Origin of the sequence: Mesorhizobium sp. M1295, assembly GCF_040318135.1 — a bacterium.
Classification (GTDB): Bacteria; Pseudomonadota; Alphaproteobacteria; order Rhizobiales; family Rhizobiaceae; genus Mesorhizobium.
This window is the reverse complement of record NZ_JAMYLU010000034.1, coordinates 1-43,073: the sequence shown is the minus strand read 5'-3', so window position 1 is coordinate 43,073 and position 43,073 is coordinate 1. Positions and strand designations below refer to the sequence as shown.

At 59.0% G+C, this 43,073-nt stretch carries 26 protein-coding genes and 16 pseudogenes; 31 read left to right on the top strand and 11 right to left on the bottom strand.

The window, feature by feature from the left end; translation table 11 throughout:
* Positions 1-479: 479 nt before the first annotated feature.
* Positions 480-1,892: a hypothetical protein gene (locus NKH29_RS29885; RefSeq protein ID WP_353001225.1), complete on the bottom strand. Its 1,413-nt coding sequence runs from the start codon at positions 1,890-1,892 to the stop codon at positions 480-482.
* A 436-nt stretch (positions 1,893-2,328) separates the two neighbouring features.
* On the opposite strand from NKH29_RS29885, the pseudogene NKH29_RS29880 reads away from it, so the two are divergent.
* The 6 genes and pseudogenes from NKH29_RS29880 to NKH29_RS29855 form a co-directional block, all read left to right on the top strand.
* Positions 2,329-2,597, top strand: a pseudogene (locus tag NKH29_RS29880) (IS5/IS1182 family transposase); the annotation flags it as partial.
* Positions 2,597-2,965, top strand: coding sequence for a tyrosine-type recombinase/integrase (locus tag NKH29_RS29875; protein ID WP_353001224.1), 369 nt, complete (start codon positions 2,597-2,599; stop codon positions 2,963-2,965). The pseudogene NKH29_RS29880 and the gene NKH29_RS29875, both read left to right, overlap by 1 nt.
* A gap of 427 nt (positions 2,966-3,392) precedes the next feature.
* Positions 3,393-3,779 (top strand): hypothetical protein, encoded by a 387-nt coding sequence (locus NKH29_RS29870; protein ID WP_502911318.1) that lies wholly within the window; start codon positions 3,393-3,395, stop codon positions 3,777-3,779.
* 325 nt (positions 3,780-4,104) lie between these two features.
* Entirely contained in the window at positions 4,105-4,620 is a 516-nt protein-coding gene (locus tag NKH29_RS29865; protein WP_353001221.1) for a recombinase family protein, read from the top strand.
* A gap of 174 nt (positions 4,621-4,794) precedes the next feature.
* Entirely contained in the window at positions 4,795-5,427 is a 633-nt protein-coding gene (locus NKH29_RS29860; protein WP_353001219.1) for a transposase, read from the top strand.
* A gap of 127 nt (positions 5,428-5,554) precedes the next feature.
* On the top strand, positions 5,555-5,713 hold the full coding sequence (locus NKH29_RS29855) for a hypothetical protein (RefSeq protein ID WP_353001227.1): 159 nt from the start codon (positions 5,555-5,557) through the stop codon (positions 5,711-5,713).
* A gap of 3 nt (positions 5,714-5,716) precedes the next feature.
* Here the strand turns inward: NKH29_RS29855 and NKH29_RS29850 are convergent.
* Positions 5,717-5,849 (bottom strand): annotated as a pseudogene (locus NKH29_RS29850) (IS66 family transposase); the annotation flags it as partial.
* Between the two features lie 134 nt (positions 5,850-5,983).
* Between NKH29_RS29850 and NKH29_RS32755 the strand changes: the two are divergent.
* A pseudogene (locus NKH29_RS32755) lies at positions 5,984-6,101 on the top strand (IS110 family transposase); the annotation flags it as partial.
* A 183-nt stretch (positions 6,102-6,284) separates the two neighbouring features.
* On the opposite strand, the pseudogene NKH29_RS29840 reads toward NKH29_RS32755, so the two are convergent.
* A pseudogene (locus tag NKH29_RS29840) lies at positions 6,285-6,436 on the bottom strand (transposase); the annotation flags it as partial.
* A gap of 204 nt (positions 6,437-6,640) precedes the next feature.
* Positions 6,641-7,819, bottom strand: a pseudogene (locus NKH29_RS29835) (ISNCY family transposase); the annotation flags it as partial.
* A 3-nt stretch (positions 7,820-7,822) separates the two neighbouring features.
* On the opposite strand from NKH29_RS29835, the pseudogene NKH29_RS29830 reads away from it, so the two are divergent.
* Positions 7,823-8,255, top strand: a pseudogene (locus NKH29_RS29830) (transposase); the annotation flags it as partial.
* A gap of 37 nt (positions 8,256-8,292) precedes the next feature.
* Here the strand turns inward: NKH29_RS29830 and NKH29_RS29825 are convergent.
* Together NKH29_RS29825 and NKH29_RS29820 are read right to left on the bottom strand one after the other, a co-directional pair.
* Positions 8,293-8,640: a transposase gene (locus NKH29_RS29825; protein WP_353001218.1), complete on the bottom strand. Its 348-nt coding sequence runs from the start codon at positions 8,638-8,640 to the stop codon at positions 8,293-8,295.
* 1,058 nt (positions 8,641-9,698) lie between these two features.
* Positions 9,699-10,664: a MurR/RpiR family transcriptional regulator gene (locus NKH29_RS29820; RefSeq protein WP_353001216.1), complete on the bottom strand. Its 966-nt coding sequence runs from the start codon at positions 10,662-10,664 to the stop codon at positions 9,699-9,701.
* Between the two features lie 261 nt (positions 10,665-10,925).
* Here NKH29_RS29820 and NKH29_RS29815 point away from each other — a divergent pair.
* The 16 genes and pseudogenes from NKH29_RS29815 to NKH29_RS29740 form a co-directional block, all read left to right on the top strand.
* Positions 10,926-11,728 (top strand): annotated as a pseudogene (locus tag NKH29_RS29815) (IS5 family transposase); the annotation flags it as partial.
* 19 nt (positions 11,729-11,747) lie between these two features.
* Complete coding sequence (locus tag NKH29_RS29810; protein ID WP_353001215.1) at positions 11,748-11,891, top strand: hypothetical protein; 144 nt, start codon at positions 11,748-11,750, stop codon at positions 11,889-11,891.
* Positions 11,892-12,396: 505 nt separating this feature from the next.
* Entirely contained in the window at positions 12,397-13,176 is a 780-nt protein-coding gene (locus NKH29_RS29805) for an enoyl-CoA hydratase/isomerase family protein (protein WP_353001214.1), read from the top strand.
* Between the two features lie 2 nt (positions 13,177-13,178).
* Positions 13,179-15,359 carry an acetate--CoA ligase family protein gene (locus NKH29_RS29800; RefSeq protein ID WP_353001213.1) on the top strand — a complete coding sequence of 727 codons (2,181 nt, stop codon included), beginning with the start codon at positions 13,179-13,181 and terminating at the stop codon, positions 15,357-15,359.
* Positions 15,356-15,517 carry a hypothetical protein gene (locus NKH29_RS29795; RefSeq protein ID WP_353001212.1) on the top strand — a complete coding sequence of 54 codons (162 nt, stop codon included), beginning with the start codon at positions 15,356-15,358 and terminating at the stop codon, positions 15,515-15,517. The genes NKH29_RS29800 and NKH29_RS29795 overlap by 4 nt, the downstream gene beginning before the upstream one ends.
* A 130-nt stretch (positions 15,518-15,647) precedes the next feature.
* Positions 15,648-16,013, top strand: coding sequence for an enoyl-CoA hydratase-related protein (locus tag NKH29_RS29790; RefSeq protein WP_353001211.1), 366 nt, complete (start codon positions 15,648-15,650; stop codon positions 16,011-16,013).
* 740 nt (positions 16,014-16,753) lie between these two features.
* Positions 16,754-18,415 carry an ABC transporter substrate-binding protein gene (locus NKH29_RS29785; RefSeq protein ID WP_353001210.1) on the top strand — a complete coding sequence of 554 codons (1,662 nt, stop codon included), beginning with the start codon at positions 16,754-16,756 and terminating at the stop codon, positions 18,413-18,415.
* Positions 18,416-18,442: 27 nt separating this feature from the next.
* The gene (locus tag NKH29_RS29780) at positions 18,443-19,417 is read left to right on the top strand and encodes an ABC transporter permease (protein ID WP_353001209.1); all 975 of its coding nucleotides are present in this window, start codon (positions 18,443-18,445) and stop codon (positions 19,415-19,417) included.
* Positions 19,414-20,346 carry an ABC transporter permease gene (locus NKH29_RS29775; protein ID WP_502911317.1) on the top strand — a complete coding sequence of 311 codons (933 nt, stop codon included), beginning with the start codon at positions 19,414-19,416 and terminating at the stop codon, positions 20,344-20,346. The genes NKH29_RS29780 and NKH29_RS29775 overlap by 4 nt, the downstream gene beginning before the upstream one ends.
* Positions 20,343-21,350: an ABC transporter ATP-binding protein gene (locus NKH29_RS29770; RefSeq protein WP_353001207.1), complete on the top strand. Its 1,008-nt coding sequence runs from the start codon at positions 20,343-20,345 to the stop codon at positions 21,348-21,350. Before NKH29_RS29775 ends, NKH29_RS29770 begins: the two co-directional genes overlap by 4 nt.
* On the top strand, positions 21,343-22,344 hold the full coding sequence (locus tag NKH29_RS29765; protein WP_353001206.1) for an ABC transporter ATP-binding protein: 1,002 nt from the start codon (positions 21,343-21,345) through the stop codon (positions 22,342-22,344). The genes NKH29_RS29770 and NKH29_RS29765 overlap by 8 nt, the downstream gene beginning before the upstream one ends.
* A 142-nt stretch (positions 22,345-22,486) precedes the next feature.
* Positions 22,487-23,926 carry an amidase gene (locus NKH29_RS29760; protein WP_353001205.1) on the top strand — a complete coding sequence of 480 codons (1,440 nt, stop codon included), beginning with the start codon at positions 22,487-22,489 and terminating at the stop codon, positions 23,924-23,926.
* 384 nt (positions 23,927-24,310) lie between these two features.
* Positions 24,311-26,956, top strand: a complete 2,646-nt coding sequence (gene pepN, locus NKH29_RS29755) for an aminopeptidase N (RefSeq protein ID WP_353001204.1) — start codon at positions 24,311-24,313, stop codon at positions 26,954-26,956.
* A 1,482-nt stretch (positions 26,957-28,438) separates the two neighbouring features.
* Positions 28,439-28,913, top strand: a pseudogene (tnpA, locus tag NKH29_RS29750) (IS66-like element accessory protein TnpA).
* The gene (gene tnpB, locus NKH29_RS29745) at positions 28,894-29,247 is read left to right on the top strand and encodes an IS66 family insertion sequence element accessory protein TnpB (protein WP_353001203.1); all 354 of its coding nucleotides are present in this window, start codon (positions 28,894-28,896) and stop codon (positions 29,245-29,247) included. The pseudogene tnpA and the gene tnpB overlap by 20 nt, the downstream one beginning before the upstream one ends.
* A 928-nt stretch (positions 29,248-30,175) precedes the next feature.
* Entirely contained in the window at positions 30,176-31,459 is a 1,284-nt protein-coding gene (locus NKH29_RS29740) for an ATP-grasp domain-containing protein (RefSeq protein ID WP_353001202.1), read from the top strand.
* Positions 31,460-31,575: 116 nt separating this feature from the next.
* Here the strand turns inward: NKH29_RS29740 and NKH29_RS29735 are convergent.
* The 3 pseudogenes from NKH29_RS29735 to istA all read right to left on the bottom strand — a co-directional run.
* Positions 31,576-31,738 (bottom strand): annotated as a pseudogene (locus NKH29_RS29735) (IS21 family transposase); the annotation flags it as partial.
* Positions 31,737-32,190 (bottom strand): annotated as a pseudogene (locus NKH29_RS29730) (ATP-binding protein); the annotation flags it as partial. The pseudogenes NKH29_RS29730 and NKH29_RS29735, both read right to left, overlap by 2 nt.
* Positions 32,123-33,255, bottom strand: a pseudogene (gene istA, locus NKH29_RS29725) (IS21 family transposase); the annotation flags it as partial. The pseudogenes NKH29_RS29730 and istA, both read right to left, overlap by 68 nt.
* Positions 33,256-33,427: 172 nt before the next feature.
* Between istA and NKH29_RS29720 the strand changes: the two are divergent.
* Positions 33,428-34,984 carry an ISL3 family transposase gene (locus tag NKH29_RS29720; RefSeq protein ID WP_353001200.1) on the top strand — a complete coding sequence of 519 codons (1,557 nt, stop codon included), beginning with the start codon at positions 33,428-33,430 and terminating at the stop codon, positions 34,982-34,984.
* Positions 34,985-35,546: 562 nt separating this feature from the next.
* Here the strand turns inward: NKH29_RS29720 and NKH29_RS29715 are convergent.
* Positions 35,547-36,162: pseudogene (locus NKH29_RS29715) on the bottom strand (transposase family protein); the annotation flags it as partial.
* A gap of 500 nt (positions 36,163-36,662) precedes the next feature.
* Between NKH29_RS29715 and NKH29_RS29710 the strand changes: the two are divergent.
* The 3 pseudogenes from NKH29_RS29710 to purU form a co-directional block, all read left to right on the top strand.
* Positions 36,663-37,282 (top strand): annotated as a pseudogene (locus NKH29_RS29710) (DDE-type integrase/transposase/recombinase); the annotation flags it as partial.
* Positions 37,283-37,478: 196 nt separating this feature from the next.
* Positions 37,479-37,744 (top strand): annotated as a pseudogene (locus NKH29_RS29705) (adenine nucleotide alpha hydrolase family protein); the annotation flags it as partial.
* A gap of 8 nt (positions 37,745-37,752) precedes the next feature.
* Positions 37,753-38,636: pseudogene (gene purU, locus NKH29_RS29700) on the top strand (formyltetrahydrofolate deformylase).
* Between the two features lie 294 nt (positions 38,637-38,930).
* On the opposite strand, the pseudogene NKH29_RS29695 reads toward purU, so the two are convergent.
* Positions 38,931-39,067 (bottom strand): annotated as a pseudogene (locus NKH29_RS29695) (IS630 family transposase); the annotation flags it as partial.
* Between the two features lie 465 nt (positions 39,068-39,532).
* Here NKH29_RS29695 and ectB point away from each other — a divergent pair.
* From ectB to NKH29_RS29680, 3 genes are all read left to right on the top strand, one after another.
* Positions 39,533-40,831 (top strand): diaminobutyrate--2-oxoglutarate transaminase, encoded by a 1,299-nt coding sequence (gene ectB / locus NKH29_RS29690; protein WP_353001198.1) that lies wholly within the window; start codon positions 39,533-39,535, stop codon positions 40,829-40,831.
* A 171-nt stretch (positions 40,832-41,002) separates the two neighbouring features.
* The gene (locus NKH29_RS29685; protein WP_353001197.1) at positions 41,003-42,544 is read left to right on the top strand and encodes an aldehyde dehydrogenase family protein; all 1,542 of its coding nucleotides are present in this window, start codon (positions 41,003-41,005) and stop codon (positions 42,542-42,544) included.
* Between the two features lie 420 nt (positions 42,545-42,964).
* Positions 42,965-43,073 (top strand): NAD(P)-binding protein (locus tag NKH29_RS29680; RefSeq protein ID WP_353001226.1); only part of this gene is annotated, 109 nt, incomplete at its 3' end.

Genomic DNA, 43,073 nt, shown 5'->3' with positions numbered 1-43,073 from the left:
CGCCAAGAGCCTCTGAAACAGCCCAAGCTTGACCTGAAACGAAACCCAATCCAAACATCTACGAGACCCAGGATCAGTCCGAAAAATGGCCGGCTTCAAATCGGAACACCGGCCGGAATGAAATCGGAATGACTGGCCGGCTTCAAATCGGAATCGATGGCCGGCTTCATCGGAATACGCAGCTTGGCACAAACTCCTCGCCGTCTCCGATGCCATCACTTCATTCGGAATGCGGGAGTGGGCCCATATCGGTCAAATCCCATGACTCTTGGTATTATTCCACGTCGAAATACCGCCCTGGCAATAGAAGCGCCTGCGCGACCCCGACAAGCCCGCCGATCAGCAGGTCGATCTGACATTCGCAACGCCGCCGCGCGGACTCGCTGTCACCAGTCATGCGGCCTTCGTCGTATATGTACCCTGCATGTCGCTGCGCTGGTACCGGGACGGCAAGTAGACAGAACAACGCGAAACACGAGCTACATCTGATCTTGCGGCTGAGCGCCAACGAGCCATGTTGGGCGATCCTCGAATGCTGCGTCTTTTGCAAGCCGCTCGCACAGCGCTTGCCAACTAGGATCGCCGGTGAATGCTGGTAAGCTGCCCCATGCCTCGCTCAAAGGCATCGCGCCATAGGCGTCGATCAACTGCTCAAAACACGACGTACCAGACTGGGCAAACAGACTAAACGGATCGATGGGGCCAGGTGAGATCGTGCGATGCCCCCACATACACGGCTCGCAGTCGGATCCTAGCGAGGCGGTTAAGCTACGATTTGCAGGTGACGGAAAGTCGGCGAGGGCAGACAACAACGCATGGCGCATAATTGGATAGTAGACAATCTGGCTATTACCGCCGAGCGCCCGCAGTCCAGGAAGTATCGACGTGACCAAAAATGACAGAAACAGACTGGGTATGATCTCACCCCCATTCAAGGACCGGACGAGCGCGTCAGGTGCGCATCGTAGCGAGAAGGTCCCGTTTGCATTCAACAGCAGGCCGCCGTCCAATCGCAGGGGAAAGACGCGCCCTCCTGCCAAATGCCAAAAGAAATCAGTGGTTGTCTTCGTCCAACCGCCCCATTGGCCGCAATTAAACGACTTGAAATGAGTAAGCAGCCTCTTCGCAAAAGAGCCTGCTCCAAACAGCGTTAACGAAAGCCACGACGACGGATCGCGAAGATGCTGGGCAACAAGTTCCGCCACGTCCAGATCGTCAATTTGCAGTAACTGTAGGTTCGATGCGAAGAAGCGGTGCCAGAGGCTCCGATTGGCTGCCTTGATAGCCTCGGCGGCCGAGCGAAACTCACCATCTGGCAGGGCCTTTTGCAAATGCTCGACCAATTGGCTCGCATCAGCAGTCTCTCCGGAATTCGTCAGAGCAAACCGCTGTGGCGAATGCCGACCGCAAATACTGAATGGATCCATTTTGCTGCGTGACAAACCGAAGACATTGAGGGTTCTATCACCGACTCGCAACCAACCTGGTCCTTTCTTCGCGCGTTCAGTGAATTTTACGGTCGAAGCCGAATAGGACACATACCAGCTGTCTTCATGGGCACGAAGCCCTATGGCACTAAAGATATGAGTATAGAACGCATCGGGTTCAAAAACCAGATTACAATGTGGGCCGGTCTGAATGACGGGTCGGCTGCGAAGCTGCTTACGGAGCTTTTCGATCTGCTGGTGCCGATAACCCAAAAGTAGCGCGCGATCTGCAAGTAGCAGTTCAATTTGCTCCAGAGCGTGCATGCGGACAGGATCTGCAGCGGCTGGTTTCGCGTCATAGACGGCATGCGCATACGCATGCGTCGGAAGTGTCGAGTACCGCGAAATGTACGGTTTGAGCCAAACCAACGCTTCGGCGACCGCCCTTGGAGATAACGAATTCATTGCATATATCCGATGTTTCTTGGACTATCATGTTGCATCAATGCCCAGCGTTATGATCGGAACTCTTGATCGTCCCGCAGCGGTTGCCGAAAAAAATTCGGCTATTTTATTCAACGGCGGAGCCTTATCGCATTTCTTGAAAAGGCCTCGTGTTCCATTTCGCTCTTCCCATCCGGATTGCTGGAAGTAGATCTCCGCCATTGCCGCATGAGCGTGCCATCTCTAGATGAATGTGTGCGTACACACATGGACAGGCGCTGCACACCGAAGTTTGAGCGTTCCAAAAGATGCGGCTCTGTGCAACTGCTTCAGTAGGCCTACGTTGACAAAGATCTATCAAATCACAGCAAATTATACAGTAACTTTCCAATTAAATTTAGATTTCGCCATCTTTTCGGAAATGTCACAATGGACCAAATATTAAATTTTATGACGTAAGAATGTCAAAGACGGCAAGCGCCATATTATTGCCGACATGGAAGGGCACTTGGTTGGGTCGACGGTACATGGGGCCGACATCCAGGACAGGGATGGGCAGTTGCCGTGATCGGAGACCATTCGACAGCTTTACCCGTGGCTGCGTCATCTATTCGCCGGTGGCGGGCAGGAGAAAGACTAACGGAGGCTCTGGCCGATCTGGGCAGGTGGACTATCGAACTCATCAAGCGCTCTGACACGGCCAGAGGGATCGAAGTACTGCCGCAATGATGGATGGTCGAGCGAACTTTTGCGGCCGGCCATGCTGGTCTGTCAGGACCCCGCTTTTCGAGGGGGTGCCCTCGATCCTGGAGCGAGATCAGGCTGCCGCCGTTCTGAAGGCCGTGAGAATGGACACGACACCGAGGCGGTTGAGGGAGCATGCGATCCTGCAACTGCTCGCGACCTATGGCCCAAGGTCGAGCGAGATCTGCAACCTCCGGCTTGAGGACATCAACTGGCGGGCGGAATCGATCCGCATCCGGCACACCAAGACTAAAGCCTATTCCTTCCTACCCCTGATGGAGCCGGCCGGCGAAGCAGTGCCTGCCTATTTACTTGTGGGGCGGCCGGCGACGTCAATGGCTCGAGGGTAACCGATGGTAGTGCGACATCCAGTTTGGGCATGGAGAGAACGACATCAGTGATGCAGATCCGGTCAAGCCGGGGATCGCGAGAACCTGAGTGATTCAACGTGTATCGCAGCGCTGCAGCTTGGTGAGGGCCCGATCCACCGACACCATCATGGCCATCTTCCGGAGGCCGCACAAAAACGGCCGAACACCTGAATGAACCTGACCGGTTCAGTATTGCCATTGTTAGAGTCTTTTTGCTCAACGTGGGCTGTCCACACATGAGTCTGCGGGTGTCGATCGCCATTCATTTTGGCCGTTTGCAGAAGTGGGGCCACGGTCGCCCAAGTTCGTCCACCGCCGTCCGAAGCAGCGTCATAATGCCGGGAATCCCGGCTTCGACGTTGTCGTCACCTATCCATTCCATCCGTTGGTTGGGCAGACCGTTGCGGTGGTCGGCGAGCATGATCATGACGGCATCTGCCACCTTTTGGTTCGGCAGCCGCACGGCGGAACCTTCCATCTTCCCGACTGGATTGCCGCCCCACAGGCCGGTTCGGTTGCGATCGTTGCCGCGCCCCGACTTTCGCTCACACACCTCCTCGAACTTCGCGCACTTCTCGATCATCTCGTAGGCTCTCTTCCAAGAGACTCGATCTCCGGAGGAGGACATGCCGATGAAGAGTCCGCTGCGCACCCAACTGGATTTGTTTGTGCCCATCATACCATGTCGGGCGAGGAACGCGTAAAGGCGGTTGTGCTGTTGCAGTCTCTACTCGTCGAAGCAGCGTCCGTGCAGGGCGTCGGACTGTTGATCCCGGAGGAAGGAGGCGGGTGATGAGCAAGACTACCGCTGAACACCTTTGCCGCAGCGCCATCATCTACATCCGGCAATCAACGTCCTACCAGGTCGTAAACAACTTGAGAGCCAGCGTCGCCAATATGGCCTAGCTGAGCGGGCTCGGCAGTTGGGTTGGGATGATGTGCAAATCGTCGATGACGATCTCGGCTGATCCGGCGCCGGCACGGCTGGGCCCGGCTTTGAGAAGCTGTTGGGCCATCTGCGAAGATGTCGGAGCGGTCGTCTCGCTGGAGGAGACGCGACTGGCGCGCAACGGCCATACTGGCACACCTTGCTTGAGTTCTGCGGGTTGGTCGGGACATTGATCGTAGATGAAGATGGCGTCTACGATCCGCATCTGATCAACGATCGTCTGCTGCTTGGCATGAAGGGCACGATGAGCGAGATGGAGCTTTCGGTGTTCCGGCAGCGCTCCATCGAAACGCTCAGGCAGAAGGCTCGCCGGGGGGAACTTCTGCTGACTGTGGCTGTCGGCTATGTCAAAGCGGATGATGGGCAGCTCGACAAGGATTCGGATCCTCGTGTCCAGGAGGGCATTGCTCTGGTGTTCCGCAAGTTGGCCGAGTTGCAGTCGATCCGGCAGGTTTTGCTCTGGTTCCGGCAGGAGCAAGTTCTAGTTCCGGCCGTCGTTCAGGGCCGCGAAAAACACGCGATTGAATGGAAGATGCCGGTCTATCACACGCTCCACCACATGCTGACCAATCCGGTCTATGCCGGCGCCTACGCATTTGGCCGGCGCGGAACGCGCGTTGTAATCGAAGGCGGACGCAAGCGCGTTATGCGTGACAGCATGCGCCGGAACTGGAAGGACTGGTAGTTTTTGATCCGCAGCCACCATGAGGCATATGTTTCCTGGAGGAGTTCGAGAGGAATCAGCACTTGATCGCCGACAACGCCAACGGCAAGAGCTACCTTGGGCGCGGGGCGATCCGCCGCGGAGAAGCCTTGCTGCCAGGCCTATTGCGCTGCGCACGCTGCGGCCGTCGATTGCATGTCCCTTACAGCGGCAAAGGCGGAAACACCCAAGGCGGCGCTGGCTGCCATGGAGGTGCAAGACCAGGAGCATAGCGACAAGCGACAGCAGGTCGAGAATGCTTGCCGGCAGGCCCGGTACGAGGTGGAGCGTGCACGCCGCCGATACAATGCGGTCGATCCCGAGAACCGGCTTGTCGCCGGTGAACTCGAGCGACGCTGGAACGAGAAGCTGACCCACCTGGCCGAGCTTGAGGAGGAGCTGGACCGCTTGGCCCCGCTGCAAGCACCAACGGTCTCCACCGACGATCGTGCAAGGCTGATGGCTCTCGGGAACGACCTCGCCCGGGAATGGGACAGTCCGGGCGCTTCGAACGAGACGCGCAAGAAGATCATTCGCTTGTTGGTCAAGGAGATCATCGTTGATGTCGTGGACGATAGTCTGGCGCTCATCATCCATTGGCAAGGTGGCGATCACACACGTCTCATCGTGAAGAAGAACAAGGTCGGGCAAACCCGCTGGACGATCGAAGGCGATACCCTTGATCTTGTTCGGGTACTGGCCCGCCAGATGTCGGATCTGTCCATCGCCGCCATCCTCAATCGCGCCGGCAAAAGGACAGGGAAGGACAATAGCTGGACGCGTAAGTAGGGTGTGCAGTCTTCGCAACACCCATGGCATTGCGCCATACCGGGACGGCGAACGTGCGGAGCGTGGCGAAGCAACGCTCGACGAAGCCGCGGGGATCCTCCAGGTCAGCCCGTCGACAGTTCGTCGCATGGTCAACCGCGGCACGTCGGCAGCGAATCAACTATGCAATGGTGCACCCTGGATCATTCACCTCTCGGATATCGAGAATGATGCCGTTCGGCGTAATGCGCGGCGGTCACGGCGTCCGGCGTCTCATGATCCGCGTCAAAATGTCCTTAATTTATAGATCGACAGATGAGTAGTATATCGCACCGCCGTCGCTGCCGGCGAAGAGGCTGTTTGTAATTGTCTGGACCTGACGCGCGCTCCACGATGTTGGAGTCGATCTCGATGCGACCGTCCGTCAGATAGCGTTCCAGTTCGTGGTGAGGATTTAACAGTCTGGGATTCCCAGGAACGCTGGCCGGGAGGGAGAGGTTCGCTTCTTGGGCGAGGTCGACGCATCGGAGACGAGCATGCGCCGAGTTATCCAGCGGATCGCCACAAGTTCGGCCGGGTGAATTTTTGTTACAAGGCCGGCCCGACCGGCTATGGTCTCTATCGGCTGATCCATTCGCTCGCCCATGAATGCATGGATGTCGCCCCGTCGCTGATCCCGAGGAAGCCTGGCGTCCGCAATCGCGATGGCGTTTTTCAGCTTCGCGACATCAATTCCGACAAATGCTCCCCTGTAATCTGCCACGGCTCGACCTCCTGTGATGAGGATCGGCTCGGACCGCCCGAAGCAACCCTCGGACGCGCAGTGTAGGGCGAGCCACCTCACCGGCAGAGGCGGACATACGGTATTACTCATTCCAGGAGACCAGACAGGCTTCCTCGAGGGCCGGGCGATCTTGGTTTCCAGCCGTTCGTTGCGGGCGAGCCCGAAGACGTAGTCGACGCGGTTGATCTCGCACCAGCCCATCAGCTCCTCGCGCGCAAAACCGGAATCAGCGCGCAGGATGATGCGGGCTTTTAGTCTAGTGCGCGTCCATAAAGGCCGGTTTTTCTGAGGTTCAAGGGTCGTTTGGCCGCGCAACCGGTGCTGCTTGGCAGCGCGTGATGGCACGAGGCGTGCAGATCGCGAGCGAGAGCATTTGCAGCGGCCATGCCAGCATAGGGTATCGGCCGGCGCCCGCCGGCGAGCCCACTGAGCGCGCCCCGATGAGTGGCGTCAGACCGGTTTGAGGCGGGTGAAGAGTGCGAGATTGTAAGCCACCACAGAGGACCAGACATAGGTCTTGAAGTGGCCGAGCCCGCGCCAGGTGCAGCGCCCCAAGCCGTAGGCACGTTTCAGGCAGGAGATGCCGGCCTCGATGCCGGCGCGGAAGTTGCGCAGCTTTCGATAGACCCAGCTGCTTTTGACCATGTCTTCGACCTTGAGGCCGCTCTTCTGTGGAAGGCCATGTCGCGCACACCGCAGGCCTTGGCCCGGCGCAGATTTTCGCGGCTGGCATATCCGCATCGGCCGCCGCCTGCCGCGGCGCCTGGTCGTAGAAGGCGATGTGGCGCTCAAGCATCGGCAAGAACCGCTCGCTGTCGGCCGGGTTTCCGGTTTCGATGACGAGGTCAAGAATCAGCCCGCTTCGCCCGGTGGTCAAATTGAGCTTGTGGCCATAATCGACGTCGCGGCTGCCCTTGACGATGATGTCGCATGCGGCTCGAACAAGCTGACCAGCTTGTCGCCGGCCTACACCGCCTCGCCGGTCAGGACCCGCCGCTCTGTATGGGCGATGATCTGTTCAATCAGCGGCCGGTAGTGGCGGATCTGGGCCTGCCACAGTTCGCCGGCCGGCCTCCCCGCCAGGGGCAACTGCGCCGCCTGCTCGACTTAGGCCAGGGTTTTGCGGGTGATCTTGAGCAGCTCGCGGTAGGCTTGACCCGTTTGGGGCGGCCGCGGGCATACTTGATCGTCCGGGCCCGCCTCTTCGCCGCGCGGCAATGATGGTGCCATAGTATGGCGCTGTCAAGTGCATCCGCCTGCTGCAACAAATCACCCGCACGGCATCCCACAATAGGCTGCTGTCGCTCGGCTCGTGGTTCAGCGCCGCGGTGACGGTGCTGTCGAGCCGCATGACGCTGCCGGTTTCGACCCTGTGCTGGCGGGCGCTCGTCAGGAGCACTCGATTGATGTCTTCCAGGTTTCGGCCCGTATGGCGCTGATCGTCTTATGCAGCACCGACTTCTTCGGGCTCCACCCCCACGGCAGCCGGGCAAAGGCCCGGAACGAGGCGGAGTCTTCCAGATGGAAGGCCAGTTCCTGATAACTCAACTGGCGGCATTGCTTAAGCAGCGCGCAGCGCAGCACTGCTTCCGCCGGCAGGCCCGCGCGACCGGTTTCCTTGACGCCATGTGTGGGACCCTAGCCATGCGGGATCTCGTCCGCGCACGGGCGGCCGCAGTCGAGACGCTTCGCGTCTACCGGCAGCATGTGAGCGCCTTGATGCTCAAGCACGGACGGATCTATCCTCGCAGGAAAGGCTGGTCGATGCGCTATCTGCGCTGGCTGCAGGAACAACCGTTCGATCATCGCACTTCAGGAAATAGTTGAAGCAGTCCGCGTCTCGAAAGAGCGGGTCGAGCGACTTGAGGGTGTGATCGAGGAGTTCGTTCCGACCTGGTCACTGGCGCCGATAGTGCGGGCGCTGCAGACCCTGAGGGGCGTAGAGCTGATCGTTGCCGTGACATTCGCCACCGAGGTTGGTGACGTACAGCGGTTGGAGAGCCCGCGCCAGCTCATGGGTTATCTTGGCCTCGCTCCCGGCGAACGATCGACCGGGGAGACAGTCCCGCACCCCAGACCCGGGCGCGATCATGCCACCGCCTTCAGAGCCGACAGCACCCGCCGCAACGCTGCCTCGCTGACCGCGGCGTCCACCCGCACGCGCACACCGCCACCAAGACGATCTCAAGCATGCCGCGCTGTTCCGCCCCGGCCGGCGCGGCTGGTGAGGCAGCCGACGCGCTGCTGATAACTTCGACGGGGACCAATTCCAGCGGCGAAGCCGCCGACGTCGGCGTGCGCATCTGCCGGCGCCTCGTGAACAACAGGTTCCCATTGACATCGTGCCGCCGCGCCACCAGCGACACCGACGACCCTGATTTACAGCTCTCGGCAACCAGCCGCTGCTTCTCTTCGAGAGTGTATGACTTGCGTCGGCGGGCGCGCGCCATCCCAGAAACTTGGCCAGCCACTGCATCCGTCGCGATCGGTCCCTTAAGCCTCGCTCGTGGACGCTATCGTCAGACGTCCAGAGCGCGATCGCTATCCGATCCGAACCTCGCCCGGGAAGGCGGTCGTCACCGGCCGTTACCGGCCGTTACCGGGCGCTTACAAATCGCCTCCATAAGGAAGTGAAACACAAACCCGACATCAGCGAAATCCTTCGATTCAACCTGAATGTCCGACGCTCTAGCCTACCGATGGAGTTGTCTAATCGCGTCTCTGGCTTCAAGCATCTATGGAGTTGATAGGGTACTGCCCGGAGCATGATTGTCTTTGACGAGACATGGTTCAACGCATCAGCGGAATGGCTCGGCTCACGTCCCGCGGGGTGACCTCGGCGCTCGACCCAGAGTTGATCGAGGGGTGCTCAACGTCGTCCGCCAGCTCGGCACCGAGCATGACCGAGTCTGTTTCTTCTGCGCCGGCAAGATCGTCGAATACGGCACCGCCCGACCAACTCTTAAGCGATCCGCAGAGCGAATGCGTGAGTTCCTCGGTGCCATGATGTGGGTGAAGCGATCCAGAAGGGCGTCGCATCCTCCACTGTCACCTGCTACGAGCTCCCCTCGCCACTCATAATCTGTTGCGCTGCAGCCGTTCTCGCATCCTGGACGCCTTGCCCCATGCCGAGCGATTCCGTTCATCCAAATTGAGAGATTTCTTCATGGGTAAGGACCGAAATTCCATTGAATAATCCTGCACACGTGCAGCCACGTTTGCCTTCAGAATGACCGTCTTCTGCGCGTCCGAGTACTTCTATGCCTTCATCGTCTACCGCTTCCTCCAAGCCAGGGGGATGTTACCGCGGAAACTACTTTCGAACGATGCATTTGTCAGGGTTCAGATCAGATCGGCGAGATTGACGGCACGCCTTTGTCGACATGCGCTGACGACGATGTCGGCGAGCACAAGGATCTTGTGCCGCCGTGAGCGCGCAGAGCGCCTCGTCACGAGATAGCTTGCGTAGAGGGAGGCAATGCCAGATGCAGCTTGCAACGCGACAACATCAGTCCCGATTTGGAACTCTCGCTTTGCGTTTCTTACCTGATTTCGCTGTCGTAGAAGAGGTCGACGGGGGCGAGCGGAGGTGTAGAGCCCAAGCTCTCGATTTCAAATGTGTGTTGAAATCCGCAAGGTGAGCATCGAACCGGAGTAGAGCGTTACCTGCTGCATCCGTGCGATGTCCGGCGATCAACGCGCCAAGCACTTCAGCAACCGCGAACGCCGGGGTCATTGTATGAAAAAAGGAGGGACTTTTCGTCTGGACAAGAACGACATCGTCCGCAACGCGGGCGAGCGGAGCTACCAAGCTGTCGGTGATGGCGACGATCGGGATGCCATGCTGATGCGCACATTCGGCAATCTCGACGGTGACGCGTGTGTAGGGGAACACGCTTGTTGCGAAGAGCACGTCGTTGCGACCGGCGCGGGACAATGCGTCCGAACCGGTGCCGCCGATCGCTTCAAGTATAACCGACTTGTCCCCAATCATGGACAGAATGTAGTGAAGATGCCAAGCGATCGCGTGGCTCGACCTTAAGCCGATGCAAAAGACACTCTTGGCGTTCGCAAGGCGCCTTGCGGTTGATACTATTGCATCCAGTTGAGACGACTCGGCCAGCTGCCCAATCTGGGCCGCTTGCGCCAGCAGAATTTCGCGAGCCAGGCCGTGGTCGCCTTTGAGTTTTTGAGCAGCCGCTTGCGCGTCGGCCTTCCCAGCGAATCCGAAATCGCCGCTGCGAACCGCCTCAGCATAGATTTGGCGAAGCTCGTCGTATCCTGTGAGGCCAAGATGCTTGGCCACTCGTGTCATGGTGGCCGGCAGAACGCCAGCCAGACGCGCCTGATCGCGCATAGACAGCAGCGCGACGTCGTGGGGTTGGTCAATAATATAGCGCGCTGCCAATTGGAACTGCTTCGACATGGCGTCGATGTCTTCGATCAATCGCTCCGTAAAAGGTCCGTCAGCCATCATTTACATCTAGCGTGCATGTTAGCATCTGCAACATGTTGCATTGCTCAGACAAGTGATTTTTTCGGGCTGATGCGAGTGCCGCGGTTGCTTCCTCCACAATCTAAGTTTCAGGACCTGCTCGTGGCGAGCCGATCCCCGGTTTGAGACGAGATTTAGGCATAAGCTCACTTCCGTAGGGCAGGGCTCCCTTGTAGTCGCCGGGAAAAACGACCGTGGAGTGCGCCGAAAACGCTTGTACTTCGATCAACTCCATTTCGGATCTTCCGCTGGTTCGTCGGCATCGGCATCGACGATGCGGCATGGAACCATTCAGTGTTCACGAAGAATCGTGACCGGCTGCTGGAAGGGGACATCGCGGCAAAAGTTCCTGGCGGTGCTGGCGGGCCAAGGTGAAGAAGCTTTTGTCGGCGCAGCACTTCTCGGTTGACGGCACGCTGATCGAGGGCTGGACCTCGGTGGAGAGCGTCAAAGCGAAGGACGGTTCGGACGAGCCACCGGCGCAAGGCGGTGGGCGCAACGCCGAAGCGGACTTTCATGGCCAGAAGCGGTCGAACGACACGCATGCTTCGACCACCAATCCGGATGCCAGGGGAAGGAGACCAGGCTGTGCTTCATCGGGCATGGGCTGATGGAGAACCGCCGGGCCTGCTGGTCGACACCTGCCTGACGCTGGCCGACGGACATGCCGAGCGAGTGGCGGCATTGCACATGATCGAGCCGCGCCGACCGGCCTCGGGCGATCACGCTCGGTGCCGATAAGGCCTACGACGCGGAGGACTTCATCAATGAGTTGCGCTCGATGAAGGTGACGCCGCACGTGGCGCAGAACACGAACAGGCGAAGTTCGGCGACCGATCGCCGCACGACCCGACACGGCGGCTATGCCGTCAGCCAGTTGTATTCGCAAGCGGACCGAGGAGACGTTCGGCTGGATCAAGACGGTCGCCTGACAGGCGAAGATCAAGTTGCGCGGCCGCGATCGCGTCGGATGGACCTTCACCTTCGCGGCTGCCGCCTGCAACCTGGTGCGGCTGCGCAGGCGCATCGCGGTGCCGACATGACTGCGCCCGCAGCTGCCAGTTGATCAGCCGCTGGCGCATCGTCGAAGCCGATCTGTGGGATCGCAGCTACCTGAACCTCGGCGGTCCCGCCATGATCACCATCGATGGCGACAACGATGGCAAGATCGCCCTTGATGGTTCACTTCACATAGGCTGGATGTGACGAGATGGACGAAGTTATAGGCGACCCTAGGCCGAACTGCTCGACGACGGCTCGATCGAGATCACATTCACCTACCACAACGTCGATGAGGCCATCCTCAAGGCCAAGCGCGATACTTTTTCAACAGATGGGGTGAATAATGCTTCAAGGCTATTTCCCTCCTTCAGGATTCACAACCAGAAGTGTGCGCCTCACCGACCCCAATCAGAGAAGCCTGCTAGGTGCCTTCATAGGCTCCGGGGCCCATCGTCAGCCACATGCGGATCAGGTCTAACCTGAGGTCGATGGCGATGTGGTTCTGATACCAGGGCGGGAATGGCGATGTCTACTGCCGGAATCTTCGTGTTGCGCTGCTTCGGCGCGGCGATATCTCCACCGCTCGGAGCCATCTGTGATTCACATGGTTCACCTATACGATTTATGAAACAGATGTTGCAAATTAAATCGCCTCTGTTATCGTGCCCAGCGGTTACAATCCCGTCTAGCGGGTCATAGGAAGGACTTGATGTTTCAAACAGTTACCTACGAAATCCAGGACAGCATCGCCGAAATTCGTCTGAATCGTCCGCACCGGCTGAACGCAGTGGTGCAGAAATTATACGACGAAGTCCTGGTAGCTCTGGATCGATCTGAAAAAGACAAAAACGTGCGCGTCATCGTCCTAACCGGAGTAGGGCGGGCGTTTTGCGTTGGCGCCGATTTGAAGGAACACAAGGCCGGTCGTACGGCATTCGACAGGCGACAATATCTGATGAGCGAACAAAGGGTGTGTCGTCGTCTGGTCTCCCACCCGAAGCCTGTCATTGCCGCGGTGAACGGTTATGCGCTTGGCGCCGGTGCCGAGATAGCACTCGCTTGTGATTTTATTGTCATGGCTGCATCGGCGCGGATCGGACTTCCCGAAATCGGCCTGGGCGCATTCCTCGGCGGCGGAGTCACACACATCCTTCCGCGACTTGTTGGCCTGGCAAAGGCGCGTGAGCTACTCTTCCTAAGCCGGCAGATCGATGGAGCGGAAGCGGTCCGGATCGGGCTAGCTTCAAACTGTGTCCCCGACGAAGACTTCGCTGAACGGGTCCGCACCCTCGCAGGCGAACTATCGAAAAAGGCGCCATTCTCCATGCAGCTTGCGAAAGAGCAGTTGGCGTCCGCCGCTGACGGTACGTTCGAAGCTTCGCTTACCGCCGAGCTTGAGGGTATGACGTTTTGTTCGACAACGCGTGATTGGCAGGAAGGTGTCAACGCCTTCGCCGAGAAGCGTTCGCCGGTCTTCCGGGGGGAATGATGGTGTCGTCGAACGAACTGGCTGACATTCTATCCCCGAACTCAATCGCAATTATCGGCGCATCCAAGAATCCGGCCAAGCGCGGATATCGGTCGATCAGGAAACTCCTAGATGGCGGCTATGCGGGGGAAATCTATCCGATCAATCCGAAAGAAAGTGAAATCTGCGGCATTAGGTGTCTACCCGATCTGGGCAGCCTGCCGGGGCCAGTCGACCTTGCGCTGGTCTGCACTCCCGCGGCGACCGTTGCTTCAGTCATCACCGAATGCGCCACAAAAGTAGTGCGCGGTGCAGTGGTTCTGGCGGGTGGCTTTGGAGAGGCTGGAGACAGCGGCAAGCGGCTCCAGGATGAAGTGCTAGCGGCCGCGCGCGCCGGTGGGGTGAGGATCATCGGGCCAAATACCTCGGGCCTATTTAATACTCACAAAGCCTGCAATCTCGTCGGCTTTTCGGACCTGCGGAAGGGCAACATTGGCCTTTTGTCCCAGTCCGGCAACATGGCTCTGTCACTCGTCACCGAAGCCCAAGCCAACGGGCATATAGGTGTGAGCACTTATGTGGGGATAGGTAACGAGGCTGATATCCGCTTCGACGAGTATCTCGACTACTTTGCGGCCGATCCCAATACCAACGTGGTGATCGCCTACGTTGAAGGACTGAAAGACGGCTGCCGCTTTTTAAACGCCTTAAGGCGGATCTCGCGGGAGAAACCAGTTGTTATTTACAAATCGGGTCGCACAAGTGCCGGACGCATTTCCGCGAAGTCTCATACCGGCGCTTTGGCTGGCGAATATGCCGTCAGCGAAGGCGTGCTGAGGCAAGCCGGCGCAATCCTTGCACATCGGTCCGACGAGATCCTGCCGATCGCGGAGGCCCTATCGTTGCTGCCCCCCCTGCGCTCGCGCCGCCTCGCCATCCTCGCGGATGGCGGAGGCCACGCGACAATTGCAGCCGACGCCTTATCTGAGCGCGGTCTGGCGCTCGCTCCTCTGAGCGAAGACACGCGGCGGCGGCTGGCGGCAGAACTTCCTCAGGCCGCGTCGGTTATTAACCCTGTCGACGTAGCTGGGGGTACGGATTCGGACCCATCTGTTTTTGCCGCTTGCGCCGAGATTCTCTTGCAGGATCCGATGGTGGACGGACTTCTAATATCAGGTCTCTATGGTGGTTACGCGGTCCGTTTCTCACAAGACCTGCTCGCAGCAGAAATCGATGCCACGAACCTCATTGGCGCAATGCCACACCGGTTCGGCAAGCCCATAGTGGTCCACAGCCTGTACTGTGCGCTTCAGGCAGATCAGCGGCCGTTGCCCCTCCTCGAGATGCGCGGTGCAGGCATCCCAGTGCACAGCTCCCTGGAAACTGCCGTGCGATGCATGCAGGCTCTAGCGGAGCACGGTGAGGTGGGCCGCGCCTTTGCCGCGCCGCCGCCAAAGCAAGCGCAGCACGGGAAAATCTTTGAGCAGTTTCTTGCGCGATGCAGAGCAGAGGGCAGACGGGTAGTTTTGGAGCACGAAGCGCGAGCCAGTCTGCGCGACTTCGGCCTGAATCTCGCCCCGGCTTTGCTGGCTGTGAACGCAAAAGAGGCCGAAGAGGCTTTTCTCCGTGTTGGCGCGCAGCCGGTTGCGATGAAAATTGTATCTCGCGATATACTGCACAAAACAGAAGTCGGCGGAGTCAAACTCAATGTCGCCGACGTGGCATCAGTGCACCGCGGCTTCTTTGAGATTGTAGCCAATGCCAAGGCTGCAGTAACCAATCCGAATATTGCCGGTGTCCTAGTCACTCCGATGGCAGCGAAGGGGGGCGTTGAGGTTATCGTCGGCGTAGTGCGCGAAGCCGTATACGGCCCCGTCATGATGTTCGGAGTTGGTGGGGTTCTCGTCGAAGTTCTTAGGGATGTTGTGTTTCGCGCGCTCCCGATCTCGCGCAATGATGCCTTCACGATGTTGGATGAAATTAAGGCGCAGGCGGTTCTCGATGGTGTGCGTGGGGGAGCGCCGGTTGATCGAGGCGCGCTCGCAGATTTCATGGTGAGTATCTCGGATTTCGTTGAAGCCTACCCGGAAATTGATGAACTCGACCTCAATCCAATCCTTGCGTATTCCGACGGTTTGGCCGTCTTAGATGTTCGCGTCCTTCTCACCGCGCGGTCAGTAGAGAAGCAAGGAATTGACGCATGACCGATCTGCCAAAACTCATCAACTCAAAACACGACGTTAGCGACCGCGTCGCCATGCTCGTGCTCGACCGTGACGACGTCCGCAACGGTCCTGATCGACGTATCGTGCGGACGGTCGACTGGATCAATGGTGACGCGGCCGTTTGGTATTGGTATTGACGGGAGCTGGCAAGGCTTTTTCCGCCAGCGGCAACGTCAAGGACATGCGGGATGGTAGAGGAAGCTTCGCCGGGAATGTCTTTGAGGTGCAAGATCGCTACCGCCGCGGAATCCAGCGAATCGCGCTCGCATGCACTGCCTGGAAGTGCTTACCATTGCCGCCGTCAACGGCGCCGTGATCGGAGCGGGCTTTGATCACGCTACGATGTGCTATATTGCGAATGATGACGCGGTATTCGGCTCGACGTTCGTCAATCTCGGAATCGTTCCGGCAGATGGCGGCGCTTGGTTCCTGCAGGATCTGCTCGGTCCCCAAAGAGCAGCGGAGCTGATTTTTACGGGACGTCTGGTGCGCGCCGAAGAGGCTCTACGTCTAGGGATCGTACTCGATATCGCAGCAGCATACGAATTGCGAGCGCAAGCGCTGCAGCTTGCCGCAACCATTGCCGGCAAACCTCCTCTCCTCAGGCACTTCGGCTCGTCAAGCGGCTGCTGAAGGCTGCGCGGCGGTTGGACTTACCTGATTTCCTCGACCTCAGCGCGGTCTCGCAAGGCCTTCGCCACAATGCTTCGGACCATCTCGAGGCGGTGGAGGCCTTTCTGCACAAGCGCGCTCCCCAGTTTCAAGGGCGCTGATTGCACCGGCGAGGGGTGTGCAGTGCCTCTCGTCCCGGCGATTCGGGCGTCCTGCCAACGTTGCAACCTCCAGCAACTTGCATGTGTGCGCCCGTGATCTCGCAAACTGAACGGACACAGGGGGCGCTTACTGAGAGTTCCGACTCAAGGCAGCTGTGGTGGACGACCATCAAGGCTCGCATACTCTGGGGGGTAGAAACGGACGCCAAGCGTCGACATCGGTGATTGCCTAGAAAGGCGATGCTGGTGCTAATGGGGTTATCGACATGTCTGAAAATAGTCGCGGGCTGGCAGGAGAAGATACGCTAGCGAGGCATTCTCCTCGCTTTTGCAGTAGCCAACGAGGAGAGGCATACACACCGGCACTTTTGCACAGTTCGCCGAGAAGCGCTGACCGCACAAGCCCGCCTGCAAAACGGTGCATTTGTGCGTATTTCAGATAAAAATGCCGATTTCCCGCTCTGCCAGGCCATATTTGCACAACGCGACTTAAGGGTGCTGGTACTCTCGATATATGGGGGTCCCACTCGGCGCATTATAAGCCAAGACGCCTAAGCGGTCGCGAATGCGACAGAACGGAAATTAGATAGGGAGAACAGAATGAATAAATTGCCGCTCGACCGCCGTGCAATCATCAAGGCGATGTTGTTGGGATCGGTGGCGCCGTGGGTCATGAGTTCGAGGGCCTTGGCCGCGTCGTCCTGCGACGATCACGTCGTGCGTGTCGGTGCAATCATTGCCCCTGACACGATGAACCCATTTGCCACCTGGAGTTCGTTTTATCCACTGATATACACAAATGACTTCCTGGTCGGCGTGGACGCCCAACGTCATCCCGATCGCACGGGATTTGCCAAAGAGTGGTCGGTTGCCGACGACAAGCTCACCTGGACCTTAAAAATCTGGCCTGGGATGAAGTGGTCTGACGGCCAACCTGCGACGGCCAGGGACGCTGCATTCACCTATAATTATCTGCGTGGTTCCATAGGTAAGCCTGACGAACTGAACGTCGGCGCGAGCAATACGAGTGGCCTGGAGAACGTCGAGTCCGTCGCGGCACTTGATGACCAGACTCTGCAAATCGTGACCAAGGTCCCGACTCGCTGGCCAATCGACAACATCATAATGATTGTCCCCGAGCACATCTGGAAAGATATTAGCTACGCAGATGCACGTAGTACCTTCCGCAACGACCCGCCCCTTGTAGGAACTGGGCCAATGATCGTTACGGAATTTCAGCAAGGCCAATTTGTCCAGCTTACTCCTAACGAATATTTCCGGACGGGCAAGCCGGCAACGGCCGGTATGATCCTTAATTTCTTCACTACAGCAGATCCGATGGCCCAAGGCCTCAAGAGCGGCAATCTCGACTTTGGCTTCGGCATTACAGTTGCCCAGTGGGAGGACCTCTCGAGAGACCCCGAAATCGTGGTTGCAGAAGCGCGTATTGAGCAACGAAATTACTTGGCCTTCAATACTGTCTCCGGACAAGGCGCGGGGAGCACCCAGGCGTTGCAGGACTCGGCGTTTCGCGATGCGATCGGCTATGCGATCGACCAGAAGACGCTCGTCGAACGTGCCTTCCGAGGGCATGCCGACCCTGGCGTGGGACTGGTCATGCCGTCGGCCACTGAATACTACTCGGAGTTGAGCGACATCAGGCGCCACTTCGATCCCGCCGAGGCGGGTCGCCGGCTCGATGCTGCTGGCTATCGGGACGCCGATGGTGACGGCATCCGGGAAGACAAGGAAGGAAACAAGTTCCAGCTCGAGCTGATCACTGGAACGATAGCGGGCAATTTGGAAATCCCAATTGCAGCCGTGCAGTTTATCGCGGGGTGGCTGGCCCAAATTGGGATCCCCGTTTCAGTCACCCAGCTCGACCCCGGGGCGCTCAATGCCCGTACGGCGGTGCCGGCGAAGGGTGGGGGAGGCTGGGATCTGCTCGTTGCCTCTAGCTGGGATTCACCCTCGCCTCTCGGCGTGCTCAAAATAGGCAAAAGTACTTACCTCTTCAACAAGTCATACTGGAAGAACGAGAAGTTCGATCAGATCCTGTCTCAAGTCGAATCCACCGTCGACCTCCAGAAAAGTAAAGAATTGGTCGACCAGGCGACGCGTCTCATTTACGCGGAGGCACCTTACATCATGCTTTGTTACCCGACGCTCCTCGAAGCCTATCGCAAGGATTGCTTCGAAGGCTGGGGGGAGGACCTGTCGACGTGGAGTTACTTTCCGTTCGACCGGTTGAGGCCGGTTTGAGATGCTCTTGATGGAAAGCGAAGCCAGATGAGCCGGCGCATCTGGAGTATCCTCATCAGGGCCATCATAACCCTCCTGATGGTGGCGGTTCTGAACTTCGTCCTGTTCCGGGTCATTCCTGGCGACCCTGCATCGCTACTGCTCAGCGGGGCACGTGTCAGCGTGACCGCTGAGCAGATGGAGGCGCAACGCCAGAACTGGGGCCTCGACCGTCCGCTGTTTCCCGACCAGGTGGTCGACTACTTGTCCGCAACTCTGCATGGCGATCTCGGCTACAGCTTCAAGTTCAGAGGCAGGCATGTCGCCGATCTGATTCTAGAGCGATTGCCGGCCACCATCGTGCTTGTAGGTCTAGCCCAATTGATCGCCATTCTGTGTGGGGTTTTGCTCGGGCTATATGCGGGTTGGCGAAGGGGAGGAGCCGTCGATTATATTGCCACTGGAGCATCTCTGGCGCTCTATTCTACGCCGGCTTTTTGGCTCGCCATGATCCTGGTTGTGATCTTCAGTACGGCATTGGGCTGGCTTCCGGGTTATGGTGCACTTTCGCCCGGCGCAATTACGGGTTCGCTTGATCGGTTGCTCGACTACTTGCGCCATCTCGCGCTCCCGGTCACCGCGGTGGCTCTTGGACTAATCGGCCAATACGTCGTGGTCGCTCGTGCTGCGATGAGCGACGTAGTCACCGAGGATTACATGGTAACCGCACGGGCCAAAGGGCTGACCAATGGTCAGATGCTCATGCGTCATGCATTTCGCAATGCAATGCTGCCGGTCGTAACCTTGATCACCCTCAATCTTGGCTACGTGGTCGCCGGCGCCATCACCGTCGAAGCCGTGTTCTCTTGGCCGGGCATTGGCGGGCTGACCGTGGAAGCACTCAACGCACGGGACTATCCTGTCCTTCAAGGAGTATTCCTGTTGCTCGGTGCATCGATTGTCGTCGCCAACCTCGTAGCAGATCTTGCTTACGGAATTCTCGACCCGCGAGTCCGGCAATGAGTGAAAGTAACGTTCAATATTCCCCTCGTAGCCGAGCCAGTGCGATGAAAGGCTTCTTGGGCCAGTTTCTTGGCTATAGCGGGGCACAGCTTGGCCTGTTGTGTCTGGCAGTATTTCTTGTCATGGCAGCGATGCCCGATCTCCTGGCGGGACCGCTTCAGACCGCGATCAATGCAACCGGCGATTTTCTCGCGCCACCATCAAGCCAGCATCTGCTGGGGACCGATGAGGTCGGGCGAGACGTGCTCAACCTTGTCGTTCATGGTGCCCGGATCTCGCTTACGATTGCGCTGCTGGCGACTATCATCAGTCTTCTCGTCGGGACTACGATCGGTATGACAGCTGGCTACTATGGCGGCCGGGTGGAAGTCTGGCTTATGCGCTTGACAGACTTCTTTTTTGTCATGCCGTCCTTCGTGCTGGCGCTGGTCATTACACCCGTGGTTCTCGAGGTGTTGGGGCGCGGTGGAGAGATCCTCGGCTTCCGCCCTTCTCTGTTCGTCATCGTTGTCGTCATCGGCATGACGAGCTGGGCCTTCGTCGCGCGCATCGTCCGCAGCCAGACACTTTCGCTGAAGGAGAGAACATTCATCGATCGAGCCCGCGTAGTGGGCACAAGCAATCTGAACATCATGATAAGGCACATCCTCCCCAATCTTGTGCCGCAAATAGTGGCCAATGGGGCTCTGGTCGTTGCCAACGCAATCTATGTCGAGACGTCGCTCTCGTTTCTCGGGCTTGGCGATCCCCTGCAGCCTTCATGGGGCACTTTGCTTTCGATTGCTCAACGCGCCGGCGCGGCCAGTGCTGGAGCCTGGTGGTACCTCGGCGCCCCCGGCCTGTGCGTGCTCACGGTATCACTTAGCTTCGTCCTGATTGGCAATGCCCTCGACGACACGTTCAATCCGCGGCGGAGGGTGATCCCATGACAAACTCCTCCCAAAAGAAGGCTCCGCTTCTGGAGGTCAGCGGGCTCGCTGTCGACTATGGGCTCAAGGGCGTTTCATCGCGTGCGATCGACAGCGTAGGCTTCGCGCTCCGGGCGGGAGAGGCCGTTGGCCTCGTCGGAGAATCGGGCAGCGGAAAGACCACGACTGCAATGGCAATCGCGGGTCTGCTGTCACCAAATGCACGGGTCAGCGGCGGCGAGGTACGCTATCGCGGTAAGCGACTGCCGATCGACGATGATGAGGCAATGCGGCCACACCGCTGGAGCGAGACGTCCGTCGTCTTCCAAGGCGCGATGAATGCGCTTAATCCTGTTCACCGCATCATCAAGCAGATCGCGGAGCCGTGTATGCTGAAGCTCGGCATGTCGCGTGGCGAGGCGACCGCGCGGGCAAAGGAGCTGCTCGAACTCGTGGGCATTCCGGCGGATCGCGGCGCCGCCTATCCTCACGAATTGTCAGGCGGCATGCGCCAACGGGTGATGATTGCGATGGCGCTCGCATGTCGCCCCTCGATCGTCATCGGCGATGAGCCCACGACGGCGCTGGATGTTATCACACAGGCTCAGATCCTGAAGCTGCTGGGTGAGTTGCGATCGCGACTTAACCTTGCCCTGATTTTGATCACCCACGACCTTTCTGTGGTGGCTGAGTGTTGTGGTCGCGTCATGATTATGTATTCCGGCCGAATCGTCGAGGATGGCACTGTCGCCGAGATCTTCGCCCAGCCCAAACATCCCTACACCCGCCTGCTGATCGAATCGATCCCGAACCCCACGAGCGGCAAAAAGATGATCCGGCCAATACCGGGTGATCCCCCCAACTTGGTGAATCGACCGTCGGGCTGCGCCTTCCATCCGCGTTGCCCGTCGGCCATGGCGGTTTGCGCGACCGAAGTCCCCAGCCTCGATAAATTCGGGCGGGGACGCGTCGCCTGTCACCTTCACCGGTCCTCGCAAGAAGACAAGGTCGCAGTCCATGCCTGACACCGCCGACTTCCTGCGTCTGGAGAGCCTGCAGGTCCATTTTCCTATCCAGGGCGGGCTGTTCGACCGTGTCCTGGGCCGACCTGCCGGCGCCGTGCGAGCGGTAGACGGGATCGACCTTAGCGTCGGACGGGGCGAGATCGTCGCCCTGGTCGGGGAATCGGGAAGCGGCAAGACGACGGTGGGCCGCCTCATTACCAAGCTTGCTCAGCCAACAGGCGGCAAGCTGTTGTTCGAAGGCCGCGACATGACGTCCGTTCAAGGCTTGTCGGCTTTGCGCCCTTACCGGCATCGCGTCCAAATGATCTTTCAGGACGCTTATCAGGCGCTCAACCCGCGACACACGGTGTTCGATATTGTGGCGGAGCCGTTGAGGTCACTGCGGCTGGTCGACAACGCCACCCAACTCACGGTGCGGGTCAGCGAAGCTCTAGCGTCTGCCGGGCTCAATCCTCCCGGTGATTTCTTCGCCCGCTTCCCACACGAGCTGTCTGGCGGGCAGCGCCAGCGGGTTGTGATTGCCGGAGCACTTGCCGTCAGGCCGGAGCTCATCGTCGCTGATGAACCTGTCTCGATGCTCGATGTCTCGATACGCGCACAGATTCTTCAGGTCCTGGTCGACTTGCGCCACAAGCACAATATGGCGCTGCTGTTCATCACCCACGACCTGCCGCTCGCGTGGTTGATCGCCGACAGGATTGCGGTCTTGTATCTTGGAAAATTGGTCGAGATCGGCAGCGCCGACGAGATCACGTTCAAACCCCGCCATCCGTATACCGTCGCCTTGCGTAACGCCACCCCGCAAATTGGCGGCAACGCAGGTCGCTCGGAGCTGCCGGCCCTGCAGGGCGAGGTTCCAAGCGCCGCGCGCGTGCCGAACGGCTGTCGCTTCCATCCGCGTTGCCCGCTGGCTTTCGACCGCTGCCGGCAAGTGGAACCACCAGCCATCGAGGTTGGATCACAGCACCTGACAGCCTGCTGGCTGGCAAAGTAGAAGGCCCGTCGAGGGTTGTGGTGAATGTCGCTCGCGATCTCGCGGATGTTGGGGCCGATCGGCGGGAAGCCGAATGGAGCGAAGACGACATCGGAAAGCATACGTTGCAGGTACTAGGTGAAGGGCAACTGAGGACGCTAAAATGAGATTGAGTGAATATGTCGAGTACGATGCCACTGGCCTAGCCTCTCTTGTCAGCGCAGGCGATGTGACTCCGGTGGAGCTGGTGCGCTTGGCCCGCCAGGCTCACGACGAGGTCAATCCGCGCATCAACGCTGTCATCGAATTTTATGGGGATGCAGAGACGGTTGCCGGCGCGGACGGTGGGCCTTTTCATGGGGTTCCATTCCTGCGTAAGGATGCGGGCGAAGGCGAAGCTGGTCGCCTCCAGGAAAATGGCAGCCGGCTGTTCAAAGGCAATCGCTCCAAAACCGACAGCTATTTTTTTTGTCGCGCTCGGGGCGCTGGGCTCCGAACTATCGGCAGGACCACAACGCCAGAACTAGCCGGGTCTGGAATGAGCGCATCTATTCTCAACGGCATTACCGGCAATCCCTGGTATCTTGAACGCTCTTGTGGTGGCTCCTCTGGAGGGGCTGCGGCAGCCGTTGCCGCTGGCATAACTCCAATCGCCCATGCAAGTGACGGTGGCGGCTCTATTCGGCAACCGGCAGCGTGGTGCGGTCTTGTCGGGCTGAACCCGTCCCGCGGACGCATTTCTGGGGGCCCAGACGCCCAGGATAGCGGTTTTGGCCGTATCCAACGCTTTGTTCTTTGCCGTACAGTGCGCGACATGGCCGCCGCACTGGACGTCTTTTCCGGACCGCGTGCCGGCGATCCGTTCGTTATCATCCAGCCAAACCGGCCATATGTGGACGAACTGTCACATCCCACAGGCACTCTACGGATCGGAGTTGCTAGAACAAAATGGGGTGAGCTTGATCTTGAGCCAGACGTCCTGCAAGCGGTCGAATCCACCGCCTCACTTCTGGAAGAGATGGGGCACATGGTGTCGGACATCGAGCCGCTATTTGATCCCGGGGACTTTCTCCAGACAGTGCTCGGCCTGGCAGATTTTTGGGGCGTTTCGATAGAGGCTGCAGCACGCGCCGTGGCCAGAGACATCGGTGCGGACACTTTGGAGCCGGTCACCCTCAAGGTTTACGAGCGTGGTCGGAATTACTCGGCGTCTGATGTGCGGAATTTGCTTGAGAGAATCCGGCAAATGCGATGGTCCGTGGGTGAGGCAATCGGGCGCTATGATATCTTACTGACTCCCACGGTGCCTACCGTGGCTATGCCACATGGGGGCGATTATTGTTTGACCAGCACTACGGCATCAGCTGAACAGTTCATAAAATTGATGTGGTGCGAGCAATCGTCATACTTGGGTGTATTCAGTATTACCGGACAACCTTCGGTGTCCTTGCCTTTGGCACAAAGTGCCGATGGGCTGCCTATCGGTCTTCAGATTGTCGGCCGCTTCGCTGACGAGGCCACTCTGGTGAGGATCGCACGCGATCTGGAGGAAGCGAGACCGTGGAACCACCGTCGGGCAAAGGTCCGAGCAGGGAACAGCTGACAATCACCTGTGATCTGGCCAGTTCAGCGTGGCCGTCCAATCAACTGTCCCGAGCCCGCGAGGAACGATGGCGAACCCTACTTGGTCGATGCCGCTTGCGCCAACCGGTAATTCCTTGAGCTCCGATTGTGCGAGGTATGTCGGTCCGCACGTATTTGGGTCAGCGGATTCCCCTGATGTCATGGAACGCCTACGGAGGGTGACGGTGTTGCCGAATTCACAAAGTAACTCGACAACCAAGCCGACTTCTATCTCCGCCTCGGAACGGTCTCGGCCGCAGTTTGTCGAGGGAACGTTCCGTATAAAGTGTAAAGAGCACCACCTCGATTTATTGGTCCAGCACATTGGCCTTCAACTGCCGGAATTCTATAGGAAAGTATCGTAGTGCGCACAGACACTGGCCAGGTTTTCCGACTCGACGGCTACCGCCCCAGCGATTATCTGCTCCCGCAGACGGAGTTGACTTTCTGGCTCTTGTCGGACCAGACCATTGTCGTCGCTGAACTGACCGTCGAACGCCGAGCAGGTGTGGATGTAGGCGCCCCGCTGGTGCTTGATGGCGATGGCCTTGTGCTACGGAGCATCGCCATCGATCGCCGGCATTTGGCCGCTTCCCACTATGAAGCGACGCCTGACAGGCTTGTCATTTCACACCCGCCATTTGAGTCGCGGTTCAAGCTCACGCTCGAAACCGAGATCGCGCCGTCGAAGAACCAGGCGCTGATGGGGCTCTTCCGCTCCAACCACGTGTATTGCACGCAGTGCGAGGCGGAAGGTTTCCGCCGCATCACCTATTTCCTCGACCGGCCGGACATCCTCTCCGTCTACACGGTGCGAATCGAGGCCAGCCGAGAGGAAGCGCCACTGCTCCTTTCCAACGGCAATCTCGTCGAAAGCGGTGAACTCGCCGACGACCGCCACTACGCCGTCTGGCACGACCCGTTCCCGAAGCCGTCCTATCTGTTTGCGCTGGTGGCCGGGAAACTGGGCGCCGTCCGCGATAGCTTCGTCACCGCGTCGGGACGCGATGTTGAACTCGGCATCTACGTCGAGCACGGCAAGGAGCGGCTCGCGGCCTACGCCATGGACGCGCTCAAGCGGTCGATGCGGTGGGACGAGGAAGTGTTCGGGCTGGAATACGATCTCGACGTCTTCAATATTGTCGCAGTGTCGGATTTCAACATGGGGGCGATGGAAAACAAGGGGCTCAACGTCTTCAACGATAAGAACGTGCTGGCTGACGAGGAGACCGCTACTGACGCGGATTTCGCCAGTATCGAGGCGATGATCGCGCACGAATATTTTCACAATTGGACAGGCAATAGAGTCACTTGCCGTGACTGGTTCCAGCTTTGCCTCAAGGAAGGGCTAACTCGTTATCGCGACCAGGAATTCTCGGCCGACCAGCGTTCACGCTCCGTCAAGCGCATATCCGACGTGCGGAAGCTCAGGACGCACCAGTTTCCCGAAGACCAAGGGCCGCTCGCGCACCCGGTGCGCCCGCGCCGCTATCGCGAGATTACAAATTTCTACACGGCGACGGTCTACGAGAAGGGCTCCGAGGTCGTGCGCATGATCCGCACCATTCTTGGCCCCCATCTTTTTCGCAAGGGCATGGACCTCTATCTCAAGCGCCATGACGGCGAAGCAGCGACGATCGAGGATTTCCTGAAAGTATTCGAGGACGTCTCGGATCGCGACTTGTCGCAATTCGCGCTCTGGTATGATCAGGCCGGCACACCCAATCTCAACGTCACCACTTCGCACAATCCGGCGTCCTCCCAATTCACGCTGGAAATCGAGCAGTCGGTGCCGCCTACCCACTCGGAAGGCCACAAGCGGTTGATGCATATCCCGCTGGCCTTCGGCCTCGTCGGGCCGGACGGCACGGACATGGCCTATGACGGCGCAAAGGGCGCGAGTGTCGAAAACGGCATCATTCATATCCGCAATCGTCGCCAGGTCGTCCGCTTCTCCGGCGTCTCGGAGCGACCGGCATTATCCCTGAACAGGGGCTTCTCCGCCCCGATCACGCTCACGGTCGAGCAACGGCCGGAAGACCATTTCTTCCTGGCGCGCTGCGACAGCGACCTGTTTTCGCGCTGGCAGGCATCCAACAAGCTCCTCAGCGATGCGCTGGTTGCCTCGTTCCGCAGTTTGCTCGGGGGCAAGACTCCCGAGTTTTCAGGCGGCCTTGCCGGGCTCGCCGGCATCATCGCCGGCGACCAAACCCTGGAGCATGCTTTCCGCGCGCTGGCGCTCATCCTGCCGGACGAAGCAGATGTTGCACGCGAGATCAGCGCCAATATCGATCCCGACGCGATCTTTGCCGGGCGCGAAGCCCTGATCTCGACGATCGCCAAAGCCAATCGCGAGCAGTTCTCGGCGCTTTACCGAGAGCTACACGACAAGGGTCCGTTCAGCCCCGACGCGGCGAGCGCGGGGCGGCGGGCACTGCGCAATGTGCTTCTCGACTATCTCTCGGCGCTCGAAGGTGGAGCAGCGCTGGCCGCGATGCATTTCGCCGGCGCAACCAACATGACCGACCGCGCGGCGGCGCTGACGGCGCTCGCGCATCGTCATTCCGACTCGACGGAAGCCTGCCAGGCTCTCGCGGCGTTCGAGCGGAAATACCGCGCCGATCCGCTGGTCATGGACAAATGGTTCCAGATCCAGGCGGCGACGCCAGGACATGGCACGGTCGACACAGTCAAGGTGCTAATGAAGCATCCGTGTTTCTCAATGACCAATCCCAACCGCATACGTTCGCTAGTTGGCACTTTTGTCAGCGCCAACCAGACCGGTTTCCACCGCCCCGACGGCGCGGGATATCAGTTCTTCGTCGAGACCGTACTGGCCGTCGAAAAGCGCAACCCGCAGGTCGCCGCGCGCCTCGCAACGGCGCTGAGGTCGTGGCGCTCGCTCGAACCGGGTCGCCAGTCCAAGGCGCGGGAGGCGCTGCTGTCGATCTCCTCGACGCCGAATCTTTCGGCTGATCTGCGCGACATCGTCGAGCGCACTCTGGCCTGATCGCTTGCGCGGGCGATCAGGCGGAGTTCTTTTACCTATCCTGCTGGATAAGCCGAATCGCCTCTGATTCTTTAGGGCAGAGTCGGATGTGCAGCGTTGCCGGATCGAAGAAGATTTCGGGAAGCTAATCCATGGCGAAGACGGACGCGTGGGGCGCGCCCCTCGCGCAAGGGTGACACACTCGCCGGCAATGCCCGCACCATCGCCGACCAGCCTACATACGGCTCTTGGGCGGAGCCCTTGTTGCGTCGGTCCATTCCTGCCCGGATCGTCATCTTCCTGCTCGTCGTAATGGCCGCGTGGATTGTCAATGGGATGGTTCGGGCGGTTGTCAGAGGTTGGGTGTTTCTGTCAGATTCAGTAAAGGGCGATGGTCAGCGGGGATATCCCTTTGTTCTTTGTTCGACAGCGGCGGCCCATCCCTCCGTCCCGACCCGTGGTTTGTGCTTGCCGCGCGCGCAGCGGCGGTCAGGGGTGGCCGTAGGGCCATCGCGCAGCGACGTGCCTTTGGCGCGAGCACTGCGGCAAGCTTGCCGGGCAGAGACGAAGCGTGGTCATCTAGCCCCCGCGCCAGGGGCGGAGATTGTTCCTGCGCTGTTGACCGCCCTCCATGGTCTGAGCCCAGATGGCAGACGCGGCTCGGTCCCCGAGCCAGATCCAACTTATATACGGTCGCTGTTGACAACAGCTGCACCAACATCCCGCTTGCGGCGGACAATGGCTCAGAAGGACGAGACCATTCTGACTCACGGCATTTGAGGGCCAAACAGAGGCTCGGTTCGTCCACCTGGATCCGCCAGGACTGATCAGCTCCTGGAGATGGCAGCACCTCGCCGGTACTAGCCGGCTTTCGATTACCCACATCGTCGGCGGGGCTATTGACGCCGAATCACGGAGGCGTCACGGATGCGAGACAAGACCAGCAGCAGCGAAGCCGCTTGGCAGGAAGAGCTTTGCGCGTCGGCCCTTCCCGACAAGCGCCTGGTCCGTCGGCTACAGCGGTTGCTGGATCAGCTGTCAGCAGCGTCGGGCAAGCCGATGACTGGGCAGTGGCGAAGGCGGCCTACCGCTTCTTGACAACCCGCAAGTGTGACCGAACATAGCGTTCTCGCCGGCCATTTCGTCGCGACCGCGGCGCGCGTCGCGGCGAGCGAAGGTCCGATCCTAATCCTGCAGGACACGACCGAATTTATCTACAGCCGCGCGCAGCCGGGCAAAATCGGCTTCACCAAAAACCATCAACGCCGGGCGCTACAAGGCCGGGCAGCCCAACGTGCTGACCTCGTGCGGGGTGCTGATGCATTCGAGCCTGGCTGTCACCCTCACCGGCACACCCCTCGGTCTGACGACGGTGAAATTCTGGACACGAACGAAATTCAAGGGAAGGCTCGCGCTCAAGCGTAAGCGCGAATTTCCCCGCACCTTTTGCTGTTGAGTGCTCTGATGTATGACGTGTCCACCAAAATAGGTGGACACCAAGTGATGGAAGAAGATGAGCAGAAACTGCGGGTGAGGCTTGTCGGTCGGCACGGGCGACGCCGATACGACCCCGCATCGGAGGACCGTCTTGTCTCGGCCTGCCTTGAGCCTAGCGTGTCGGTATCAAGGCTCGCGCTCGAACATGGGGTCAATGCGAACCTTCTTCGGAAGTGGATAAAGAAGCGCGCGGAGACCCAGTCCCTCCCGCCGCCCTCACCATCGGCGTTCATCCGGGTTCAGATTGAAAGCACTTCCGATCCGGCCTTGCTGCGACAGAGCAGCATGGCTGCGGTGGATTTGCCGGGGACTTGCGATGGTGTGCGTAGGTCGGCATCGAAAAGGACAGCGCATTTTTCCTCTCCAGCCAAGGTGAGCGCGTCGCTGCCGAACGGCGTGAAGTTGACGCTGGAATGCGGTGATGTGGATGCATTGACGGCGACCATCGGAAGCACTGGGTCATGTTCAGACTGGGCGCTGACCCGAAAGTCTACCTGCACCGCGAGCCGATCGAATTCCGGGCCGGCATCAACAGCCTTGCCGTTCTGGTCCAAGAGACGATGGCGCTCGATCCGTTTGCTCCGGCGGTTTTTGCGTTCTGCAATCGCCGTCGCGACCGGATGAAGCTCCGGTTCTTCGATCGGCCGGGCTTTGTGCTGGTCCTGAAGCGGCTGACCGAGGACAGGTTCAGGTGGCCGCGCCGGGAGGCAGCGGTGGTCACGCTTACGACCGAGCAATTGCACTGGATCTTCGACGGCATCGATATCGATGGGATGGTCCGCCATCCGGTGCGGCAATATCAGGTTGCCGGTTGAGGGCTCTCGAATTGAGCGATTGACGCGGCGGCATGCTTTCGATTCAAGAATCTGATGAACCGGCGAACCGACTGTTGAAGCGTTGATGGCGCGTATTGCTACGCTGCAGGCGGAGAACCGTCAACTCACCGAACGCGTCGTCAAACTCGAGGAAGAGCTTACCAGCACGCAAAGCAGGACCACTGATCGATCGAAATGCCGTCCTTTGAACATGATGCAATCTCCAGAAGACGGAGACTCCTCATACCCTCTGATTAGCCTCGCAGGTTGAATAGCATCCCTCGGACATTGCAATCCTTCGCAATTTCGTCGAGGCGCTCGGCGCCACACTGTCGTGACGGTCATACCTCGCTGAGTGGTGTAGGTCGGTGATGACGAAGCCGCTCGCGAACGCGCCCTTCGGCAGCGGCGAGGTGAGCGAGGCGGCGTAGCATGATCATCGACGTTCCCCGGCAAGGTCAGTTGCTGACACCCGCCTGATCGATCGAACTGATACCGACCAATAATAAACCTGGGTACGCTCAGTGGAGAAGACCCCAGAAGCCGTGCGCGACATGATCGGCTTTGCTGCGGAGCGACTGATGGAGTTGGAGATAGATGCGGCCATCGGCGCGAGCTATGCGAGAAGAATCATTGCGCACGGCTCAGCGTACTACCGCGACAGAGGCTGCGGCAAACTGATCATTCCGGCCCCATGCCGCAGAGCACGGTGACCAATGCCGTTAGCTACACCGCGCCAAGAGCAAGGGGCGGTAACCAAAAATGTTGCAGCGGATTCTTTCCAATAAATTTACAGAATCTTTGCGACCGCAGATCGCTGACAGTGGTACCTTCACCGGCATCACGGTCGGAGGTCAGGCAGGGATAAAAAGCCGATGCCGATTTGCGCCCAGAACACCATACAGCACCCAACGGAGGTCAATAGCTAATGGCAAAAAGAGCGCTCATCCTGCTTGAAGGTTCAACGTCTAATGGCCCACTCTACGTCCAAGCGGCCAAGCGTCTTGGTCTTCATCCAATTATCTTGTCGGCTGATCCAGCTCAGTACGACTATCTCACATCGGAAGGGATTGAGGCAGTCCGTGTCGATACAGGCAATTTCGATGCACTGGTCCGCGAATGTTCCCGGTTACGTGCGACTTATGACATTGCCGGCATTACTGTTGACCTCGATGAGTCGGTCTATGCAACAGTTGGCAGGCTCTGCCGCCATTTCGACCTACCGGGACCGAACCCCGTTTCCATTGAACAATGCTGCGATAAATTCACTCAACGTCAGCTCCTCGCGGAGGCCGGCATTCCAGTCCCCGCTTATCACTTGGCAGCGAATGCGGCGGAGGTAGAAAGCGCTGCTGCGGAGATCGGCCTTCCGGTGGTACTTAAGCCAGCCGTAGGGGGCGGCAGCATCGGTGTCCGATTGTGTCGCAGCGTCGATGAGTTGGCCGAACATACGACCTATCTGTTGGGTGGGGATCACATGTGGCAGTCTTCGCCGAGGATACTGGTCGAAGAATTCGCACAAGGCCCGTACTATAGCGCTGATACAATGGGGAATGAGGTTATTGCGATTGGTGCCGCTGACTTCGGACCCCCGCCGCATTTCGTCGTTCGTGAGAGCATCTTTCCGGCCCCGCTGACTGATGAGGAATATGAACGTATCGCCGATGTTTCGCTGAGCTGTTTGCAAGCTCTCGGCCTTGGCTGGGGGCCAACTAATATCGAACTTCGTTGGACAATGGGTGGCCCAGTCGTCATCGAGGTCAATCCCCGTCTTCCGGGGTGGACCACTCCTCGGCTGATACAGCTGGCTTACGGCGTCGATCTCGTCACCGAGCACATCAAGCTTGTCATTGGCGAGGAATGGGATTTGCGCAGAAGGCATTCGCAGACTGCGGCCGCGCGGTTCTTAGTTCCTGATTGTGATGGCACCCTTGATTGGATCGATGGCGGCAGTCAGGCAGCTGCCATACCAGGTGTCGCCGAGGTCAAATTGCATGTTGAACCCAAGACGCTGATCGTCAGGAAAGGCGATTTCCGAGACTGTATCGGTCATGTCATCGCCGCTTCACCCAGCCTTGCTCGGACTGAGGCGATACTTCACCCTGCTGTCAACTCAATTAATTGGTCGATAGCACCACTTCCGGAGCTTGGCGAACAGGAACAATCTGCAGCACGTCATCTTCCGCGAACCGGCCCACGTGGCGCCAAGTGATAGGTCACCGAAAGGGAACCGATCAGCGGACGTGGCCTTGCGGCATGGTTCCCCGCACACCCCAGGCCGTATAAGCGTGCAGTCGAAGCAGAATCGAATGCGATCATCGAACTCAACGGCGCGACGCCTGTGGTTCCGTGTTCCCGCTGGTTGGCAACCTCGCGCGCGTCCAGCAAACCAGATGCGCCTCGGACGCGGCCCAGCTCTCGAACCGACGTACGGCGATCGCGTTCTTTTGACATAGCCGACTCCGCGTTCGCCCTTTCCTTGCGTGCGCGCGTCCCTGTCGGCCGGCACGGGTTTCGGTTTCGAGCGTGTTGACCAGGTCGACGACATTGAAGAAGCGCCCGCGCGCACCATTGCGGATCAATGATCGGGCAATGGCGATGGCTAGATGCGACTTGCCCGTGCCGGTGCCACCGACCAGGACAACATTTGCGCTGATAGGCAACGAAGGCGCCGCCGGCGAGATCACGGATCAGGCTCTCGTTGACCGGCGTACCGGAGTCGAAGTCGTCGATGTCTTTCGCCAGCGGTAGCTTGGCGACGGTGAGCTGGTATTTGATGGAGCGGGCCTGCTTCGCCGATATCTCGGCCTGGAGCAGATCACCGACCATCCTGGGCGGCTCGTGCTGCCGCTTGATGGCAACGCCCATGATCTCGTCATAGGCCGAGCGCATCCCGTAGAGCTTCAGCACTCCCATCAGGTCCAGCACTTCGGTGCGTTCCATGGCTGTTCGTCCTCCTGAGACTGTATAGCGGGCGCAGTCGGCGATCGGCTCATGAGCCAGACAGCGCGTGGGGAATGGAAAGGATCGTGCCCGGCGCCGGATCTCGGCTACGGGCCAGGATGTTGAGGATCACCGCCGCCGATGAGACACCATGATCGAGGGCTTCCTGACAGGCCGCCTCGACCGCGTTCAATCCGTCACTCAGCACACAGGTGAGGATCGACGCCGGAAGGTCGCCGTCATCGGCAGCCTTGAGCTTGCGGCGCACCTTCTCCACGGCTGACGGCAGAACCCAGCCCTGGAACGGCGCGCCGTTGCGCAGTCCACCGGGCTTGCGGGCCAGAACCGGCACGCAGTGCCAAGGATCGTAGATCACCTCGTTGCGGCCGAAGCAGCGGGTATGTTCTCCAACATCTCGCCATCCTGGCGGATGACGATCCGATCGGCATAAGCATGGATCTCGACCGGCCGGCCGACGGCGCTCGAGAGCACCGAGTATTTGTTGTCGAATCGCACCGTGCAGGTCTTCGAGACGGAAGCCGGAATGCAGTGGAAGCCGTCGAAGCGTCCAGCATAGGGAATGAAGCTGGCCCGCTCCTTTTCGAACACCTCCCAGACCTTGCGCTCGCCCTGTTCGAGATGCCGGTGTGCCTTGGCATAGCTGACGCACTTGTCGGCCAGCCAGCCGTTAGGTCCTCCAACGTCTTGAAGCGCAGCCTCGGCGTAAAGAAGCGCTCCCGCACCAGCCCGACCTGGTTCTCGACTTGCCCCTTCTCCCAACCCGACGCCGGCGTGCAGGCCTCCGGCTCGACAAGGTAATGCCCGCACATCTGCGCAAAGCGGCGGTTGTCGCGGCGATCCCTGCCGATGAAGATCGCGTTCACAGCCGTCTTCATATTATCGTAGATGCCGCGCGTGCACGCTCCGCGGAAGAAGGCGACGCCCGATGATGGGCGTCAAACACCATCTCCTGCGTCTCGCGGGGTAGGCCCGAACAAAGAACATACGGCTGTGACAGAGCCGCATGTGCGCCACCTTAACCGTTACCGTCACGCCGTCCAGCAGGCCGGCGTATCTTTGCAATCGTCTCCACAACCAACATCCAAAACACAAATGCCTCCGATCAAACCGGAGGCATCTTGATGACCCCACGTTAAGGGGTCCCGTTTGGGCTCTGACTCACATTTGATGATTTTCGCTGCTGGCGTTGTGCTGTTTTCTGAGGGGAATCAGCACCATGGTGAGAAATTTGCGTTTGTCGTCCTTGGTCCCGGCGGGATTAGCCGTCGAGGCCATCGCCGAGAGCGAAGGAGTGATTGCCGTTACCGCCCGCTCAGGGGCGCGAGCGCGACCTTGCCCTCTTTGCCGCAGAGTGTCGCACCGGATCCATAGCCGCTATCTTCGACGAGTTTCGGATCTTCCTTGTACCGGGATGAAGGTAGAGCTTCACCTCGTCGCCCGCCGCTTTATCTGCGATGCGCCATTGTGCCGTCGACGAATCTTCGCTGAACGCTTTGACGACTGCGTTGTCGCCGAGCGATCCCGCCGGACCTCGCGATTGGAGTGTATCGTTCATCATCTTGGGCTGGCGCTCGGCGGCCGGCCGGCGGCCAGTTTTGCGAAGCGGCTGATGGTCCCGGTCAGTAATGACACGCTGCTGCGGGTGGTGCGGCGACGGGCCTGTTTGCAAACAGATCCTCTCAAAATTGTCGGCATTGATGATTGGGCCTTCCGTCGCAGCCATCGCTACGGCACGATCGTCTGTGATCTGGAGCGGCGGCGGATCGTGACGCTGTTGCCTGATCGTGAGGTTGCCACCGTCGAGGCCTGGCTCGCCGACCATCCTCAGATCGAAACCGTCTCGCGCGACCGCGGCGGCGGTTACGGTGAAGCGACTGCGAAGGCGTTGCCCGAAGCGGTTCAGGTAGCCGACCGCTGGCATCTCATGGAGAATGCGAGTGCGGCTTTCCTCGACGCCGTCCGCAAGTCGATGCGGACAATCCGAACTGCGATCGGCGCTACGACGATCAATCCCGACCTGCTCACCTACGCGGAGAAGCTGCAATACGAAGGCTATCTGCGGCGTGAGGAGACAAACGCGGCAATCATGAGACTTGCCAGCGAAGACATCCCCATCAAGGAGATCGTGCGTCGCACCGGCCACAGCCGTAAGCTGGTCCGTCAAGTGGTCCGTGGCCAGCGGACCGATATCTTCCGCGTCCGCCAGAGTTCACTCGAAGCCTGGCTGCCCTTGCTGGAAGGGCAATGGAAATCTGGTTGCCACAATGCAAGCGAGCTTTGGCGACGGCTGAAGACAAAGGGCTTTCGGGGACGTCTGGGTGTCGTCAGCGAATGGGCAAGGCGACGACGACGCGTCGAACAGGCATCCGATCATCAACTCCACAAGGTGCCGTCAGCCAGAACGATCGCACGGTTGATGACGACGGCGCGCGATCATCTGAACAAAACCGACACTGTGATGATCGCTGTCATCGAGGCGGGTGTGCCCATGCTGGTGGAAGCACGCAATTTGATCGCTGGTTTCCATTCCATGATCCGCAAGAAAGTCGCCGATGAGCTCGAGCCGTGGATCGCCGACGCCAGCAAAAGCCTCATCGCGTCTTTCGCCAATGGCATCATTCGCGACCGCGCTGCCGTCCGCGCCGCGATCACCGAGCCATGGTCCAACGGGCAGACGGAAGGACAGATCACCAAGCTCAAGCTTGTAAAACGGCAGATGTACGGCCGCGGAAAGCTTGACCTCCTCCAAGCACGTTTGATCGGTGCTGCCTGAAAGAAAATATCATCGAGAGTGCGTCAGACCCCCGTTTGGACGAAAAGCACCCCTCAAACGGGGTCCTCATTCGGCTCTGACGCACTCTCGCTGCGGCGACTGCCTAAGTTGCACCGACGAGGCGCGCCTGGAGCAGATCAATCTTAGCGCGGCCGTACATTTGCCGCTTGATGAGTTTGAGCTTGGTGATCTGGCCTTCGGTCTGGCCATTCGACCACGAGAGATAATGGCGTTGCGGACTGCGGCGATGTCCTTTTCTACCCCGTTTGCAAAAGAGCCGACAAGGCTTGCCTTTGCGCCCTCGAGCCAAGCGTCCAGTTCTGCGACCCCCTTTGATTGGATCATCTGCTGAAGTCGTCGATTAGCGTTCGCGCGATGACGAGGTCAGGAACATAGCTCTCGATTGCCGCGATCAGTGCAGCGTCCGATTTGGACATGCCGTCACGCGCCAGCGTCATGAGCCTGGCGATGCTTCGTGCCGAAGGCGTGCGGGCAAGTGCGCTTTGATCGGCCCTTTCAGGCGTCTGCGCCGCGCCCATTCAGAGACGACGCCGATCTGGCCACGAAAGGAAGGATGGTTCGCCAGCCAAGCCTGCGATGTCGCCTGTTCGCGATCAGGCAGCAATGTCACTGGCCTGCGGCGCTCAAGATCGCAGACAATCGTCCCGTATCGCTGACCGCGCCGGAATGCAAAGTCGTCAATGCCGATGATGGCGAGCTCATCACGCGGCTGTTCAGTCCTGCGGCGCACGACACGCAACAAGGTATCGTTGCTCACCGGCATCATGAGGCGATCGGCAAAGGCCGCAGCCGGCCTGCCGCCAAGCGCGAACCCCAAGTGATTAACGATCGTCTCAAGACGTCCGGTCCTTCGCGATAACGGAGCCAAAATATCGGCGCCAAACCGCTCGGCAAAAATGCGCCGGCGGCAAAGAACGGCGTCGCACCAGAAACGGCGAACGGTCACCCGCAGGAAAACCCGCCGACCGGCGATCGGCAATCGGCGGCTTGCCGCAGATATCGGCTCTGGGTCCGGAGTGAACTGGTCCCACAGCACGGGCACGTTGCCGAAAGCGCCGTACGCGCACGTCAAGAAATACACAATCCGTGCCGATCTCAGCATGCTCGACGACGAAGCCCGCCGGCGCCAGTTTCGTCGACCCAAATCTCCGTTCCATCGCGCTGATCCCCCTCGGAAAAATCGCGACATCAGCCGTCACTGCAACGAGATTGAGTCTGACCCCTCATTCCGTGAAAAATCACACCATGACGTTGTGAGAGCGACGCGATGTGATGGCGAGACCAGTCAGGCCGGAACAGGGACAACCCGTCCAATGTCCGAGGCATCATAGCCTGATAAGCAGATTGGGACCCAGTCCGCCGACCCCATCAGGGCCAGCAGTCTCGAATGCTGCATCAACAGGCCGGGCAGAAGACTGCACCCGACCACGCGCCATAACGTCGAATTAGCTCTTGCATCGCGGGAGCCATCCACAGAGGGCTGTTCTGAACAGGCGTGCCGTCGCAGCTCAGGCCAACGACGTGGAAAATGTTCTTGCCAATATCGATTCCATAGACAGCCGCGGGTCGCGGCAAATTACGATGCGCCATTCTACTTTCCTCCATTGATCTGACCTCCGCATGATGAGCGAGGAGGACGGGGCGGACCATCCCATTAATGGTGACGCCCGCTGCCGAGCGAGAGGCTGTCGTTCATCTTCGGAAAACCTACGAGATGAGCGAGCGGCGGGCCTGCAAGATCATTGGCTGCAGTCGGATGCGATCGCGCATGAGCGCCGGCGGTTCGGCTACCGACGTCTGCATGTGCACTTGCGGCGGGAAGGCTATGTCGTCAATCACAAGCGTCTGTTCCGGCTCTATCGCGAGGAGAAGCTTGCCGTGCGGCGGCGGGGTGGACGCAAGCGGGCGATTGGAACGCGGTCACCGATGATGGTTCCGGTAGCGCCGAACGACCGCTGGTCGCTGGACTTCGTCTCCGATCAACTGACCGACGGTCGCCGCTACCGTGTTCTGGCTATCGTCGACGATTGCACGCGCGAATGCCTGGCGTTGGTCGGGGACACGTCATTCTCCGGCGTGCGGGTTGCACGCGAACTCGATCGCCTCATGATCGAGCGCGGCAAGCCGAAGATGGTCGTCAGCGACAATGGCAGTGAACTGACCAGAAACGCCATCCTCGCCTGGGCAGACGGGAGCCATGTCGCATAGCATTACATCGCACCGGGCAAGCCAATGCAGAATGCCTTCGTGAAAAGCTTCAACGGACGCCTCCGCGACGGATTGTAACGTCCATCGCCCACATTCGCGGCTCGGGTGGCAGACACCCTTCGAGTCGCCAACACCTTCAGCCCGCCACGGGACACGGCGCTACGCACCATGATCGGCTCCGCGCCTTTGCCCGTCGCTCAACCCGCCCCAGGACAAGACCGACCGCCTAAGCGAACTTCGGGTTGGATAAAAGCTGGGAGCAACGTCAGAGCGTCTCGCCGAACCGATGGCGGCACTCGTCGTGTCGTTGGCAGGCGCCTACGACACCATCATCGCGCCGGCGACCTCGTCGGGCAAGAATGTCGCGCCGCACGTGGCAGCCCTGCTTGATGTCGCGCAGGTGTCCGAGATCATCGAGATCGTATCGCCCGACACCTTCAAGCGGCCGATCTATGCCGGCAACGCCATCCAGACCGTGCAATCGACCGGGCCAAGAAGGTGATCACGGTGCGCACCGCCTCCTTCCAGGCACACAATCCATAAAGCAATATGTTCTGACGGTCTCGTGCCCGGCCGCACGGGGAATCGTTGCTGCGATCTCGAGCCTCCTCTCAGCTCAAGGCTGCAACATTGTCGACAGCTCGCAGTTCGATGACCTTGATACCGGTAAGTTCTTCATGCGCGTCTCCTTTATCAGCGAGGAGGGAGCCGAACGGAAGGCAATTGAAGTGGGTTTCCACCCGATTGCGGACGAGTTCTGTATGTCATGGAATATGCATGACGGCACGCATCGCATGAAGGTTTTGTTGATGGTTTCGAACTTCGGACACTGTCTGAACGATCTCCTCTACCGTTGGCAGATCGGTGCGCTGCCGATCGATATCGTCGGCGTCGTCTCCAACCACATGACCTATCAGAAGGTGGTCGTGAACCACGATATTCCTTTCCACCACATCAAAGTCACGAAGGAAACAAGCCGCAGGCCGAGGCCCAGCTGATGCACGTCGTCGAGGAGACGGGGACAGAACTCGTCGTGCTCGCCCGATACATGCAGATAATCTCCGATGCGCTCTGCCAGAAGATGTCCGGCCGGATCATCAACATTCATCATTCATTCCTGCCGTCCTTCAAGGGCGCGGACCCCTACAAACAGGCTTTCGAGCGCGGCGTGAAGCTGATCGGCGCTACGGCGCATTACGTTACTGCTGACCTCGACGAGGGTCCGATCATCGAGCAAGACGTTGCCCGTATCACACATGCGCAGAGCACTGAGGACTACGTTTCCATCGGCCGCGATGTGGAAAGCCAAGTATTGGCCCGCGCTATCCACGCGCATATCCATTATCGCACTTTCATCAATGGGAACCGAACCGTCGTTTTCCCGGCAAACCCCGGTTCTCACCGTTCCGAAAGGATGGGCTGAGATGGCATCCGGATTGACGGAAAGGAGATCGGGGAATTAGTCATCGATGGCCATCGGAAACGCGGCGTCACCGAGTGAGACGTGAAGACCGGCGTGAAACCTGCTCTGTCGGAGATAATCGTCGGGGACGATCCGGCAAGTTCACCAAATGATCAGGCATGCGCGTTCGAACCTCGTTCGTTGGGTACTCACCCAATCGCAAGCGGATAGCTTCGGCAGCTAGTTTCGAGCCGCCCAACCATTTTCAGCGTGCTGTGCTTGGCTCCTCGATCAGCCGACCGTGAAGAGGCTTCATGCTTCATGCTCATCGAGGCTGGAGGCGCGGCGGCGGCACTGCGGGCGTGGCGCCAGTTGCCGATCTTCGGCCGCGCAATCCAGCGGATCGCTCGACACTCCCACGTCGATCGGCGCCGCCGTTGCCGCGCCGACATGCCGTTGTCCGAAGCCTTCCATGACCCGCGACCGATATCCCGCTCAATGCTCTTCCCTTCGTCCACCTCTATCAACGTGGATGTTGAATCAGCAGAAAACGCAGATGTCACATCACAATCGATTCACTCGATCACAGGTCGTGCTCTAGGTTCCGCCTGAACAAGCTCTCCGAGACTGACCGTCCGGAGCTGCTCAGCAGGATCATTATCTCGGAGGGCGCCGCGCTTGGCTCCCTCGCAGAAGTTTTCAGTAAGCGATCCCGCCCGTTTGGTAGCTGGCTCAACTCGGCACAACCCCATTTGTTCGAAATCTGCGCAAGCGGCTACACAACGCTGATTTCCTGCGGTCAGGGTCGATATTTCGCTCAATCCGGGCTGCGGGACGAGCTATGTTTCAAGAAACGGCACTGGCCGTCCTCCGGCTACTAGCCTTACAGGCTGCCCAACTCGAAGGAGTCCGCCTTTATGAACCAGATTGCCAAAGATGTGAGCCTCGCACTCTTCGACCGCTTGGAGTCTGAAGTGCGTAGCTACGTCCGCTCATTTCCGGTCCTGTTCGATCGGGGAGTTGGCACGACACTCACAGCGGCAGACGGTCAGGAATATTTAGACTTCTTCGGTGGAGCGGGTGCGCTCAACTACGGCCATAACAACCCAGCCTTTAAGCAGGCATTGTTAGACTATATTGAGCGCAATGGCATTGTGCACAGCCTTGATCTCGCTACAACAGCCAAGAAGGGATTTATTGAAGCTTTCGAGCGCTATATCCTGAAGCCCCGTGCTCTGACGTACAAACTGCAGTTCACGGGTCCCACAGGTGCCAATGCCGTAGAGGCGGCGCTGAAGCTGGCTCGTCAGGTAACGGGTCGGTCAAACATTGTGTCGTTTACGGGGTCGTATCACGGGGTCAGCGCCGGATCGTTGGCGGCGACCGCGAATAAAGATATGCGGGCAGCCGCCGGCTTTCCGCTGGCCCACGTGACATCGTTGCCATACGAGGGTTATCTCGGGGATTCGTTCGACACGATCGACTATCTTGAGAAGCTTCTGGCGGATCCGTCAAGCGGTTTTGATACCCCTGCCGCAGTGATCCTTGAGGCAGTTCAAGGTGAAGGAGGTATCAATCCTGCCAGTGTTGAGTGGTTGCAGCGGTTGCGTGAGCTAACTTCGCGGCACGGGATTGTATTGATCTTGGATGACATCCAGGCTGGTGTCGGACGCACGGGGAAATTTTTCAGCTTCGAACCATCTGGCATCGTGCCAGACATCGTTACCTTGTCCAAGTCGTTGTCGGCATACGGGACGCCGATGGCTCTTGTTCTAATCAAGCCCGACCTGGACGTGTGGAAGCCCGCCGCCCATACCGGGACATTCCGGGGCAACAATTTGGCTTTCGTTACTGCTCGCGCGGCACTTGAAACTTACTGGTCCGATTCAAAGTTTGAGGATGAGATCGCGCGGAAATCTGAGATCCTAGCTGCCGAGCTTGCATCTATTGCCGCCGATCACCCAGGACTCGGGCTGAGCGTACGAGGCCGCGGCCTGATGTATGGGCTCGTTTCACCAAAGGATCACTCGTTGCCTGCGCGCGTTTCGAAGGAGGCCTTCGCTCGCCGTTTGGTCTTAGAAACCGCTGGTTCATACGGTGAAGTACTAAAGTTCATGCCGGCCCTCACCATAGCCGAGGCTGATCTGCGTCGGGGCTTGTCAATCATCCGCGACTGCGTACGAACGGTGCAGGACAGCACGGCGGCAAATCGCTGACAGAAGAGGCGTACGACAAAAGCAGCACCGATCGGTCTGCATTTGTCTTCGCAGGTCAGTTCGATGCTCAGGCGGTCCGAATGCATTTCCGCTTTGACATCGCGAACATACGGACTGTGCCGCACGTCAGTACTTCTGCGTGGATGATAGGTAAGTGCGGAGGATTTTTTGATGGCTGACGCAGAAGTAATCAAGAATTATATAGACGGAGAGTGGAGAGATTCTTCGTCCGGCGGACGGATCGAGGTTGATGACCCCTCTAATGGGGAGACCATTGCGGTCGTTGCGGAGGCGGGACCTGAAGAAGTTCATCTCGCCGTTGCTGCCGCCAACCGCGTTTTTCGCGACCGCGTTCTGATAGACATGCATCCCTACGACCGGGGACGAATGCTCTTTCGTGTGGCAGACGCGCTGGAGGCGCGGAGCGAGGAGATCGCGACCATTAACTGCATCGAGACGGGCAAGGCGTTGGATCTTGCACGGGGTGAGGTTCGCACCGCTATACGCTACCTGCGCTACTATGCCGGTCTGGCCGATAAGCTTGAAGGCCGATCGATCCCTCGCGGGGCCGAGTTTGTCGACTACACCGTCAGGAGCCCCTTCGGTGTTTCGGCCCAGATCGTGCCCTGGAATGGCCCTCTTGAACTAACGGCTCGTTCGCTTGCTTGCGCTATTGCCACCGGCAACTCAGTCGTGGTGAAGTCTCCGGAATTGGCTCCCTTGTCTGGGGTGGAGTTTGCGCGCGCCTGCGAAACCGCAGGATTGCCTGCCGGAGCCATCAATGTAATCACCGGTTACGGGCAGACCGCTGGCCAAGCGCTGATCGAGCACCCCGATGTGCGTCACATCGTGTTCACGGGATCCACGGCAACCGGGCGAACGGTGCTTAACACCGCGTCGGAACGCATCGTCCCCTGTATCATGGAACTGGGCGGCAAGTCAGCGGCTGTGGTGTATTCCGACGCGGATCTCGATGCTGTTGTAGACGCGGTGCGTATCGGAACCTATCTGAACGCGGGTCAGAATTGCAACAATTTAACAAGACTGCTCGTCCAACGATCGATCGCAGACGAATTATTGGAGAAAGTGAAAGTTTGCGTCGAAGGACTAACCGTTGGTCCGGGGCGAGAAAATTGTGACATCACACCCATGATCTCCCAGAAGCAGCGCAAGGGGGTTACGGAAGCGTGTGAGATTGCCGTTTTGGAGGGGGCACGGGCGGTAACCGGTGGAGCCGCACTTTCGGAGCGGAGCGGCTATTTCATGGCCGCTACTGTTTTTGCAGACGTCACGCGAGACAGTAATCTTTTCCAGAAAGAAGTATTCGGTCCCGTTCTCGCCGTAACTGTTTTCGATGACCCAGCTACGGGGATCGAACTAGCCAACGATACCGATCAAGGGTTGGCAGCTGGCGTGTTCACGCGGGATATTGACCGTGCTCTGTGGTGCGCCGATCGCCTTTGGGCTGGCCAAGTGTACGTGAATGGGTGGTACGTCGGCGGCGTAGAAACACCGTTCGGGGGGGTGAAGCAGTCTGGCTACGGCCGGGAAAAGGGGCAGGAAGCACTTGATGGCTACGTCCAGACGAGAAATATCGGCATCCGAATCTCGCGGCCGTCATCCGGTGAAGGCAGCATGGCCCAGAGCCGAACCGTCACGCGCGATCAGGGACCTTCTCAGCCAATTACGTTAAACGATCTTGTTCAGCCGTAGCGGTGAGGTAGGCGATAAATTGATTATTCCACCGAGCTAGAACTGCAAGAATTCGAGATAATTACAGCATGCTTCTCCGTTGCTCGCGTGGCGTCTTCGCGATACATGCGTCGAGGCCACGCGCAATGCGCGCTAGCACGCACACTATCGGCAGCAGTGCGAGTTCGTGCAATCGCTCCCGAAAAAAATGAGGTCGTTCTGCGTGTAAAACTCGCCCGCGTCTCCCTTTAGGCAGGGTTCGATGGTTATAGACTCCTTCAGTGCTGGCCGGGGGAATTGGCATCGCGTAGTACTACAGCTGAAGAGCACATTCTGGGGGATGCCACAGAAGATTGCAGCTCCCCTGCTAATAACGGCTCTCTTTGCAGATCTTCACTGTAGAATTGTGCTAATTTTTCTCTCGCATGATGGGATGGGTCGTTGCTTTTCGACTATATAATTGTGGGTGGCGGCTCATCCGGATGCGTCATGGCGAACAGGTTATCGGCCAATGGCAGTCACGTCCTGCTCATAGAGGCCGGTCCTGACT

What these genes read in the sequence shown, in the direction of transcription:
- NKH29_RS29885 (WP_353001225.1), bottom strand. Translation starts at nt 1,892, where the DNA reads ATGAATTCGTTATCTCCAAGGGCGGTCGCCGAAGCGTTGGTTTGGCTC.
- NKH29_RS29875 (WP_353001224.1), top strand. Translation starts at nt 2,597, where the DNA reads ATGATGGATGGTCGAGCGAACTTTTGCGGCCGGCCATGCTGGTCTGTC.
- NKH29_RS29860 (WP_353001219.1), top strand. Translation starts at nt 4,795, where the DNA reads ATGTCCCTTACAGCGGCAAAGGCGGAAACACCCAAGGCGGCGCTGGCT.
- NKH29_RS29855 (WP_353001227.1), top strand. Translation starts at nt 5,555, where the DNA reads ATGGTCAACCGCGGCACGTCGGCAGCGAATCAACTATGCAATGGTGCA.
- NKH29_RS29825 (WP_353001218.1), bottom strand. Translation starts at nt 8,640, where the DNA reads ATGGCGCGCGCCCGCCGACGCAAGTCATACACTCTCGAAGAGAAGCAG.
- NKH29_RS29820 (WP_353001216.1), bottom strand. Translation starts at nt 10,664, where the DNA reads ATGGCTGACGGACCTTTTACGGAGCGATTGATCGAAGACATCGACGCC.
- NKH29_RS29805 (WP_353001214.1), top strand. Translation starts at nt 12,397, where the DNA reads ATGTTTCAAACAGTTACCTACGAAATCCAGGACAGCATCGCCGAAATT.
- NKH29_RS29795 (WP_353001212.1), top strand. Translation starts at nt 15,356, where the DNA reads ATGACCGATCTGCCAAAACTCATCAACTCAAAACACGACGTTAGCGAC.
- NKH29_RS29790 (WP_353001211.1), top strand. Translation starts at nt 15,648, where the DNA reads ATGCACTGCCTGGAAGTGCTTACCATTGCCGCCGTCAACGGCGCCGTG.
- NKH29_RS29785 (WP_353001210.1), top strand. Translation starts at nt 16,754, where the DNA reads ATGAATAAATTGCCGCTCGACCGCCGTGCAATCATCAAGGCGATGTTG.
- NKH29_RS29780 (WP_353001209.1), top strand. Translation starts at nt 18,443, where the DNA reads ATGAGCCGGCGCATCTGGAGTATCCTCATCAGGGCCATCATAACCCTC.
- NKH29_RS29775 (WP_502911317.1), top strand. Translation starts at nt 19,414, where the DNA reads ATGAGTGAAAGTAACGTTCAATATTCCCCTCGTAGCCGAGCCAGTGCG.
- NKH29_RS29770 (WP_353001207.1), top strand. Translation starts at nt 20,343, where the DNA reads ATGACAAACTCCTCCCAAAAGAAGGCTCCGCTTCTGGAGGTCAGCGGG.
- NKH29_RS29765 (WP_353001206.1), top strand. Translation starts at nt 21,343, where the DNA reads ATGCCTGACACCGCCGACTTCCTGCGTCTGGAGAGCCTGCAGGTCCAT.
- NKH29_RS29760 (WP_353001205.1), top strand. Translation starts at nt 22,487, where the DNA reads ATGAGATTGAGTGAATATGTCGAGTACGATGCCACTGGCCTAGCCTCT.
- tnpB (WP_353001203.1), top strand. Translation starts at nt 28,894, where the DNA reads ATGTTCAGACTGGGCGCTGACCCGAAAGTCTACCTGCACCGCGAGCCG.
- NKH29_RS29740 (WP_353001202.1), top strand. Translation starts at nt 30,176, where the DNA reads ATGGCAAAAAGAGCGCTCATCCTGCTTGAAGGTTCAACGTCTAATGGC.
- NKH29_RS29720 (WP_353001200.1), top strand. Translation starts at nt 33,428, where the DNA reads ATGGTGAGAAATTTGCGTTTGTCGTCCTTGGTCCCGGCGGGATTAGCC.
- ectB (WP_353001198.1), top strand. Translation starts at nt 39,533, where the DNA reads ATGAACCAGATTGCCAAAGATGTGAGCCTCGCACTCTTCGACCGCTTG.
- NKH29_RS29685 (WP_353001197.1), top strand. Translation starts at nt 41,003, where the DNA reads ATGGCTGACGCAGAAGTAATCAAGAATTATATAGACGGAGAGTGGAGA.